The organism is Sinorhizobium sp. 22678 (assembly GCF_052044265.1).
Taxonomy (GTDB): domain Bacteria; phylum Pseudomonadota; class Alphaproteobacteria; order Rhizobiales; family Rhizobiaceae; genus Sinorhizobium; species Sinorhizobium meliloti_A.
On sequence record NZ_JBQEMS010000017.1, the window covers coordinates 1 to 56,274 of the forward strand.

Annotated in this window: 51 protein-coding genes and 2 pseudogenes; 27 read left to right on the forward strand and 26 right to left on the reverse strand. The window is 61.2% G+C overall.

Going from position 1 to position 56,274, the window contains the following annotated elements; genetic code table 11:
* Positions 1-166: 166 nt before the first annotated feature.
* Genes traC through traG form a run of 3 tightly spaced genes read left to right on the forward strand, consistent with a single transcriptional unit; the run spans position 167 to position 2,649 of the window.
* Entirely contained in the window at positions 167-463 is a 297-nt protein-coding gene (gene traC / locus ACTJKL_RS22375) for a conjugal transfer protein TraC (protein ID WP_440853830.1), read from the forward strand.
* Between the two features lie 4 nt (positions 464-467).
* The gene (traD, locus tag ACTJKL_RS22380; protein ID WP_440853831.1) at positions 468-680 is read left to right on the forward strand and encodes a type IV conjugative transfer system coupling protein TraD; all 213 of its coding nucleotides are present in this window, start codon (positions 468-470) and stop codon (positions 678-680) included.
* Positions 673-2,649, forward strand: coding sequence for a Ti-type conjugative transfer system protein TraG (gene traG, locus ACTJKL_RS22385; protein WP_440853832.1), 1,977 nt, complete (start codon positions 673-675; stop codon positions 2,647-2,649). Before traD ends, traG begins: the two co-directional genes overlap by 8 nt.
* 578 nt (positions 2,650-3,227) lie before the next feature.
* Here traG and ACTJKL_RS22390 read toward each other — a convergent pair.
* Positions 3,228-3,536, reverse strand: coding sequence for a DUF736 domain-containing protein (locus ACTJKL_RS22390; RefSeq protein ID WP_018098123.1), 309 nt, complete (start codon positions 3,534-3,536; stop codon positions 3,228-3,230).
* A 454-nt stretch (positions 3,537-3,990) separates the two neighbouring features.
* Between ACTJKL_RS22390 and ACTJKL_RS22395 the strand changes: the two genes are divergently transcribed.
* Positions 3,991-4,167 carry a hypothetical protein gene (locus tag ACTJKL_RS22395; RefSeq protein WP_338280587.1) on the forward strand — a complete coding sequence of 59 codons (177 nt, stop codon included), beginning with the start codon at positions 3,991-3,993 and terminating at the stop codon, positions 4,165-4,167.
* Between the two features lie 24 nt (positions 4,168-4,191).
* On the opposite strand, the gene pepT is transcribed toward ACTJKL_RS22395, so the two are convergent.
* From pepT to ACTJKL_RS22430, 7 genes are all read right to left on the reverse strand, one after another.
* Positions 4,192-5,418: a peptidase T gene (pepT, locus tag ACTJKL_RS22400; RefSeq protein WP_338280947.1), complete on the reverse strand. Its 1,227-nt coding sequence runs from the start codon at positions 5,416-5,418 to the stop codon at positions 4,192-4,194.
* 141 nt (positions 5,419-5,559) lie between these two features.
* Positions 5,560-6,795, reverse strand: a complete 1,236-nt coding sequence (locus tag ACTJKL_RS22405) for a CapA family protein (protein WP_440853833.1) — start codon at positions 6,793-6,795, stop codon at positions 5,560-5,562.
* 80 nt (positions 6,796-6,875) lie between these two features.
* Positions 6,876-8,549 (reverse strand): dipeptide ABC transporter ATP-binding protein, encoded by a 1,674-nt coding sequence (locus ACTJKL_RS22410; protein ID WP_440853834.1) that lies wholly within the window; start codon positions 8,547-8,549, stop codon positions 6,876-6,878.
* Complete coding sequence (locus tag ACTJKL_RS22415; RefSeq protein ID WP_440853835.1) at positions 8,546-9,421, reverse strand: ABC transporter permease; 876 nt, start codon at positions 9,419-9,421, stop codon at positions 8,546-8,548. Before ACTJKL_RS22415 ends, ACTJKL_RS22410 begins: the two co-directional genes overlap by 4 nt.
* Before the next feature lie 14 nt (positions 9,422-9,435).
* Positions 9,436-10,413 carry an ABC transporter permease gene (locus tag ACTJKL_RS22420; RefSeq protein WP_440853836.1) on the reverse strand — a complete coding sequence of 326 codons (978 nt, stop codon included), beginning with the start codon at positions 10,411-10,413 and terminating at the stop codon, positions 9,436-9,438.
* Between the two features lie 6 nt (positions 10,414-10,419).
* Positions 10,420-12,024 carry an ABC transporter substrate-binding protein gene (locus tag ACTJKL_RS22425; protein ID WP_018098115.1) on the reverse strand — a complete coding sequence of 535 codons (1,605 nt, stop codon included), beginning with the start codon at positions 12,022-12,024 and terminating at the stop codon, positions 10,420-10,422.
* Between the two features lie 134 nt (positions 12,025-12,158).
* Positions 12,159-12,731 carry a hypothetical protein gene (locus tag ACTJKL_RS22430; RefSeq protein ID WP_440853837.1) on the reverse strand — a complete coding sequence of 191 codons (573 nt, stop codon included), beginning with the start codon at positions 12,729-12,731 and terminating at the stop codon, positions 12,159-12,161.
* Between the two features lie 135 nt (positions 12,732-12,866).
* Between ACTJKL_RS22430 and ACTJKL_RS22435 the strand changes: the two genes are divergently transcribed.
* The gene (locus ACTJKL_RS22435) at positions 12,867-13,097 is read left to right on the forward strand and encodes a helix-turn-helix domain-containing protein (RefSeq protein ID WP_018098113.1); all 231 of its coding nucleotides are present in this window, start codon (positions 12,867-12,869) and stop codon (positions 13,095-13,097) included.
* Positions 13,098-13,649: 552 nt separating this feature from the next.
* Here ACTJKL_RS22435 and ACTJKL_RS22440 read toward each other — a convergent pair.
* Positions 13,650-14,729: an ABC transporter ATP-binding protein gene (locus ACTJKL_RS22440; RefSeq protein ID WP_440853838.1), complete on the reverse strand. Its 1,080-nt coding sequence runs from the start codon at positions 14,727-14,729 to the stop codon at positions 13,650-13,652.
* 100 nt (positions 14,730-14,829) lie between these two features.
* Between ACTJKL_RS22440 and ACTJKL_RS22445 the strand changes: the two genes are divergently transcribed.
* The 7 genes from ACTJKL_RS22445 to ACTJKL_RS22475 all read left to right on the forward strand — a co-directional run bounded on the left by ACTJKL_RS22445 (position 14,830) and on the right by ACTJKL_RS22475 (position 21,468).
* Entirely contained in the window at positions 14,830-15,513 is a 684-nt protein-coding gene (locus tag ACTJKL_RS22445) for a GntR family transcriptional regulator (protein ID WP_440853839.1), read from the forward strand.
* Entirely contained in the window at positions 15,510-16,490 is a 981-nt protein-coding gene (locus ACTJKL_RS22450; RefSeq protein WP_440853840.1) for an alpha/beta hydrolase, read from the forward strand. Before ACTJKL_RS22445 ends, ACTJKL_RS22450 begins: the two co-directional genes overlap by 4 nt.
* Positions 16,491-16,514: 24 nt before the next feature.
* On the forward strand, positions 16,515-17,717 hold the full coding sequence (locus ACTJKL_RS22455; RefSeq protein WP_440853841.1) for an extracellular solute-binding protein: 1,203 nt from the start codon (positions 16,515-16,517) through the stop codon (positions 17,715-17,717).
* A 101-nt stretch (positions 17,718-17,818) separates the two neighbouring features.
* Positions 17,819-18,742 carry a carbohydrate ABC transporter permease gene (locus ACTJKL_RS22460; protein WP_018098108.1) on the forward strand — a complete coding sequence of 308 codons (924 nt, stop codon included), beginning with the start codon at positions 17,819-17,821 and terminating at the stop codon, positions 18,740-18,742.
* Positions 18,739-19,572, forward strand: coding sequence for a carbohydrate ABC transporter permease (locus ACTJKL_RS22465; protein WP_440853842.1), 834 nt, complete (start codon positions 18,739-18,741; stop codon positions 19,570-19,572). The genes ACTJKL_RS22460 and ACTJKL_RS22465 overlap by 4 nt, the downstream gene beginning before the upstream one ends.
* A 22-nt stretch (positions 19,573-19,594) precedes the next feature.
* Positions 19,595-20,476, forward strand: coding sequence for a sugar phosphate isomerase/epimerase family protein (locus tag ACTJKL_RS22470; RefSeq protein ID WP_411923431.1), 882 nt, complete (start codon positions 19,595-19,597; stop codon positions 20,474-20,476).
* The gene (locus ACTJKL_RS22475; RefSeq protein WP_440853843.1) at positions 20,473-21,468 is read left to right on the forward strand and encodes a Gfo/Idh/MocA family protein; all 996 of its coding nucleotides are present in this window, start codon (positions 20,473-20,475) and stop codon (positions 21,466-21,468) included. The genes ACTJKL_RS22470 and ACTJKL_RS22475 overlap by 4 nt, the downstream gene beginning before the upstream one ends.
* A gap of 135 nt (positions 21,469-21,603) precedes the next feature.
* Here ACTJKL_RS22475 and ACTJKL_RS22480 read toward each other — a convergent pair whose 3' ends face one another.
* Positions 21,604-22,206: a hypothetical protein gene (locus ACTJKL_RS22480; protein WP_127712749.1), complete on the reverse strand. Its 603-nt coding sequence runs from the start codon at positions 22,204-22,206 to the stop codon at positions 21,604-21,606.
* A gap of 105 nt (positions 22,207-22,311) precedes the next feature.
* On the opposite strand from ACTJKL_RS22480, the gene ACTJKL_RS22485 reads away from it, so the two are divergent.
* Entirely contained in the window at positions 22,312-23,283 is a 972-nt protein-coding gene (locus ACTJKL_RS22485) for a GlxA family transcriptional regulator (protein WP_440853844.1), read from the forward strand.
* A 93-nt stretch (positions 23,284-23,376) separates the two neighbouring features.
* On the opposite strand, the pseudogene ACTJKL_RS22490 reads toward ACTJKL_RS22485, so the two are convergent.
* Positions 23,377-23,592: pseudogene (locus ACTJKL_RS22490) on the reverse strand (GNAT family N-acetyltransferase); the annotation flags it as partial.
* A gap of 100 nt (positions 23,593-23,692) precedes the next feature.
* Between ACTJKL_RS22490 and ACTJKL_RS22495 the strand changes: the two are divergent.
* Positions 23,693-24,892: an IS256 family transposase gene (locus tag ACTJKL_RS22495; protein ID WP_440853845.1), complete on the forward strand. Its 1,200-nt coding sequence runs from the start codon at positions 23,693-23,695 to the stop codon at positions 24,890-24,892.
* 66 nt (positions 24,893-24,958) lie between these two features.
* On the opposite strand, the pseudogene ACTJKL_RS22500 reads toward ACTJKL_RS22495, so the two are convergent.
* The 9 genes and pseudogenes from ACTJKL_RS22500 to ACTJKL_RS22540 form a co-directional block, all read right to left on the reverse strand.
* A pseudogene (locus ACTJKL_RS22500) lies at positions 24,959-25,273 on the reverse strand (GNAT family N-acetyltransferase); the annotation flags it as partial.
* Between the two features lie 59 nt (positions 25,274-25,332).
* The gene (locus tag ACTJKL_RS22505) at positions 25,333-26,742 is read right to left on the reverse strand and encodes a hypothetical protein (RefSeq protein ID WP_440853846.1); all 1,410 of its coding nucleotides are present in this window, start codon (positions 26,740-26,742) and stop codon (positions 25,333-25,335) included.
* Positions 26,739-27,809 (reverse strand): class I SAM-dependent methyltransferase, encoded by a 1,071-nt coding sequence (locus ACTJKL_RS22510; protein ID WP_411933471.1) that lies wholly within the window; start codon positions 27,807-27,809, stop codon positions 26,739-26,741. The genes ACTJKL_RS22505 and ACTJKL_RS22510 overlap by 4 nt, the downstream gene beginning before the upstream one ends.
* 208 nt (positions 27,810-28,017) lie before the next feature.
* A complete protein-coding gene (locus ACTJKL_RS22515; RefSeq protein WP_440853847.1) occupies positions 28,018-28,749 on the reverse strand; it encodes a helix-turn-helix transcriptional regulator in 732 nt (243 codons plus the stop codon).
* Between the two features lie 604 nt (positions 28,750-29,353).
* Entirely contained in the window at positions 29,354-31,525 is a 2,172-nt protein-coding gene (locus tag ACTJKL_RS22520) for a xanthine dehydrogenase family protein molybdopterin-binding subunit (protein WP_411933469.1), read from the reverse strand.
* 10 nt (positions 31,526-31,535) lie between these two features.
* Positions 31,536-32,006, reverse strand: a complete 471-nt coding sequence (locus ACTJKL_RS22525) for a (2Fe-2S)-binding protein (protein ID WP_411933468.1) — start codon at positions 32,004-32,006, stop codon at positions 31,536-31,538.
* Positions 32,007-32,082: 76 nt separating this feature from the next.
* Positions 32,083-32,478: a c-type cytochrome gene (locus ACTJKL_RS22530; protein WP_102762932.1), complete on the reverse strand. Its 396-nt coding sequence runs from the start codon at positions 32,476-32,478 to the stop codon at positions 32,083-32,085.
* An 885-nt stretch (positions 32,479-33,363) separates the two neighbouring features.
* Positions 33,364-34,557 (reverse strand): sensor histidine kinase, encoded by a 1,194-nt coding sequence (locus ACTJKL_RS22535; RefSeq protein ID WP_440853848.1) that lies wholly within the window; start codon positions 34,555-34,557, stop codon positions 33,364-33,366.
* A gap of 242 nt (positions 34,558-34,799) precedes the next feature.
* Positions 34,800-35,519, reverse strand: coding sequence for a response regulator (locus tag ACTJKL_RS22540; protein ID WP_275598373.1), 720 nt, complete (start codon positions 35,517-35,519; stop codon positions 34,800-34,802).
* Between the two features lie 384 nt (positions 35,520-35,903).
* Here ACTJKL_RS22540 and ACTJKL_RS22545 point away from each other — a divergent pair, with 384 nt between their 5' ends.
* On the forward strand, positions 35,904-36,179 hold the full coding sequence (locus ACTJKL_RS22545; protein WP_411933463.1) for a hypothetical protein: 276 nt from the start codon (positions 35,904-35,906) through the stop codon (positions 36,177-36,179).
* A gap of 6 nt (positions 36,180-36,185) precedes the next feature.
* On the opposite strand, the gene ACTJKL_RS22550 is transcribed toward ACTJKL_RS22545, so the two are convergent.
* The 4 genes from ACTJKL_RS22550 to ACTJKL_RS22565 form a co-directional block, all read right to left on the reverse strand.
* A complete protein-coding gene (locus ACTJKL_RS22550) occupies positions 36,186-36,512 on the reverse strand; it encodes an SOS response-associated peptidase family protein (RefSeq protein WP_411933496.1) in 327 nt (108 codons plus the stop codon).
* The gene (locus ACTJKL_RS22555) at positions 36,481-36,894 is read right to left on the reverse strand and encodes an SOS response-associated peptidase family protein (RefSeq protein WP_440853849.1); all 414 of its coding nucleotides are present in this window, start codon (positions 36,892-36,894) and stop codon (positions 36,481-36,483) included. Before ACTJKL_RS22555 ends, ACTJKL_RS22550 begins: the two co-directional genes overlap by 32 nt.
* Positions 36,895-37,345: 451 nt before the next feature.
* Complete coding sequence (locus ACTJKL_RS22560) at positions 37,346-38,056, reverse strand: alpha/beta fold hydrolase (RefSeq protein ID WP_411933461.1); 711 nt, start codon at positions 38,054-38,056, stop codon at positions 37,346-37,348.
* The gene (locus ACTJKL_RS22565) at positions 38,053-40,086 is read right to left on the reverse strand and encodes a 3-hydroxyacyl-CoA dehydrogenase NAD-binding domain-containing protein (protein ID WP_411933460.1); all 2,034 of its coding nucleotides are present in this window, start codon (positions 40,084-40,086) and stop codon (positions 38,053-38,055) included. The genes ACTJKL_RS22560 and ACTJKL_RS22565 overlap by 4 nt, the downstream gene beginning before the upstream one ends.
* A gap of 118 nt (positions 40,087-40,204) precedes the next feature.
* Between ACTJKL_RS22565 and ACTJKL_RS22570 the strand changes: the two genes are divergently transcribed.
* The 12 genes from ACTJKL_RS22570 to ACTJKL_RS22625 all read left to right on the forward strand — a co-directional run bounded on the left by ACTJKL_RS22570 (position 40,205) and on the right by ACTJKL_RS22625 (position 54,078).
* Positions 40,205-41,068: an alpha/beta fold hydrolase gene (locus tag ACTJKL_RS22570; RefSeq protein ID WP_440853850.1), complete on the forward strand. Its 864-nt coding sequence runs from the start codon at positions 40,205-40,207 to the stop codon at positions 41,066-41,068.
* Between the two features lie 87 nt (positions 41,069-41,155).
* A complete protein-coding gene (locus tag ACTJKL_RS22575) occupies positions 41,156-42,229 on the forward strand; it encodes an AbrB family protein (protein WP_411933458.1) in 1,074 nt (357 codons plus the stop codon).
* Positions 42,230-42,382: 153 nt separating this feature from the next.
* Entirely contained in the window at positions 42,383-42,883 is a 501-nt protein-coding gene (locus ACTJKL_RS22580) for a tripartite tricarboxylate transporter TctB family protein (RefSeq protein WP_411933457.1), read from the forward strand.
* Positions 42,884-42,892: 9 nt separating this feature from the next.
* Positions 42,893-44,404 carry a tripartite tricarboxylate transporter permease gene (locus ACTJKL_RS22585; protein WP_411933456.1) on the forward strand — a complete coding sequence of 504 codons (1,512 nt, stop codon included), beginning with the start codon at positions 42,893-42,895 and terminating at the stop codon, positions 44,402-44,404.
* A gap of 175 nt (positions 44,405-44,579) precedes the next feature.
* Entirely contained in the window at positions 44,580-45,578 is a 999-nt protein-coding gene (locus tag ACTJKL_RS22590; protein ID WP_411933455.1) for a tripartite tricarboxylate transporter substrate binding protein, read from the forward strand.
* An 84-nt stretch (positions 45,579-45,662) separates the two neighbouring features.
* Positions 45,663-46,889 (forward strand): CaiB/BaiF CoA transferase family protein, encoded by a 1,227-nt coding sequence (locus tag ACTJKL_RS22595; RefSeq protein WP_440853851.1) that lies wholly within the window; start codon positions 45,663-45,665, stop codon positions 46,887-46,889.
* Positions 46,886-48,244, forward strand: a complete 1,359-nt coding sequence (locus ACTJKL_RS22600) for an MmgE/PrpD family protein (protein ID WP_440853852.1) — start codon at positions 46,886-46,888, stop codon at positions 48,242-48,244. The genes ACTJKL_RS22595 and ACTJKL_RS22600 overlap by 4 nt, the downstream gene beginning before the upstream one ends.
* A 144-nt stretch (positions 48,245-48,388) precedes the next feature.
* Positions 48,389-49,189 (forward strand): enoyl-CoA hydratase/isomerase family protein, encoded by an 801-nt coding sequence (locus tag ACTJKL_RS22605; RefSeq protein ID WP_029964291.1) that lies wholly within the window; start codon positions 48,389-48,391, stop codon positions 49,187-49,189.
* A gap of 10 nt (positions 49,190-49,199) precedes the next feature.
* The gene (locus tag ACTJKL_RS22610; protein WP_440853853.1) at positions 49,200-51,266 is read left to right on the forward strand and encodes an acetate--CoA ligase family protein; all 2,067 of its coding nucleotides are present in this window, start codon (positions 49,200-49,202) and stop codon (positions 51,264-51,266) included.
* Between the two features lie 90 nt (positions 51,267-51,356).
* A complete protein-coding gene (pcaF, locus tag ACTJKL_RS22615; protein ID WP_440853854.1) occupies positions 51,357-52,559 on the forward strand; it encodes a 3-oxoadipyl-CoA thiolase in 1,203 nt (400 codons plus the stop codon).
* Positions 52,560-52,685: 126 nt separating this feature from the next.
* Complete coding sequence (gene gcvA / locus ACTJKL_RS22620; protein ID WP_324765201.1) at positions 52,686-53,579, forward strand: transcriptional regulator GcvA; 894 nt, start codon at positions 52,686-52,688, stop codon at positions 53,577-53,579.
* 64 nt (positions 53,580-53,643) lie between these two features.
* A complete protein-coding gene (locus tag ACTJKL_RS22625) occupies positions 53,644-54,078 on the forward strand; it encodes a VOC family protein (protein ID WP_411933495.1) in 435 nt (144 codons plus the stop codon).
* A gap of 146 nt (positions 54,079-54,224) precedes the next feature.
* Here the strand turns inward: ACTJKL_RS22625 and ACTJKL_RS22630 are convergent, their stop codons facing one another.
* Positions 54,225-55,067 (reverse strand): alpha/beta fold hydrolase, encoded by an 843-nt coding sequence (locus tag ACTJKL_RS22630; RefSeq protein WP_440853855.1) that lies wholly within the window; start codon positions 55,065-55,067, stop codon positions 54,225-54,227.
* Entirely contained in the window at positions 55,064-55,645 is a 582-nt protein-coding gene (locus ACTJKL_RS22635) for a glutathione S-transferase N-terminal domain-containing protein (protein WP_440853856.1), read from the reverse strand. The genes ACTJKL_RS22630 and ACTJKL_RS22635 overlap by 4 nt, the downstream gene beginning before the upstream one ends.
* Positions 55,646-56,274: the final 629 nt, after the last annotated feature.

The following is a 56,274-nucleotide window of genomic DNA, read 5'->3' on the forward strand; positions in this document are numbered from 1 at the left end:
AGCGACGTATAATTGCGCCCTTCGGATCCGCTCCTTCGGAACGGCCGGGATCATTCACCAAAGCTTGCGCTTTGGCGATTGTAGGATTCACAGTAGTGCGTTCCGCGCTCACCTCCCTGAAACTGGCCTCGTATGACAGCTTTCTCACCCAAGGGAGACAGACGGAATGAAGAAGCCATCCTCCAAGATCCGCGACGAAATCGCCAAACTCCAGGAACAGCTCAAGGTCGCCGAGACCCGCGAAGCCGAGCGGATCGGTCGGATCGCGCTTAAGGCCGGGCTTGGCGAGATTGAAGTGGACGAGGCCGAGCTGCAGGTAGCCTTCGAGGAACTGGCGAAGCGGTTTCGCGGAGGTGGGGTTCGCACGACCGGAGGGAAGAGGGGGGCTGGCGTCGGCGAAAGCAGTACACCCTCCACGCAGAACGCGGCTGGCACGGCTGCGGGCGGGACTGCTGAGGCTTGAGCGGATGGCGCGCACAACCACATCCGACGCCCGCAAGAAGGACACGCGGGAAAAGATCGAACTTGGCGGCCTGATCGTCAAAGCGGGTCTTCGCCACGAGAAACGCGCGCTTCTGCTGGGCGCCCTGATCGAGCTGAGCCAACGGCTTAAGGCCGACGAGACCGTACGCCCGCGGCTGCTTGCGATCGGAGCGGAGGCCTTCAAGACAGATGGATAGGATCATGCTCTTCATCGTACCTGTCGCGCTGATGTTCCTGCTCACGATCGGATTGACCGGGATCGAACACTGGCTGTCCGGCTTTGGAAAGACGGAGGCTGCTCGGCAGACGCTCGGCCGCGCCGGCATTGCCCTGCCTTATGTCGCCGCGGCGGTCATCGGCAGTGTCTTCCTGTTCGCGAGCGCCGGCGCGATCAGGATCAAGACGGCAGGATGGGGCGTCGTTGCCGGCGGTGTAGCGACAATTGTTGTCGCCATCGTTCGCGAGGCAATCAGGCTGTCGGCATTCGGGAACCAGCTTCCGGCCGGCAAGTCGATCCTTTCCTATGTCGACCCCGCGACGCTGATCGGCGCGGCGGCGGCAGCGATGTCCGCCTGCTTCGCCCTACGTGTCGCGCTCGTCGGCAACGCGGCCTTCGCCAGTGCTGAGCCCAAACGCATACGCGGCAAGCGGGCGCTTCATGGCGAGGCCGACTGGATGAAGATGCAGGAGGCGGCCAACCTGTTTTCGGACGCTGGCGGCATCGTCGTCGGCGAACGATATCGGGTCGACAAGGACAGCGGAGGAACGCGCCCGTTTCGCGCTGACGATCCCGACACATGGGGCATCGGCGGCAAGCCACCGCTCCTGTGCTTCGACGGCTCGTTCGGCTCATCACATGGCATCGTGTTCGCCGGTTCCGGCGGCTTCAAGACGACGTCGGTGACGATCCCGACGGCGCTCAAATGGGGCGGCTCGCTGATCGTCCTCGACCCGTCGAACGAGGTTGCCCCGATGGTGTCAGTGCAACGAGGCAGCGCGAATCGGGATCTATTCGTCCTCGACCCGAAGAAGCCGGAGACCGGCTTCAATGCGCTTGATTGGATCGGGCAATTCGGCGGCACCAAGGAAGAGGACATTTCATCCGTCGCTTCATGGATCATGAGTGATAGCGGTGGCACACGCGGAGTTCGCGACGACTTCTTCCGGGCCTCGGCCTTGCAATTGCTGACGGCGATGATCGCTGACGTTTGTCTCTCCGGCCATACGGAGAAGGAGAACCAAACGCTTCGCCAAGTTCGCGCCAATCTCTCCGAGCCGGAGCCGCAGTTGCGCCAACGCCTGCAGGAAATCTACGACAATTCGGATTCGGATTTCGTCAAGGAGAACGTCGCGGCTTTCGTGAACATGACGCCCGAAACCTTCTCCGGCGTCTACGCCAATGCGATCAAGGAAACCCATTGGCTGTCCTATCCGAACTACGCCGCGCTGGTTTCCGGAAAGATGTTTTCGACGGGGGATCTTGCCGAGGGAAACACCGACGTCTTCATCAACATCGATCTCAAGACCTTGGAGACGCATGCGGGCCTCGCGCGCGTCATCATTGGCTCGTTTCTCAACGCGATCTACAATCGTGATGGGGCGATGCCGGGCCGTGCGCTCTTCCTCCTCGATGAGGTGGCGCGGCTTGGCTATATGAGGATCCTGGAAACCGCGCGCGATGCCGGTCGCAAATATGGCATCACGCTCGTCATGATCTACCAGTCGATCGGGCAGATGCGCGAAACCTATGGCGGTCGCGACGCCGCCAGCAAATGGTTCGAGAGTGCGAGCTGGATCTCGTTTGCGGCGATCAACGACCCGGAAACGGCGGACTACATCTCGCGCCGTTGCGGCATGACAACAGTCGAGATCGACCAGGTCAGCCGAAGTTCGCAGATGAAAGGATCGTCCCGGACGCGGTCGAAGCAGTTGGCCGCACGACCGTTGATCCAACCGCACGAGGTTCTTCGAATGCGAGCGGACGAGCAGATCGTATTTACGGCCGGGAACGCGCCGCTGAGATGCGGCCGCGCGATCTGGTTCAGGCGCGACGACATGAAATCCTGCGTCGGAGCGAACAGATTTCACACGCTCGGAAACCCACCCGATGCACTTCGGGTCGAGCCGGCGCGCAGCGCAGCGAGCAAGGCTGAACCAGAACAATGAAGAGTATCGGAGAAATCAGCGTGAGCGCCGCCCAAAGGGCGGGATTTCGGGAATTCTCGTCGTGCGAGGGCGGGAACAGCGCAGCCGCAGGAGCTTCAACATAGTGGCCCGAAGGGGAGGCGGGACCGACTGCGCCCCGCATCTCGCACTCCGCCTAAAGCGCCTTGTTCGTAAACGCAGATGAAACCGAAGCCGAGGTAGGTTGAGGCGAACAGGAGAGGACCGAGCCGCCTGCGCAAATCACTGACCGCGCGATCCTCTGCGCCGTGATCATCATTGCTACGGGAGGCTGGCTTGCCCTCGGGGGCGCTGGCAACCTCTCCGGAACTGCTAACTGCGGCTAGGACACCGACACCAGACTCGTTATCGACCGTGTTTTTGATCTGCGGCGCCGATCGCCATGTGAACTGCGCCGTCGACGGCCATACGTCTGGTTTGGTGGGGAGAAAATCGCGGATATCGGTCAGACATTTCCGGTCCTGTACGGCACCAGAAGAGCCGGAAGCGGCTCGATGCCCGCTTGCGGTTTCTCAATTCGGCCGGTTGGCCCCGCCTCCCGGCGGGGCCTCGCCCGGATCTCAGTCCCGGTTGGGGCGCGACCAGATCAGTTGGTAGCCGTCCTCGCCTTCGACTTCGGTGAGGGTTGCGTAGATCGGCGCGGGGAAGCTCGGGTCGTCTAGCTTGACCGAGAGGTAGTCGCGGTCCTGCTCGGACCGCTTCTGCCAAGCTGCACCGAGCTCGACGTTGCCGGCGTAGATGCGGAAGTGCGGGCCCTTGTCGGAGGGGTTTTCGATGCGGGCAATGCGAGCCTTGACGTTGAGGGCGAGCGTGCGGATCGAGCCGTTGAAGCCGCTTTCGGTGGAGTTGAAGGTGCCGATGGTTGCCATTGTGGTGTTCCTTTCGTTGGTTTCGGACCGCGCCCTTCGCGGCCTCGATGGCTGTCACAAGGATCGGGGACGATTGGGCCGCACCTGACAAGGCCGGAATGGAATGGAGGACGGCCGGGAGAAACTTTGTTGTTTCGGGAGGAATGAGCGCCTGAGCGCTCAGGGGAAGAAAGTTTTGTATGGCCGTTGCGGGAAGACGATCGAGGCGAAGCCGCTCTCCGATCAGACATGCCTCATCGAGCCCGAGGAGGACGTGGCCAATGCCGACGGATCAGAGGAACGCGGTGATGGCAACGTGCCACGGACTCGCCCAAGCGGAACATAGCATGTGGTCAAACCGTTGCTCTATTCCTATGTCCGGGCGCTGGTTCGGTGGCGACGGACCTGCCGGCTGGAGTTGCCTTCAATAATCAACCCGGTCTCGAGTGCTCGCGATTCGTCGCCTGGAGGATTCATGCGTCAGCAGACAAAGCCGTTTACCGTAGAAATCAAGCAATCCCGAAAGCTCAAACCGACCGACCGCACAACCTCGATCTGGGGCAAGCTGGACCTAACTCCAGATCAGGGCACGCTCACGGATAGAGAGCAGAGAGAGGTGTCGGCCGTTGGCGGCGACAACGACCGACTCTGAGATTTAGGCCGCGACTTTCTCATCTCAGCTACTCGCCGACAGTTGGCAAATCTTGAACGCAACTTCCAACGACTTTTCGAAGGCTGGTATCGGCAAAAATTCGTAGCGCGAATGGAAGTTGTAGGCGCCGGTGAAGAAGTTGGGTGTCGGTATTCCTCTGGCCGAGAGGACCGCGCCATCGGTGCCGCCGCGCATCGGAATCACCTTCTTCTCAATCCCTAGTTCCTCCATAGCGCTAAATAGCAGAGCGACGGCACGATCGTCACGAGCGAGGCTCGTGGAGATGTTTCGATAGGTGTCGGTGACCTGATACCGGACATTCCCGGTCGGATAGCGCGATCTCATCGCTTCCGCCACCTCGGCGATTTGGCGTTTGCGCCGATTGAAATCATCTGTGCCAAAATCCCGGATCAAAGCGGTCAGTGTGGCCCCGCTGTCGTTGGCGATGACGTCCTTGAACCAGAAAAATCCCTGGCGTCCTTCGGTGGATTCAGGCGTCTCCTCGCGGTGGAAGTGGGAGATGAAGTCCATCGCCATCAGCAGCGGATTAACGAGCGTTCCCTTCGCGGACATCGGGTGCGCACTGACGCCGGTGAGGACGATCTCGCAGGATGCGGCGTTGAATGTCTCCAGGACCACCTCGCCAAGTTCGCAGCAGTCGATCGTGTAAGCAAAATCACAAGGGAAGCGGGAGAGGTCCATCGCCTTGGCGCCGCGCATTCCGATTTCCTCGTCCGGGACGAAGGCGACAAAGATATCGCCGTGGCCAACCTGCTGATCAAGCCGGGCAAGCAGCGTCATGATGACGGCGATGGCGGCCTTGTTGTCCGCGCCGAGGACACTGGTGCCGTCACCAGTGATGATGTCATTCCCCTCCCACCCAAGAACTTCCGGATGTTCGGCGACCCTGAGCCAGATGTTTTCCTGGCGATTGAGGCAAAGGTCTTTGCCTTCGAAGCGGAGGATTTGCGGGCGGACGAAGGGCGAGAGGCCGACATCGACGGTGTCGAGATGCGCGATGAAGCCGATCGGTGGGACCTCAGGCCTGTTGCCACGCTTGACTCCCGTCACGATGGCATGCTCGTCGACCAGCACGTCGTTCAGGCCAATTGCGCGCATCTCGTCGGCGAGCAGGGCAGCGAGTGCTGCTTGTCCGGGCGAGGACGGCAAGGATTGGGAGCGGCCGTTGCTTTGACTCTCGATCGCGGAATAGCGAAAAAAGCGGCTGATGAGTTCTTCCCTAACTTCCATGTTGTCCATCCTCGTCCTGAAGAGATTCCCGCTCTTGTCGTCGGCGTTTTTTGGCTGAGATGGGTCGGCCCGCTCCGCTGCCCGCTGTCGTGGTGGACTGCGGAGTTAACCAGCAAGCCCTTTGGTACGGCGCTCTACAGGCTAAAACCTGATGACACCGACCCCGCCGGAAATCTCGACGTCGACGCCGAATCTCGTCGATTGTTCGGAAAATCGGCGCAATATCCGTTCGGCGCTTTCGCCTGCTGCTAGATGCGGCGCCAGGCGATGCTCCAGCACCCCATCAGCCAGCGCTTCATCGCCTCCGATAATGACGGGGTGAAGCGTGATCTCGATTAAACCGTTATCATCACCGAACGAGCAAAGGCCGATGACGCTCTCCCAGACTTCGGGTGCCGTCCAGGTCGACTTCTCGGAACGCACGTGGAAAATGAAATTCCCGAGGCTGTAGAAGATCGGCCGGCCCCGGTGGATCTCCATCGGCTGGAGGACGGGCGCACCGTGGCTCACGAACATATGAGCACCCGCATCGATGCATCGTTTGGCAACGCCACTCACCCAGTCGGGGACCTGATACCAGTCGGACGCCCAATGGTGATGGTGGAGATAGGCGATCACCAGAGATCCGTCCGCGGCCGTAGCCGCGATCGCGGCGAGATTCCCGGCGAGATCGGCCTCATCGATCTTGACGCTGCGTCCGAACCTTTCCGATCGCGTGAAGACCGCACGCGAGATGCCGATTTCGGATTCCGGGGCGAGGCGCGGCGGATCGTCCGGCTGACTGTCGTTGGTGAGATCGATAGCGGTATACCCAACCTTGTCGCGAATAGCCCGGATTTGATCGAACGCGGTCTCGTCGACCTCGATGACCTGGGACAGCCGAAGCCGATTGACCCCCGGGCGTCCTGGGCGATTGTCCTCGGCGTCGGCCGCGTACATGAAATTCGGACCGGGGCCGCCGTCCATCGCCACGATCGCCACGCGCCGTCCACCAATCATTCCGGTGCCTGCCCGTGAGGCTTGCGCGCGGTCACGGCCGAGGCCGGCATGGAGGAAGGCTCGCTTCTCCACCTCCTCGAGCGTCGAGAGCACGCCGGATGGGCCGAGGTCGAACGCATGGTTGTTCGAAAGCGAAAGCGCGCGGAACCCGATCGCACGAAGGCTGTCGAGAACGGCTGGATCGCTGCAGCCGAAGAAGGATCCCTTAAGTGGCCACCCGCCGTGGCTCCCAAGGATGGTCCCTTCGAAGTTGGTGAACGCGAGATCCGCCTGATGCAGGAGAGACTGAACCTCACGGAAGGCCGGGGCAGGGATGTCGCGGATGTCGTGCTTGATAAGCGATTGGCCAGTCACGGCCAATGTGAACCTGTCATTCATGGAGTCACCCTCGGTGGCGATACGTGTTTCAAGAATTGGTGGTTCGGGGCTGGGCCCATTCGTTGAGACGCCGGCGCAGCTCAGCATCTGAAGCGGTGCGGTCGGGCGTTGATGAGCGCGCGCGTGTAGGGATTGTCGGATCGTGAGAAGATGAAATCGGATGGTCCGAAATCCTCGACCCGGCCATCCTTGAAGATGTAGACGGAACTGCACATCTCCTGGACGATGGCGAGGTCGTGGGAGATGAAGATCATCGTCATCTCGCGCTCGGCGATGGTGTCCTTCAGAAGTTGGATGATCTCGGCCTGCACCGACACGTCGAGTGCCGATGTCGGTTCGTCCGCGACGATGATCTCAGGCGCCGCGAGCAGGGCCCGCGCGATGCAGACGCGCTGCCTCTGACCGCCGGAGAGCTGGTGCGGATAGCGGGCGAGCAGGCTGCGAGCGAGCCCCAACCGATCCATCATCGCCGCTGCGTCCGTCGGTTCTTCCCCGGCGGCGAGCTTCGCGCCGAAGCGGATGCTTTCGTCGAGCGTTTCGGCGATGGTCATGCGGGGGTTCAAGGACGCGGAAGGATCCTGGAAGATCATCTGCACCCGGCCGAGGAGGCCGTTGCGGCGACCGCCTCTGGAAACGTCGAATTCGCTGGCACCGATCCGGATCCTGCCCGCAAGCGCCGTATCAAGGCCGGCGATGATACGGCCGAAGGTCGTCTTGCCGCTTCCGCTCTCGCCGACAACGCCGGTGATCGTGCCGCGTGGCAGTTGGAGGCCAACGTCATGCAAGCCGAACTTTGGCTTGCTTCGGCCAAAGCCCCACGCAAAACCCTGCTGCGCGAATTGTTTCGACACGCCGTCGGCGACGAGAAACATCGGCGCCTTGTCGTCTCCGATCGAGGAAACACTTCGGCGGCATCCGTCGTCCGCGCTGGTTGTCAAAGCGGTGACCCGGAGCCTCGGAACGGCGGCGAGCAGTTTGCGTGTGTACTCGTGGCTGGGCTGATCGAGAATGGTGGACGTGCGGTCCGCTTCCACCACCTGTCCTTTGCGCATCACCAGGACCCGATCGGTGATCTCGGAGATCACGCCCATGTCGTGAGTTACGAGGATGATGGAAACGCCCGTTTCGTCTACAAGGTTTCGAAGTAGTCCGAGGATCTGCTTCTGGACGGTCGCATCGAGCGCCGAGGTCGGCTCGTCGGCGATGATGATGTCGGGAGCGCCGGCAAGAGCAATCGCTATGACGATGCGCTGCCTTTGTCCTCCGGAGAACTGGTGCGGGTAGTTGCGGTATCGTCGCTCCGGCTCCGGAATTCCGACACGGGCAAGGAGATCGAGGGTGCGAGCCCGCGCCTCACGCCTGGAAAGTGAGCCGTCGACCGCAAGGCAGGTTTCCTCCACCTGGGCACCGATGCTCATCAGCGGATCGAGGGAGGCGGTGTGGTCTTGGAAGATCGCTGATATCCGACGCCCTCGAAGCGCCTCGCGCTCATCGGGCGTCATGGTGTGGATCGCCTGACCATTGAACTCGATCGTCCCGGACGTCTGCTGGAGCTCGGGCGAAAGAAGGCCGAGCACGGCATTGCCGAGCGTCGACTTTCCGGCTCCCGACTCGCCAATGATGCCGAGGATCTCGCCGCGTCCGAGTTCGAAACTCACGTCCGACAGTATTGTCGTCAAGCCGTCACCCGAAGCGTGGCGAAGGCCAAGGTTCTCAACCCGCAACAGGGGTGTCGTCACGTGTTCCACTGTCATAGCGAATGGTTCCTTGGATCGAGGCTGCGTCGAACGTCTTCACCGACGCGATTGATGCTTGCGATCAGACCGAAGAGGGCGAGCCCCGGGAACAGGCTGATCCAGTATTGACCGGTGAGAAGATACTGGAACCCGTTTGCGACCGCGGAGCCGAGCGAGGGCTTGTCGATCGGAACGCCCAAACCCAGGAAAGAGAGGGTCGCCTCGAGTGCGACGGCATGGCCGACCTCGATCGGGATCAAGGTTACGGCCGGCGCGATGCTGTTCGGAAGCAAGTGGCGGAAGATGATCCGCGACGTCGGCAGCCGCATCAATCGGGTCGCATCCATGTAGGGTTTGTTCGCCTCGCTCAAGGCAACGCCGCGCGCGATCCGCGCATAGGTCGCCCATTGCGCAATGATCAACGCCAGAATGATCCGGTCCACGCCCGGGCCGAGCGTGACGATGGCGATGAGCGCGATCAGGATCGTCGGCACGCTGAGCTGCAGGTCGACGAGCCGCATGATCGCGACATCGACCCACTTGCCGAAATATGCGGCGCTGACACCGGCCGTCAGCCCGACCAGCGCGGCGATCGCCGCGCTGGTGATCGACACCACCAGGCTGATGCGCAGGCCATAGAGGATAGTACTGACGATGTCGCGGCCGAGCCCGTCCGTCCCGAGCAGGTATAGATAGCCGCCGCTACCGAGCGTGCCCGGCGGCGAGGACGCCTCCCATCCGTAGATCTGCAACGGATCGTAGGGATTCTGTGGTGCGATTGCCGGTGCCGCGATAGCAAGCAAAATGTAGCTCGCAAGCAGCACCTTGGACGCGGTCAGGACCGGTCCATGCGGACGCTTTCGGAGCGCCCTCAAAATTTGAGCTTTCATGACGGGGTCACCTTTCACGAAGACAGGCGCACGCGCGGATCGAGCACGGCATAGAAGAGGTCGACCAGGGCATTCAGCGCGACGAACGCGACCGAGATGAAGGTCAGTGTTGCCATCACCACCGGGCGGTCGAGGAGCTGAATGGAGTCGATCAAGAGCTTGCCGACGCCAGGCCACGAGAAGATCGACTCCACCACCACGGCAAAGGCGAGCATGCCGCCGAACTGCAGGCCGATGATCGTCACAATCGGCACGCTGATGTTCGGGAGGGTGTGCCGAAACAGAATCCTATGCGGGGAGAGCCCTTTGGCGCGGCAAAACCGCGTGTAGTCCAGGCTTTCGACTTCAATCGTTCCCGATCGTGAAAGGCGGGCGATGAGAGCGATGTTCGGTATCGCCAGCGCCAATGCGGGAAGCACGAGGTGCCACAGTCCGTCGCCGGTGAAGATACTCCATTCCTGCCCCAGAAAACTTGCGGTCGAGCCTCTGCCACCGGATGGGAACCAGCCTGTCAGGATGGCGCCGACGAGGATCAGCATCATCGCCAGCCAGAAGGATGGAACGCTCAGCGCCGACACGCTCGCCTTCAGGACGGTCCGATCGAATAGGGTTCCGCTCCGTCGGCCGGCAACGAGGCCGAGCCCCGTTCCAAGCGGTGCCGCTATAAGCATGGCGACAGACGCGAGTTCCAGCGTTGCCGGCAGCTTGGCCATAACCAGCTCGAAGGCCGGCAGATGATAAATGTAGGAGGTGCCGAAGTTTCCGCTGACCACATTGTCGATAAAGACGAGATATTGCCTCCAGATCGGTTGATCCAGTCCGAGCGCGATTGTCGCCCGCCTGATATCTTCTGGCGTGGCGGTTTCGATGTTGACCACGTTGAAGACCGGATTGCCGACGCTGTGGATGCCGATAAATCCGATCAACGACATGACGATGAGGAGCAGGAAGGCTTGCGACAGCCTTCCCAATGCAACTGAAATCATGCCCATGGTCGCTTACTCCACTGCCGCAAGCGTCTGCATCGCGGTCGTCCAGCCGCGGGGATGCATCACATAGGAGCCGACCCGTGGGCCGTAACCGACGATGTGATGGAAATGGTAGAGCGGTATGATCGGCTGGTCGGCCATAACGAGTTCCGTGGCTTGCGCCAGCGCTTGGTACCGCTCCGGCCCCACCTCAATGCTCTCCGCCTCGGCGAGCATCGCGTCGAAGGCATCGTTTTGATAGTTCCCGAAGTTCAGGGCACCGGTTCCGCGCTCGCGGTTCGGGGATGCCAGCAGGGTATGGAGGATGATATCGACCGCCTCGCCGGACGTGCCGCCGTACCAGACGGCGTAGTCGCCGGCGGCACGTTTGGTATTGAAGACCGAGAACGGAGCGGCTGATGGCTGGGCGTTTACGCCGATACGGGCCCAGCTTTGGGCGATGGCTTGAAGGCTCTCGGCGTCACCGGGGTAGCGTCCGGCGGGCCCTGCAAGAACGAGGTTGAAGCCGTTCGGAAGGCCTGCCTTCGCAAGAAGGGATTTTGCCTCGTCATAGTTGGGCGTCCCTGGCACCAAATTTGCCGAGGTGCCCGGCAGGCCATTGGGAAAGACCTGAGCCGCAGCCGTGCCATAGCCGGCGAGGATCTTGTCGACCAAAATGCCCCGGTCCGTCGCCATCGCAAGCGCACGGCGAACCAGAGGGCTCTTGAATGGATTGGCGATTGGTTCGCCCGACTTGCCCGTCACGCCCGGAAGTGTCTCCCGCGACACGTCGAATTGCACGAAGTTGACGCGCGCGGCACCCACGCTTGCAATCCTGGCGCCGCGCTCCTTCAACGAGGCGACGTCGCGCGCCGGAATGGCATCCGCCAGATCAATCTCACCTGTGCTGAGTGCCGCAACGCGGGCGGCCGGGTTCTCGATGACCCGGAACATCACATCGCGCCAGGCGGGCTTGCCGCCCCAGTAGTCGTCGTTCCGAACAAGCCTCAGGCTCTCGCCGGAACGCCAGCTTTCGAACCGGTAGGGACCGGTACCGACGGGAGAGTGGCCGGCATTGAGATCCTCCGTTGTCTCGAACCCCTCGAAGGGTCGGTTCATCACAAAAATGGAGGAGAAGAAGAGTGGCAGATTGGGGACCGGGCCATTGGTCTCGATGAGGACGGTGAGGGAATCGGAGGCCGAGACCGACTTGATGCCGCTCACATAGGAGCGAAAGCCGCCGCTAGGCGGTTTGAGGAAGTCACGGATGCGCTCGATCGTGTATACGACGTCGTCCGCGCCGAACTTTGAGCCGTCATGAAAGCGGACGTTGTCGCGGAGCTTAAACTCCCATTGCTTCTCGGACAGTGGCCGCCAGGAGGTGGCAAGGCCAGGCTTCAGCTCGAGATTCTCGTCCTGATAGACCAGCCGCTCGTAGATGTGGGAGAGCAGCGAGGTGTTCTCGTTGAGATTGGCATAGTGCGGATCGAGCGTCATCAGCTTGTAGGACGTGGCGATCCGAAGCTCCGCGGTTTCCTGTGCCTGCGCCGACGTCATCGACGGAGCACTCCCGAGGAAGATTGAGATCAGAATCGCTGAAAGCAGGCGTGGACGAAATTGGCTTCCCAGTTTCATTTGAAGTTCCTTGTTTTTCGTCTTTGGTAGTGTCGGAATGCCGCGTTGGGGCAGGCTCTAACGCGTGATTTCCAAGGCGAAATGCTCTGAAAGAGCGCGGTGCGCATGTCTTTAGCTCGCCCGCAATCCCGGGATCACGCGTGTGGTTGGACCATCCCCGGAGACTCGGGTTGGAATTCGGGCGCCGACAGGCGATTAGGTGCGCTCGCAACAGAGGCGATATCGATCTTCAGGAGGTCGGCAATGACGGAGCGGATTTGCGGCCAGGGATCTTCTTGGCTTGTGGGGGAGGGTTGCCACTTGGTGATGGCAGCGTGGAGCTTTGCCGTTGCCCCGGCAATCGATTGCGCCGGTGTCCTCCACAGGGCTTCCGCCGCCTCGTCCTCCGCGACGGATGCACGATCTTCAGCTTCGAGAGCCTCGTCGTAGGCTCGCGAACCTGCGGTTTGCTCAAGCGGTGGCGGCAAAACAGCCGGAAAGAGCGCTCTTTCGAGCTGCTGCTGGCGCAAACTAGATTCGCTCAAATGCTGCCAAGCTTTGCACCATTGCTGCCAGACCGCGAGCGCGGGATCGTCGTTCCACGCATGCGAAGGCAGGGGCTTCGTCGTGGCAAAGTCGGGAATTGTGGGTAACGACGCGGCTATGAAGGAAAGAATATCTCCCCGGGTGACCGTAGACAAAGTTCTGCTATTGTCGGAATCAGCCATGATCCGAGCTCCCGTAAGCTTGGTTGTGGTCAGGCTGTGCCCGGTGCTCGCAACACCAGGTACAGCCGTTTGACTGTTCATCCCTATATAGGACAACCACAACATGCGCAACCAAAATCACCATGGCATGGTGATATGAAAGGGATCCAGTGCAAATTGGCTCGGGTTGCTTTGGGCTGGGGAGTGCTTGAACTCGCAAAGGCAGCCAATGTCTCGACACAGACAATTACACGTCTCGAGCGGGGCGATCAGCTCCGACCTTCGACGCTGGAACGCGTCCAGCGTGTACTGGAACAGGCGGGGATTGAATTCATCCCCGAAAACGGCGGTGGCGCCGGTATTCGTTTCAAACAACCGACTCAATAAGCCCGCATCTTACTTACAACCTGCGCTGCGACCGTAACGATTGAACGCGGCGCAAGTTGTGCCCAGCGGAGATGATATCCCGGGAGATGGTGTAGCTGACGGGGTGGCCATCAGTGTTTTTCGGGTAGGGCCGGGTTGTTGACGCCCAACCTGATGAAAAGACCGCCGATGAGGACTAGATGATCAACCTGCGCTCGCTTGTTGAGAAGAGTGCGGACGCGGATTTGCGGCGCGAGACATGACGAACGCAGGCCGAAACAGACTCCCGCTGTGGGTGGTGAGCGGAAGTCTGTCGAGAGGGGGTTAAGAGGCCGCTATGCGCCGTCATCTCAGGCGTTCCATGAGCGAGGGTTCAAGCCTGGAAGGCCTTGATACGGCGAGGCGTCCTCCGGCCTTTAAGCTTGACAGAGCCTACGCACGACGCTTCGGGCAAGGTGCAGTGCCTTCTAAAGTGTTGCCAGAGCCAAGGCGGCGCAGTCGGACACTTCTCGCGCAGACCCCGCGAGCTCTCCTAGCTCCCGATACAATTCTGGCTCGCCCTTACAGCGCTCGTCAATTCAATCGCCGACCGGAAGAGCCATCGAACACATGAAGAGCGTCTGGGTTTGGCCGCACGTGGATCAGATCGCCGACGCTGATGGTACTCTCGCGGGGAAACTCTACCGTCAGCATACGCGCGTCGCTGGTTTCCAGGTAGCCATAAGTCTGGCTGCCCAATCGCTCAGCCACAGCAAGTTTTCCGCCGAACCATGCTTCTTCTGGAGCGCAGACGACAAGATCCTCGGGGCGGATTCCAACGGTTGCGGTCGCGGCTCGCGGTTCATGTGCGGCCTCGTTCCCAAGCTTGATTGTGCGGCCCTTCAGCCGAACTGCGACCTCATCGCCATGGGTGACGACTTCCGCGGAGATAGTGTTCATCGTCGGGCTGCCAATGAAGCGGGCCACAAAAAGGCTGGCTGGACGGCGGTACAGCTCCAGCGGCGGACCCACCTGCTCGACGCGCCCGGCATTCAGCACCACAATGCGGTCCGCAAGCGTCATCGCCTCGACCTGGTCGTGCGTGACGTAGACTGTGGTCGCCTTCATGCGGTTATGGAGCTTTGCGATCTCCAGCCGCATTTCTACCCGCAGCGATGCATCAAGGTTCGACAGAGGTTCATCAAAAAGGAAAGCGGAAGGCTCCCTCACGATGGCGCGGCCCATGGCGACGCGCTGGCGCTGACCTCCCGATAGCTGGGCAGGCCGACGGTCGAGAAATGGTTGGATCTGAAGGATCTCGGCCGCCTGCGCCACGCGCTGCCTGATCATCGCTTCGTCAGCCCTGCGCATCTTGAGTCCGAATGCCATGTTCTCGCGCACGCTCATATGCGGGTAAAGGGCATAATCCTGGAACACCATCGCGATGTCTCGCTGGGATGGCGGAAGCGCGTTCACCAGCTTTCCTCCAACATCGAGTCTGCCTCCGGAAATCTCCTCAAGCCCGGCAATCATGCGCAGTAGAGTAGATTTGCCGCAGCCGGAAGGACCTACGAGAACGAGGAACTCACCACTTGCTATGTCGATATCAATGTCATGAATGACCTGTAGCGAGCCATAGGATTTCCGGATCTGCGCCAAGCTGATTGCCGTCACGGTTTGGTCCTCCAAAAGGTCAGCTTTCACCCTTGACCTTCATTATCGATATCAATATCAATAATCGCAGGCAAGATGGTTGGCAACTCCGCGGACGCACATGAAGTACTTTTCGGCCAAGTCACATTCGCGAGACGCAAAACCGGCGAAGTCGGCGGCCGCATTCAACGCGCTCAAGCGGGACATCATGCTCGGAGTGCTTCCTGCTGGCGCGTCACTGACGGAACTTGATCTTGCCGCCCATTTCTCCTGCAGCCAGGGAACCGTGCGCGAGGCGCTGCTGCAATTGCAGGAGGAGGGGCTTGTGCGTCGGCAGGGCCATCGGGGCACGCAGGTTTCTGAATGTACTGAAGCCGAAGCGGTGGAGATGTTCCGCGTGCGCCAGCAGATCGAGTGCAGCGGCATTCTGCGTGCGCTGCAGATGCCGAGCCGTACGCTTGTTGCCGATCTAAAGGCTTTGTTCGCTGAGATGCTGCAGGCGGCGACCGTTGGCGACGAGCTTGAGCTCGCCTCTCTCGACCGCGATTTCCATCGTCGCATCTTTCAAGATGCTCAACTCCCCGCGCTGGACCCGATCTTGCACCGCTGCCTGGTGCACAATCACCGCTTCAAGATTTCACGCAGCACCAGTCCCCGCGATCTTGTCGCAACAGCGCAGCGTCACGGCTCGATCATTGAAGCGGTGGAGAGTGGGTGCGTGGAAAGGGCGAGTGAAGCACTTCGGCACCACATCGCGACCATCGTGGACCTCGGTCCCGACGTTTTCCCGGATGCGAGCCAATGAACGCGGCTCCCCACATGTCCCGGCTTTCCCCCGAAATGGCGGCGCTCCTTGACCGCGTCGCGCGAGAAACGGGCCCGCAACCGGATCCGACGACGCTGCCTCCTGCGCAGGGGAGGGCGCTGACTGCGCAGGGCAATCGCCGCTGGAACCGCGATCTCCCCGAGATGGCTGCTGTGGGCGACGCCTGGGTCGACGCGGATGAAAGCCTTGGCTCTGCGCGCGTGCGGCTGAAGGTTCTCGTGCCGCCAGATCATCGGCCGGGTGCGGTCATCTTCGTGCATGGCGGCGGTTTCGCGTTTTGCAGCCCCGAGACCCATGAGCGCTGTGCGCGGGTCCTTGCGCTGGAGTGCAGCCTGCCAGTGCTGCTGCCGGACTATCGGCTGTCGCCCGAATATCCTTATCCCGCGGGCCTGATGGACGTTGTCGCAGCGTTCCGCTCCGCCTTTGCCGTCACCGGCGCCTTCCGCGTCGGTCACGGCCCTCTCATCCTTGCGGGCGACTCGGCGGGTGCCAACCTGGCGCTGGCCGCCACGCTTCACGAGCAAGCCGCAGCGAAAACCGCTGCGGCCGGCGCACTGCTTTTCTATGGAACCTATGCTGGCAGTTTTCGTACGCAATCCTACCGCGATTTCGAGAATGGACCGGGTCTGACGACCGCAAAGATGCAACGCTATTGGCACTGGTATGTCGGCCACCGAGATATGTCAGCCGACCCCTTGGCCTGTCCGCTCGTCGCTTCGGACGAAACACTGAAGGCCCTGCCGCCACTTCACCTGATGGCCGCAGGTGTAGATCCGCTGCTTTCCGACAGCATCCTGCTGCACGCTCGCCTCAAGAGCCTCGGGCGCAGCGATACTCTGACGGTCGTGCCGGGTGTTACGCACGGCTTTCTGCAGAATACCTGCGATCTGGCTGCCGCGCGGGAGGCGCTGGTGGCCGCGGGGGTGGCGGCAAAACGAATGGCTGCCCGCAACTGACTTGGGTTTTCAGAGGAGGAGACAATGAAAAACTGGAAGAAACTGGCAATCGGCGCTGCGTTCGCAACGTCGCTTCTCGCAGGCACTGCATCGGCGGAAACTGTCCGCTTCTGGTATCACTTCGACAATCCCGAAAATCCGATGGATGATCTCGTCGCCAAGTTCGAGGCCGCCAATCCGGGCATCGAGGTCGAGGCGGAAAACGTTCCTTGGAACAGCTATTACGATAATCTCTACACCGCGCTTGTCGGGGGCAATGCCCCGGATGCTGCCATGGTGAAGCTGTTTGCGCAGCCGCGTCTCATCGAAATGGGAGCGCTGGAGCCGATCGGCGAGCGCATCGATGCCTGGCCCGGCAAGGCGGACCTGCTCGACAACCTGCTGGAACTCAACAAGGGTCCGGACGGCCAGCAGTATTATCTACCGATCCAGTACGTCGTGCTTTATCTCTATTATCGCGCCGACCTCTTCGAGCAAGCGGGCCTAAAGCCGCCTGCGACCTGCGAGGAGTTGCGCGACGCGGCAATAAAGCTCACCAAGGCGCCTGAGACCTACGGCTTCGGCCTGCGCGGCGGAAAGGGTGGATGGGACCAGTGGGGCGCCTTCGTGCTCTCGCAGGGCGCCAAGCTCGAGTCCGGCGGCCTGACGACGCCGGAGGCGATTGCCGCCAATCAGTGGCTGATCGATCTCTTCCAGAAGGACAAGGTCATTCCGCCATCGGCACCGAACGATGGCTTCCAGGAAATCACCGGTGCCTTCAAGAATGGGACGACGGCGATGACGATCCATCACATCGGCTCTTCCAACGACATGGTTAAGGCGCTCGGCGACAAGGTCTCCGCCGTGCCGGTGCCGGAATGCGGCGGTGGACGCTGGACGTCCTACGGCGATGAGTCCTTGGCGATCTTCACTTCGTCGGAGGTGAAGGATGCGGCGTGGAAGTGGATATCCTTCCTGGCCGAGGGCGACAACAACGTGGCCTTCAACAAGGCGACCGGCCAGATGACTGTGACGAAGAGTGGCGCAGAAAATTGGACGCTGCATGAGCGTCGTTTCGTGGACGCGACAGTTCAGTCACTGCCGTTCGCCCATGTGCTGCCGCAGAACACGGCGACGTCGGAGTTCGTCAATACGGCCTGGCAGACGGCGATGCAGCAAGCGCTGACCGGCCAGATCACCTCCGAGCAGATGATGCAGCAGCTCGAGGCGCTATTCGCGCAGCAGTAGCCCCCCGGAGCGAGCAGTCTGCGCACGCTCCACCCTTGCCATCCGCCCGCCCGAACCTCAGGGCGGATGGCTTCCGAATGCCAACTGCCGGGAACGACCGCATGACCGCGACAACCGCTCCATCTCCGACGACGCCTGCCATTCCGACGCCCTGGAGCGTGCGGCTGATGCCATACATGCTGCTGGCGCCGGCCGTGGTCGTCACGCTGTTCATCGTCTTCTTTCCCATGGCCCAGGCGGTCTTCACCAGTCTCTACGATCTTGTCCTGTGGAAGCCGAACGCCAGCCGTTTCGTCGGGTTCGGGAATTATGTGAAGCTCTTCGCCGATCCCGTCTTCTGGACTGCGCTCGGCAATACCGCCATCTGGATCGGTCTGACAGTGCCGCTTCAGATGGGGCTCGGCCTGTTGACTGCGCTGTTGCTCAACCGGGAATTCCCCTGGCGGGGACTTGCGCGCGCCCTCATCATCATTCCGTGGGCCCTGCCGAGCGTGGTGATCGCGTTGATGTGGCGCTGGATCTACGATCCCAATACGGGCGTCTTAAACGATATCCTCATCTATCTCTCCGTCGTGCAGTCCGCCGTGCCGTGGCTTGCCGATCCGAATCTAGCGCTTTATGCGATCATAGCGACGCTCACCTGGCAGGGCTTTCCCTTCTTCGCCGTCATGATCCTTGCCGGCCTCCAGGGAATTCCACGGAGCCACTATGAGGCCGCGTCCATCGACGGCGCCTCCCCATGGCGCCAGTTCGTGCACATCACGCTGCCTGGCATCGCCCCGGTGCTGGCGACGGCGGGACTGCTTCGCGTCATTTGGGTCGCCAATTCCATGGACGTCATCTTCGTCATGACCGGCGGCGGCCCGGGCTATGCAACCCATACCCTGCCGCTCTACGCCTTCGTCCGCGCCCGCCAGAACCTAGATTTCGGCTACGGCACGACGATCGCCGTGACTTTCACGATCCTGCTCGGCGCGATCGTCGCCGTCTATCTTGCCCGTACCATGCGGGAGGTTGAGCGATGAACAGACCCTCCACGTTCCGCCGTATCCTCACCACCGACCTGCCGGTACTCTTGATGGTGCTCTTCGCCATGGGGCCCTTCGTCTGGATGGTGCTGACTTCGCTGACGCCGACGGAGGCGCTGAACGCCACCGGCGTTTCCGTCTCCCCCGCCGGCTGGAGCCTAGACAACTATGTGCGCCTGCTCCAGCAGACCTCCTTCCTCGACAACATGCTCGACAGCCTGATCATAGCCTGCGGCACAGTGGTGCTCGGCCTTGCCGTCGCGGTGACGGCGGCCTACGCCTTTTCGCGCTTCCGCTTTGCGGGCCGTAAGCTTCTGATGTTGCAGTTCCTGCTCATCAACATGTTCCCGATCGTGCTCCTGATCCTGCCGCTCTTCGTGCTGATGCGGAAGGCTGGCATTCTCGACACCCATTTCGGCCTGATTCTCGCCAATGCAACGGTCGCCATTCCCTTCGCGGTCTGGATGCTAACGAGCTATGTCGGCGCGATCCCGAAAAGCCTTGACGAGGCGGCGATGATCGACGGCTGCTCGCGGCTGACGGCATTGCTCCGGGTCGTGCTGCCACTCACGATACCAGGCATTATTTCCACTGGCATCTACATCTTCATCACGGCCTGGAATGAATATCTCTACGCGCTAACGCTCGGCGGCAGGAACGTCCGGCCGGTCACGGTGGCGATCCAGACGCTGATCGGAGAATACCAGATCGAATGGGGCCTGCTTGCGGCGGGCGCCGTCGTCGGCGCGATGCCGGCCACCATCCTTTTCCTTCTCGTGCAGCGCCGCCTGATCGGCGGGCTGACCCAAGGCGCGGTGAAGGGCTGAACCGAGTGAAAGAGGACAGACAATGAATCCCGTCGGGTTGATCTCCATGCAATATGCGCGGCCGTTTACGTCGGAGCATTTCCCGCTGTTTTCCGAGATGAAAAGGCTCGGCTACGATTTCGTCGAGCTTCTTGTGCCTGAACCGGGCGAGCTCGACCTGGAGGAGGCGCGCCATGCCCTCGAGGCTGCCGAGCTCCAGGTCGTTCTCGCCGCCCGCGTCAACCTGCAGCGCAATCTTTCGTCGGATGATCCGGGCGCGCATCGCGCCGGCGTCGACTACCTCAAATATGCGGCCGATTGCGCCGCAGCTCTCGGCGCCACGATCGTTGGCGGCCCGCTCACGGGCAACCCGCTCGTCTTTGCCGGTCGGCCGCCGCAGCCGGTGAGCGAGGAGGAGCGCTTTTCCCGCAAGACTCGCTGCGTCGCGGGCCTGAAGGAAGCGGGCGATCATGCTGCCAGATTGAACGTCGTACTGGCGGTCGAGCCGCTCAACCGGTTCGAAAGCGACGTGCTCTGCACCACGCAGCAGGCGATTGAACTGCTCGACGCTGTCGATCATCCAGCCATCCAGCTCATGCTCGACACGTTCCACATGCACATGGAGGAAGCCTCCATTGCCGAGGCGATCCGACTCGGCGGAAAGCGCGTCGTGCATTTTCAGGCCAACGAGAACCACCGCGGCTTTCCCGGTACCGGGGCGACGGATTGGGTCGAGGTATTCCGCGCGCTCCATGATATCGGTTATGGCGGCCCGATCTCGCTCGAGCCCTTCCGTCGCAACGACGATCGCTTCGGTGTTCCCTTTGCGCAGTGGCGTGCTCCGCACGAGGACGAGAGCGAACGTCTCGCCGCGAGTGCCGCATTCATCAAGTCCCACATCCTGCTTACGGAATATCGTCGATGACACTCAAGATCGGTTGGATTGGCTGCGGCGTCCACGCCACTCAGATGCTGCTTCCGCAACTCGTTCGCCATGATGTGCAGATCGGCGCGCTCTGCGATATCGACGGCAATCGTCTGACCTCCGCCGGGCGGCAGTTCGGCGTCTCAAAACTGACGAGTGATGCGGAGGAGCTCATACGCCGCTCCGACATCGACGCCGTCGGCATGGCGGTCGGGCCGGACCAGCATCTCCTGTTCGGCAAGATGGCGCTGGAGCGGGGCCTTCCCGTCTTCATGGAAAAGCCGCCGTCCGGTAGCGCCGCCGGGGCACGCGAACTGCTCGCGGCCTCGAAAAAGTCGGGCAAGCCGCTGCTTCTCGGCTTCATGAAGCGTTATTCAGCCGGCAACAAGATCGCGGCAAACATCCTGCGCTCTGGTCATTTCGGCGAAATCTACGGCCTTACCGGCTACTACATGACCGCGCCCGGCTATTTCGCAGGCAATGTCGACTATACCGGCTTCTTCCTGCATCACTGTGTGCATTACATGGACCTCGTCTCCTTCCTCGTCTCGCCGGTCACCAAGCTGACGGCGCGCAAGGTCGAGAAGGGCAGGGGCAAGGTGCTCTTCCATGTGAACTTCGATTTCGAATGCGGCGCCATCGGCACGATCGCCATGGGCACCGCGCAATCGCGCGGCGCGCCCGTCGAACGCATCGAAATTATGGGCGATCACCAGCGCATCGAGGTCGACAACGTCATCGAGGTACGCTGGAACCGCAACCCGCCCTTTAAGGTCGACGATCCCGCTGCCACGCTTGACGATGCCGTCGACACGTTAATCTGGAAACCCAACTTCACTGCGGCCTCCAACGAGGACCCAAAGGGTTACCATTCGCTGCTCGCCGACGTTATCCCGGCGTTAGCGGGACATAAAACTTCGGCCCCGACGATCGCAGACGGCGTGGTTGCCATGGAGCGTCTCGAAGCATTGCGCCGCGAGTTGGCGTTGTAGTTTTTTGGGTCAAGGCCAGGACAAGGTTGCGTCACAGCGGACACTGCGCCGGTTTGTCGAAGGGCGTCGCAACGCGAGCGCATCGAGATCAACCTCACCGCCGTAACCTACGGCGGGGTGCCCGTCTCAGTCTTCTCAGCCTCTCAGTGTTGCTAAGACTATGACGATCGCGAGAGCAGTGTCCAGCACGAAGCAGAACTCGGCCATCGACCGTACGACGACTTTGTTTTTGACGTGGTGATAGACGTCCCAGCCGGCATGCGCGACCAGTCCCGCCGCTACCAGGAGCGCTCCCACAAAGGGGCTGATGAAGAGGGCCACGGTGGCTAAACCGCCGAAGGCGCTCATTGCGATGGCTTGCAGCGGCAGTTCGCGGTTAGGACGTCTCAGAGCCCGGATCACGCCATAGACCGCAAAGAGGGCGGCGAGGATAAGCATCGCCCATGTCGCATCGAACGGTATGAGGCCGAACCTTGCGACGGTGATCACTGCCACCGATAGCAGGAATACCGGCCAGGAAACCCACGGAATCTCCAAGGCAGCGGCTGCCAGGTACACGAGGCCCGAGGCGACGACGATCGCAGCCAATTCCGTGCCGTGCTCCGAACCATTGAGCAGATCGATCGAAACGAAAGCCGCGAATGCCAGGCCGATAGCCGTGGGCCACCATTGTATCGACTCCCAGCCCGACGTGGGGGATTCGGGCGCTGACTTTGATGGTTCCGATGCTTCAGTCATGATTACTCCTCCCTGCGGTGGCGCGGTCCTTGGCCGACCACTAGTGTGAACACTAGCAGGCACATAGAGTTGGCAGGAATGACAAAAGGATGGTAAATCCTGCCAGTGCTGCATCATATCGTCATTGCCGTCTATCAAGACTTCGAATTGCTGGATGCGACCGGCCCGGCTTCCGTTTTCGCATCCGCCAACCACGCACTCGCAGAGGATGGAGAGCCTGGACGCTATGCCGTGCATTTGGCTTCGCCGACCGGCGGTGCGGTGCCGAGTAGCAGCGGGGTCGTCGTCGAAACCAAAGCACTGGCGAAGGTGCCACGAGAGGTTGACACAATCCTGGTGGCCGGGGCCGAAGCCGGCGCGGTCACGGCAGCAACCCGGACGCCGGAATTAGGGCGGTGGTTGTCGCGGAGTGCCTCGTCCGTCAGACGACTCGGGTCGGTTTGCGCCGGCTCCTTTGTGCTCGCAGCGGCGGGACTGGTGGATGGTAAGCGTGTTGCCACACACTGGAGCGCCTGCGAAGCGCTCGCGCGACTCTACCCCTCCCTTACGGTCGACGCCGATGCACTCTATGTCGTCGACGGCAACGTCTGGACATCGGCGGGAGTGACCACCGGTATTGACATGGCCCTCGCCATGGTCAGCGAGGATCTCGGCAGCGCGCTTGCCAGTCGGGTCGCCAAGCGCCTAGTCCTCTACGCACGCCGTCCCGGCTATCAGTCTCAGTTCAGCCCGCTGCTGCTTGCCCAGGCGAAAGCCGATGCTCCTCTCGCAGATCTCCTGGTGTGGGCACGAGCCAATCTCGATACCGCGCTGGATGTGCCAAGCCTTGCGGCCAGGGTTGGCCTCTCGGAGCGGACGTTTTACAGACGGTTTGTCGCCGCGATCGGCGAGACGCCGGCACAGTATATCGAGACCGTGCGGCTGGACGCGGCGCGTATCTTGCTCTCCCAAGAACTTCCGTTGAAGGAAATCGCAAGGAGGGTGGGGCTTGCGCCGACCGCACGCTTCACGCAGGTCTTCCAAAGACGCTTCGGGGTGACGCCGCGACTCTTCCGTGAGACCCATACGAACAGGTAGCCATGTTAGACGCAAGCTCAGCTGAACTCATACTAAAACAAATGTCCGTCAATTGGCCTAATGAGGCGAGTGAAGTGAAACGAACGGAAATGGTTATCTCTTCAAGCGCAGGACCATGATCAACTCGTCATTCTCCGCATCGTGACCCAGGAAGCCGTTCGGAATGCGGCCAACCTCTAGGAATCCGTGACGCTGATAGAAGCGTATCGCTGCCGAATTCTCGGCATTTACGGCAAGCTCCAGCTGCAGTGCTCCGCGGTCTCGTGCATGCTCCGTAACCTCATGCAAAAGGGTTGCCGCAAGCCCGGTGATGATGTCCCAGGGCGTGGTGTAGGAGGGGATCGGCGGTCACCAGTGTTTTTCCGGTAGGGTCGGGTTGTTGAAGACCAACCTGATGGAAAGATCACCGATGACCGACGATATGATGAACCTGCGCTCGCTTGTTGAGAAGAGCGCCGACGCCGATTTGCTGCGCGAGATGATCGGCTTTGCCGCCGAGAAGCTGATGGAGCTGGAGGTCGGCGCGAAGACCGGCGCGGGCTATGGGGAGAAGAACGCCTTTCGGCTCGCCCAGCGCAACGGCTATCGAGATCGTGATTGGGAGACGCGTGCCGGAACTGTCGAGCTGCGCATCCCCAAGCTTCGGTCAGGCAGTTACTTCCCGAGCTTCCTCGAACCGCGGCGCATGGCCGAGAAGGCTTTGACCGCCGTCATACAGGAAGCCTACATCCAGGGCGTCTCGACCCGCTCGGTCGACGACCTGGTCAAGGCGATGGGGATGAGCGGCATTTCCAAGAGCCAGGTCTCCCGGCTCTGCGAAGAGATCGACGGCAAGGTAAAGGCTTTCCTCGACAGGCCCATTGAGGGCGAGTGGCCCTACCTCTGGATCGACGCCACCTACCTGAAGGTCCGACGTGGCGGGCGCATCGTCTCTGTCGCCGTGATCATCGCCGTCGGCGTCAACACCAACGGCCGGCGCGAGGTTCTGGGCATGGAGATCGGGACATCTGAAGCCGAGCCGATCTGGACGGCGTTCCTCCGAAAGCTGACAAGACGCGGCCTCGGCGGCGTCAAGCTCGTGGTCTCCGATGCACATGAAGGGATCAAGGCAGCCGTTTCCAAGGTTCTATCGGCGACCTGGCAGAGATGCCGGGTCCACTTCATGCGCAATGCCCTGGCGCATGCCGGCAAGAGCGGCCGGCGCGTCGTCTCGGCCTTCATCGCCACCGCCTTCGCCCAGGACACACCGCAGGCCGCCAGCCAGCAATGGCGCAACGTCGCCGACCAGATCAGGCCAAAGGTGCCGAAGCTTGCAACCCTCATGGACAGCGCCGAGCAGGACGTGCTCGCCTACATGACTTTTCCCAAGGCCCACTGGACCAAGTTGCACTCGACCAACCCCATCGAGCGATTGAACGGCGAGATCAAGCGGCGCACCGAGGTCGTCGGCATCTTCCCCAACGACGATGCCATAGTGCGCCTCGTCGGTGCGTTGCTGCTCGAGCAGAATGACGAGTGGGCCGTTCAGCGATCCAGATACCTGTCCCTTGAGACAATCGCTACAATGAGCGATGATCCGCTCATCAGCCTGCCTGCTGCGGCAAACTGATCCGTTCCCGGCCCAAGCCGGAAAGTACGGTGACAACCGAAGCTACACCACTCCTTGGGACACGATCAGCCCGGTCCCTCGTTCGCCTTTCCGCACATACACGCTGACAAGCCTCGCGCGATGCGCCATTTTCCTTGCAGGCTCAAATCTTAGCCCCATCATGCCGACGGGCTCACCATTCAAGAATGCGGCGAAAACTGGCTGGTCGAGATGTCGGCGCCATTCGCGGTCGGAGAGATGGACCCAATCGCCATATACACTCGCAAACGAAAGCGGTTCATGTGAAAGCGCCTCCAGGCGTATGCGGCGAAACACGTCTACGTCCCGGACTGACAGGCGTCTGATTACCGCCTCTTCTTCAATCGACACATCGACCTCCAACAAAAGTTCCAGGTCAGGCCGGACGAAATCCCAGCATCGAAGCCGCTCAGAATCCTCGATCACGAGCCCGACCACTGCCACTCCTCGGACCCCAAGGTGATAGCTCCGCTGGCGATGTGCCCTGAAAGGTCCGTCCAAATCGGATCCCTGATGAAACTTGCGAGGTCACCGCTCGATTGCACCAAAGGCATCGCCGCGTATGTTTCAAGAGGCGTCTCGACTCCTCTGAAGAGCTTGATCTCCCGGAAGGGATTGCCGTTGAGAGGCTTCAAGACACGATGGCCCCAAAGCCCAGGTTGGTCGTCTTCACGCATTTCGGTCAGGAAATCGAAATCACCCGATCGCTCAAGCCCGATGGCGGCGAGATAGCGCATAAGCGGGTAGTAGATCGTCTGGCGACATCCCCCAAGCGCTCTCACGCCGGGCAAAATGGAAGTCACCAGGAACACAGTATAGAGGCTCGGCACGATCGCTCGCTGCCGAAGCGCCGCTGCGATGCTGTCCGGCCGGAACTTCACTTCGAAGTCCGACGGACACGTGGCCCTGAGGGCGTTGTCCTGGAGGCGAAGCGGAACAATCCTCCCTTTTTCCATGCGCCAGAAGAGATCGGTCGTCCTGCGGACCCAACCCTGCCACGGTCCAATGTTCAGGCGATCCATGGCATCCAGGATGCTCTCGGCGACCTTTCCGTCTCCGATGAAATGAGCCGACATCCAGGATCCAGCGTCTTCGAGATAGTCGGCGATCAGGTCTGCGATGTCGAAATCATCGAGCTGAAGCAGCTTGATGGGGGAGGGGAGATTGCCGCGCCAGAGGGTTTGATTGGCCGCCCTGATTGCGTCGGCCGCAGAACCAAATTCCTCCGACGGCAGTTCGCCGAGGAGGCCGGCGGCAGTGGCGTTTGGTGCCGGATCGCCTTTGGCATTCGAGAGCGCGAATCGATAGGGACCATTCGACCCGCAGATGCTGTATGAATCCATTCGGCTCCGGGGTAAGCCGAAGACGTTGAGGGGCTCGTCTTGAAGCCAGAGCCAGCCCGGACCCTTCTTTGCCTTTTCCGAGAAACTGACCGTCGAGGCATGATAGGTAATGTACCATTCGCGGCCATGGGCCTGCAGGCCTAGCAGGCTGAACAGATGCGTGTAGAACGCATCCGGCTCGATCAGCAGCAGGCAATGCGGACCGGTCTGCAGTATCGGTGACCCCATCAACTGAAGGCTGGCGCTTCGAGCTTCCTCAGGGTCGTAACCGGATCTGAGAGCTGCCCGCTCGACGCAACGGCATAGCAGCTCCATTGCATGGCGACGCGCGCAACACTCGGAATGGAATTTCTCGACGTCATGGGCAACCGACGCGTAGTGTCGAAGGGGACTTCCCCAATAGGCGGTAAGATGCGGCATCAAGGCAGACAAAGTGCGGCGCACGTCGGCTGCGCTGCAATGCTCGCCGGCCTTTCCGATTGTCGTCATTTCATGACGCCGAGCTTCGGGGCGAGCAGCACCATGGTATTCGCGCTACGCCACGTCAGATCAGGAGCCAAGGCCTCTGCCTCGGTATCGACGATCGCCGCTGGCAAACGTTCGTAGCAATAGTTCGGTGGAATTGCCGGCTTCACCATCAGCGAAACCAGTTCCAACATGGAAGCGCGGGAGTTGGATGACACGATGGTGTAGAAATTCCCGCTGTTCCAGGTCAGCACTGAGTATCGGAAAAACGCCCGCAGAGCGGCTACCGTGGTCGCCAGATCGACTTGAAGATCCGTCATCGTGTTGAGGACTTCATCTTTTTTCTTGGAGATGTGACCTGTGGAGAAGAATCGGGACTTGAAAAGCTCGTCCTTCTGCCGCTCGCGTTCCTCATAGATATCGCGGTCTTCATGCGCGAGCTTCTGCACCTGCAGGAGGAGACCGCCAGGCCGTATGCGAGGCACGACGAACTCCAGCTGCTTTAGCCGATCGCGGTCGTACATCTGAAACGTCGTGTCTTCCAACAGCACGTCGAAGCCGCCCCGAAATGGGAGAAGATCCTTGTCGGTCGCGTATCGATCGTCGTCCAACTCAAAGAATGGGCCGTGGAAGAAGTGCGCGTGCTCGCTTCCCCGGTTCGAGAAGAACGACGCTCGATTGGCTGCGGTTGGACTGCAGCAGAGCGCCTCGATGCGACCATCGCCAAGCGTGGCGAGCGTGCGCGCGAGGCAACCGGTGCCCGTGCCCAGCGTGTATATTGTCGTTGGGGAGGCGTTGCGCGCCCAGGTCCTTAAGGCGAAGGAAAGTAGTGCAGCACCCAGACGGCACTCCTCTTCAAGCCTATAGGGAATACTGGCAAAGTAATGGCTGTCAAAATGGCCCCAAAGACGCCGATGCGTATCCGCGAAAATTGCGCTCTCGAGATCAAAGTCGAGCAGGCTCATGTCGATTTTCGGTTCGGCAAGATCCGGTGCTCCACCCTTTCCCCTGGCGGTTCTTTCGAAGAACTCTGCCAACGCGGTAAGTCGGGGAGCATTCCGCCAGTGTTCAATAGTTGTTCGATCCACCATCGCTACCTCCCGATATAGCCGTCGGGTGGCGTGCTTCGTCTCAGCCATCGTCGAGATGTTTTATTTGCCGCCCGCATCTGCCATGCATGAACTTCTGATCTCATCTGTGGACCCAGAGGAGCGGGTAGCCAATCTACCTAATTGGGGAGGTTGACCGTTCCGGGAATGTCGAAAGAGAGGGACGGGCCGCGAATGCGATCGGGCGCGGTCAGATTTTGATCAACTCGAGGAAGCTTGCCTTGGCAACGGCGTGATAACTTGTAAAAGCACCGAGTTTTTGCCTTGCCGATCGCAGGTACAACTTCACCGCGTTTTCAGAGATGCCTAGATCCGCCGCTATTTGTTTGGAAATCCGACCTGTTGCAAGAAGCTGAAGGCACTGGCTTTCGCGCCTGGAGAGATTCCGGTAGCGGCCAATCTCTCGAAGACCGCTTGCAGACAGCATCGTCTCATGAAGATAGTGGGAAAGGATCTGCAGCTCGTGAATGCTCGAAGCGCGTAGCCGCGACCAATCGCGCTTGGGCAGGTTCGAGGTCACGGAAAAGAGAGACCGTTCGCCTTTCGAGCCTCGGATGGGGATCGTCAAGCCATAGGGGCCGATATCGTGGGAACGCGCTTCCTTAAACAATCGGTAAACCTGTGCTGACCGCCGATCGAGAGAGGACCAGTCCACCGGGAGGAACCCCCAACGGACGACGTCAATCACCGGGTCTATGTCGAAATAGCCCTTGTCGATGTATATCTCAGTCCACGTATCTGGATATGTCGTGCAGTAGTCGGGGTACCAACCCGACCTGCCTCCGTTGCAAACCACAAGCAATGTCATGTGCGACAGGCCGTGTCGCACGCAAAGTTTGCGCAATGCGGGGTGAAGGTCCTCGCGATGCTTCGCGGCGTGGAGCGTCCTCAGGGACAGTGAGAGTCTGCGGTCGTCGACCATCGGTGGAAATTTCAGTTTGTTGCCATTCGCTCTGTGTTTCGACCCTGACTGTTCAGATCGGAGAACCGGATCTTAATGGCAGCGCTCGGGCAACGAAATTGTAGGAAGATGCAAGTGCCCAAAATCGTCGCTAGTCCGCAATCTGATTGGGTTCACGTTGGATGAGGTGGAAGGACTTTGGGTAAAAAAGGGGGAGTTGGTGTTCTTACCTTCGGCCTCGGTCTCAGAGCTACCAAGAACTCAGGAGGGGCCCGGCGGGTAGCTATTGAGCTCATCCAGTCCTTTCGCATCGTCATGGTCGGGGTGTTCAACCGCTCTCGAACCTCCAAGTAACGCTCGGCCACTTGGGCGAGCTGACAATCCTCTATCTCGAGCGGCAGATCATTGGCGAGGTGCGCCCATGGCGCCGCCGCCCAAGTCAGCTTGCGGGGTTGACCCGCCATGGGCTGCGGCACCGTCACCCGCGGTCGCGTCGGAGCCTCGTTTTCGCCCCTGAGGCTTGCGCCGAGAGGACAGATCATCCGGACGCCCCCAACCGGCGGTCTCATACAGCGTCGTTGAAGGGCGCCTCGGCAGCGCGCGATGCGGCCCTCGCCAACACCCATCAAACGCCGAGGCTGTTGTTCTTCAAAGGCAATTGTCGGATGCGCTTGCCAGTGGCCGCAAAGACCGCATTCAGAACCGCGGGTCCCGCCACCGCGATCGTCGGCTCGCCGACGCCGCCCCAGAAATTCCCCGATGGCATGAGAATGGTTTCCACAGCCGGCATCTGGTCCATACGCATGACTTCGTAGGTATCGAAATTCTCCTGTTCGACGCGACCGCCATTGATCGTGCACTCGCCGAACAGACATGCGGAAAGACCGTAGACGAACGAGCCCTCGACCTGGCGCTCGGCCTGGGCGGGATTGACGACGTGGCCAGGGTCCGTCGCGGCAACGATCCTGTGGATCTTGAGTTGGCCATCTCTGACCGAGACTTCCGCCGCGGCTGCCACGTAGCTGCCGAAGCCCATGATCTGGGCAAGGCCGCGATGGATACCGTTTCCGGCCGGCTTTTCCCAACCGATCCGTTCGGCGACTGCGTCGAGAACGGCAAGGTGGTTAGGATGGTTGACCAGCAGTTTTCGCCGAAATTCGAGCGGGTCGATGCCGGCCTCGTGGGCGAGCTCGTCCATGAAGCACTCGACGTAGAGAGCGTTCTGATTGAGATTGACCCCGCGCCAGAACCCCGGTGGAACTGGGGGATTGCGCATCGCATGATCGATCAGCAGATTGGGGATGGTATAGCCGAAGGCGCCTTCGGCACCGCCGTCGTTCAGACCCTGGAACACGGCCGGATCGCGCCCGGTCTCGCGCACCTCGGCGCGCAGCGACCAGAGAATCGACTGCCCGCTGATCCGCATGTGAAAGGCGGACACGTTGCCCTGCTTGTCGATTGCTGCTCGCAAGCGGCATTGCGTCACCGGATGGTACGCGCCGTGCAGCATGTCCTCTTCGCGCGACCAGATAAGCTTCACCGGTGTACCCGGGAGTTCCTTGGCGAGCTTTACGGCCTGGCGGACGTATTCCTGATAGTTGCCGCGCCTGCCGAAGCCGCCACCGAGGTGGAGCTTATAGACCTCGCATTGCTCCATCGGCAGGCCGGATGCTTCGGCCGCGGCGGCAAGGCTCATCTCTCCATTCTGGGTCGGCACCCAAACTTCGCATTTATCCGTCGTATATCGCGCCGTCGCGTTCATGGGCTCCATGGTGGCATGGGCTTGGTATGGAAAAGAATAGGTAGCCGTGACGACCTTGGCGCTCTCGGCAAGTGCTGCCCGAACGTCCCCAATCGCCGTGCCAACGACTGCGTCTTCTGCGTCCAGACCTTCTCGCAGCATCGCGGCAATCGTTTCGCTGGTGACGTTGGTGTTCGGGCCTTCATCCCAAACAATCGGCAGCGCATTAAGGGCGGAATGCGCCTGCCACCACGTGTCGGCAACAACGGCAACGGCCGTTTCATCGACCTGAACGACCTTCCGAACGCCCGGCATGCCCGAGACGGCTGCGGCATCGAAGCTTGCCACCTTCCCTCCGAAGACCGGGCAGGCTTTGATCGAGGCGTTCAGCATGCCCGGCAGTTGCAGGTCGACACCATAAACCTGCTTGCCCGTCAGCTTGTCGCGCGTATCGAGCCGCGGCAACGGCTTGCCGGCAATCTTCCAGTCCTTCGGATCCTTCAGCCGCACATTGGCCGGCGGTTGCATGTGCGCTGCGAGCGAAGCAACGGCGCCGTAGGTGACGGTCCGGCCGGAGGGATTGTGGGTAATGACGCTGTTCGCCGCCGAGCATTCCTGCACCGGGACCTTCCAGAGCGTCGCGGCCGCAGCGACGAGCATTTCGCGCGCGGTGGCTCCGCCCTGGCGCACATATTCGTGCGATTCCCGAATTCCTCGGCTGCCGCCGGTCGAGAAATTGCCCCAGATGCGATTTCGCCTCAGGCTTTCACCGGGTGTCGGATATTCTGTGGTGACTTTCGACCAGTCGCATTCGAGCTCTTCGGCGACGAGCTGCGCCAGACCGGTGAGGGTCCCCTGACCCATTTCGGAGCGGGCAATCCGGACGACGACGGTGTCGTCCGGATGAATGAGGACCCAGGCATTCACCTCAGGCAGGATGGCGTTTCTCTCCTGGGCCTGTGCAGGAAAAGGCAGGTGAAAGCCCAGCGAGAAGCCGCCGGCCGCAGCGGCGGTGCCGATCAGAAAGCGGCGGCGCGACAAGATTGCAACTGTCATGGTCTGGCCCTCATCCTTTCTGAGACGTGCTCATGGTTTCCGCTGCGAGCTTGATCGCCGCACGGACGCGGTTATAGGTGCCGCATCGGCAGATATTGGTGATTTCCGCGCTGATGTCGTCGTCCGTGGGCTTCGGAGTGTTGTTGAGCAGGGCGGCAGCCGCCATGATCATGCCGGCCTGACAGTAGCCGCATTGCGGAACGTCGAGCGCAAGCCAGGCTTGCTGGACCGGATGAGAGCCGTCCTCGGACAGGCCCTCGATCGTGACGATCTGTTGATCCTGCGCGATCGCATTTGCCGGCAGGGTGCAGGAACGCGTCGCCACGCCGTCGATAAGCACGGTGCAGGCGCCACATTGCGCAACCCCGCAGCCGAATTTCGTGCCGGTGAGGCCCGCCTGCTCACGGAGCACCCAGAGAAGTGGCGTCTCCGGATCCACTTCGATATCCCTTGTTCGGCCGTTTATCGTCAATCGAGCCATGACATGATCCTATCGTTAGCGAGGAAAACGACGGCGGCGCACCGCCGGCATTCGCGTTGAACCGACCGGGGAATGCCTAGTGGATCGGCCCTGTCGAAAGATTTTGCAGGTAAGTGATGATGGCCGAGCGTTGCGCCTGATCGCGAACGCTCACGCTCATGGTCGTACCCGGCACGGCCTGGCGAGGATTGTTCAAGTAGGCGTGGAGGCGTTCCTCATCCCAGACGAAGCCGGAGGCGCTGAGCGCCTTCGAGTAGCGAGCGCCTGCGACACTGCCGGCAGCACGCCCGATAAGCTCGGAGAGATGCGGACCGGCGCGATTTTCGCCTGGGTCCACACTGTGGCAGGAGCCGCAACGGCTGCGGAAAAGCCTCTCGCCCTCGGCAGCGGCCGCCGGTTCCTGTGCCAGACTCGCATCGGGACAGAGCAGGACGCCGAAAATGCAGGCGGAGATCAGATGCTTGTTCTTCATAATGGTCCTCCGAACGGGCGGCTGCAGGGAGGGCGGAATGCCTCCGATGGAGATCGCTTCGAGAACCAAGGTAGTCGTCATTTGTCGCAGAGATTTGCCGGTGGAACCGCCGAGTTGTAACGAATTATCTCAAAGCATGCTGGACGAGGCCGCGCGCGAGACAGGCTGGCCTGGTGCCACAGGCGCAGGGCAATCGAGTTCCCACGCCACGACGGTTGGTTTGGCGCTACGCTTTGCTCCGCCCGCGCGAGTTTCCCTGGTGAAAGTGTCAAGCTGAATTTCGGCTCTGCTGAGCTTTGTTTTTGACGCATATTCGGCCGCTACTCGGATTTGAATTATATTTCCGGCACCTCATAATAAGCTGTCCGACACATGCTGATACAAATTACCATAGAATCTGGGAAAATATTGCGACAAGTTGCGGCTAAGCTTCGACCATCAAATCGTCCCTCAAGAAAGTTCTGAAGCATGAAACGTAAACTCGTCGAGAGTGAGCCTGGGTATCTTCGTGATCGCCGTGAAGCTGGTGCGCGGCCAGCGGCGAATGTATTAGCGGGTTTACTGCTGAGTGCAGCTTCGATCCTTTGCGCCGCGATGATTGTTCCGGCGGCTGACCTTACCGAAGAGACTTGCGCGGCTCAGACAGCAAGTGCCGAAAAACAAGCGCGGTGCCTGAAGCTGGCGCCGGCTCAGGCCTACGGCGTGCAATCGTCAAAGCGGCACACAAGCTGAAAAGCCGCCAATCAGGGAAGGGCGCGGCCGCACACATCGCCATTGCACCGCCGGGATGCGGTATGCGCTCGTCGCCGATCTGGACGGTAGGGTTGCCGCTATCCGCGCAAGGGGCCGCCGGAACGCCCTATCCACAGCCAAGGTAGCAGCGCTTCAAGCGCCCCGATCCGACTTGGGAAGCGTTATCGTCGCGCTCAGGCCATTCTTCAGTCGCGACAGGGTGATGTCGCCGCCGTGGTGGCGAACGGTTGCCCGGGCGATCGACAGGCCTAGGCCAACGCCGCCTGTTTCGCGATTTCGCGAGGACTCCAGTCGGAAGAATGGCTCAAAAACACGCTCGAAATCTGCCTCGGGAATCCCGGGCCCCTTATCCTCAATTGCGATTCGAACGGAGGAGGGCGTCTCATTGAGCTGGACGCGAGCCTCGTTGCCGTAGCGCACGGCGTTTTCGATCAGGTTGCGGACGGCGCGCCTGAGCCCGTCCGGACGGCAGCGATAGGTGATCTTGGGACTATCGAGAAATGTTACATTCTGCCCGAGGTCAGCAAGGTCGTCACAGAGGCTTTCGATCAAAGCCGTCAAATTGACGGTACGCGTTGCCTCCGTCACGGCCTCCTCGCGCGCGAAGGCAAGCGCTGCCTCGGTCATCGTCTGGATCTCGCCGATCGTCGCCATCATTTTCTGCTGAGCGTCGCTATCCGTCACGAATTCGGCCCGCAGACGCAGCGAAGTAAGCGGCGTGCGAATATCGTGACTGATCGCAGCGAGCATGCGCGTCCTGTCCTCGACGAAGCGCGTAAGTCGCGCCTGCATCCGGTTGAAGGCCTCCGTCGTCCTGCGGATATCATCGGGACCCGTTTCCGGCAGTGGCTCGACGGATTGGCCTCTGCCGAGAGCCTCCGCGGCGCCGGCCAGCCGGCGCATGGGTCTTGCCATGCGGTTAGCTACGAAGACACCGATCAACGCAAGCGTTGTCGCGGTGACGGCGAGCGAGACGAGGGACTGCGTGTTCCAGAAAGGATTCGGCATCGTCTTGCGATAGACGGAGTTCAGCCAGCGCCCATCGCTGAGTTGGACCGCAAGCCCCATGCCGTGGGAATCGCCCAGCGGAAGAAACTTGGCAAACCGGGGCAGGCTCCAAACGTCAGTCGAAAGTCGCGTCCAGCCCTCAGAGGCAATTGCCCTTTCGAAAAGCTGGAGACCCTTGGCTGGCGCCGTCTTGGCTGGCGCAGCCGAGGTTAGCTCAGGCGGGCGATAGGCTGGGAGCAGGTTGGGTAGCGGTTCCTCCAGTTGCGCGACTGCCTGTTTTCGCCAGGCGAGCGTATCGACGGGATCGTGTCCCGACATCCAAAAGCGTGTATACGTTGTTCCGCTTGCCCGCAGGACATCGGTATGGAAACCTGGAGGAATGGACTCGAGCAGAGTTGCAAGCGACGCCGTACGGCTCAAGAATTCACCCTTCGATGCCGCACGCAAAGCCTTGTCGCGTTCGTCCCAAGAGATCAGAAACCCGATCGCTTGCGACAACACAAGCGCCATCAACAGAAAACAGATGAACTGAGCCGCGAGGCTCTTCCTCCACCACCGCATCAGTAGGTTTCTACCTCCGCCACGAAGCTGTATCCTCCACCCCAGTGCGTCTTGATCAAAGATGGATTTTTCGGGTCGCTCTCGATCTTCTTGCGCAATCGACTGACCTGGTTGTCGATGCTGCGATCAAAGCTCTCGGCCGCACGCCCAGCCGTCAGGTCAAGCAGCTGGTCACGGCTCAACACCAGGCCGGGGTGCTCCAGGAAGGCATTCAGCAGCCGGAACTCCGCCGTGCTCAACGCCACGCTCACGCCATCGCGCCCGAGGAGCTCCCGGCGGCCAGTGTCGAGTTCCCAGACGTCGAAGCGAATCGATTTGGCCTTGATCCTTCCGCGCTGGGGCGGGAGGCTGTTGACGCGCCGCAGCACCGCCCGGATCCTTGCCAGGAGTTCGCGCGGGTTAAACGGCTTCGTGATGTAATCGTCGGCGCCGAGTTCCAGGCCGACGATCCGGTCCGTCCCGTCTGCCATCGCCGTCAGAAAGATGACCGGCAGCTCCGTCGTCGTGCGCAACTGACGGCAGACGGTCAGGCCGTCTTCGCCAGGCATCATGATGTCCAGCACGACGAGATCGGGGGCGCCCTTCTCCAAGAGGCGTCGAAGCGCTTCGCCGCTTTCCGCGACGGAAACACGGTAGCCCTGTTGTGTGAGATATTTCCCGACCAGGTCGCGAATATCGCGATGATCATCCACAACGGCGATGTGAGGCGTCGGTTGCATATCGCTCCAGTCCGGGGCGGAGTTGTCTTTACAAACACATATCGCCAGCACCCAGGCTCCGCATTCAAAAAAGTGTATCAAACAGTGTCAACTGCGAAACCTCGGCCTCGGCGATGGCATTCTGTTGTACGCCCCATATTGCCCGGCAACATGACTAGATTGGGGAATTTGCGGCGGCACGAGCATCCAAGGCCCCCAACCGTCGTTGATACACTTTGCCCCGAACAGCACATTCACTCGCATAACCACGCGACAACTTACCTCTAGGGTCTCTCCTGTCCGACGCCTCGCGGTTCCCTCGCATCTGTTCGGACTTCGTCGCCATCGCGCCCTGACACCTCCCGAGCCAGAGCGCGATGGCGAACACGCACAAAGGAGAATTCAATGACTACCAAGCACTATATCGCAGCCGCCATCGTCTCGTTTGGGACGCTTACGAGCTTCGGACCCGCGCTCGCCGCCTTCGACTACTACGAAGGCGTTGATATCAATGCGAAGAGCCGAGCCGCTTCGCCCGCCAAGAAAACCGACGATAGCGCGACCGGCGGCATCAGGACGAATTCCGCCACATATGGCTTCCCAAGCAGGGTGAAACCGGTTCAACGGGTCGTGAAGGGCGGTGAAGGTGGATACTACCAGGGACTCAGCCGCCAGCGTTGAGAGCAGTCAGAAGAGCGTCGCTTGCTGACCAGCTTCTGTTTGCTGGCCAACCCGCAGCAACGTCACCGCCTCTGCAGGGAACGGCCGCTGCAGCGCCTTGGCGTCCTTCCAATCGGCCGTCAGCCGCAGCTCGATTTCCTCCGGCTCGGTCAGGATGATAGACATTGCTTTCGGATGGATCGGCTTGACGACTGAGTTGGCCTCGCAGGTGAGAAGGCGAACAGTTCGTGCTCGCCGACCCGCGGGGGTCTTCATCGAGCCACGAGCGCCCTTCCATGGCGTCCAGAAGCCGCCAAGAAGGCTAGTGGCTGCGTGTCGTTGATGGCGAACCAGCGATCGGTCTTCTTCGGCTTCGTGTCCTCATATTCGCGCAGAAGGCGGTCCACGGTACGAGGCAGCGGTTCTTGACCCCGGTCCAGCCGCGCCAATGGGGAGAGTCGAGGTTGCGAATGTTGGTGACGCCGTAATCGGGCCTGCCATTTGTGACCGTCGGCGGCGACGGCATGCCCGAGGCCAGATTGACCAGCTCGCGCTCGCCATCGGCGTTGTAACGGATCACCGGCCCTGGCTTGTCGGGGAATACTTCCGTTGTCGGGTTGGCCCGGTTGGTCATGTCGCTATGCGGGCGCGCCGATTGCACATCCACCCACTCCGAATCGCGGTCGATCCTGCCGAGCCGCCAAACCTGCCCGATGAAAGCGGCATCACCGAGCACGAACTGCTCCAGATGCTAATCACCCATCTCGACGGTAGCCAGGCCCACGGCGTGCTGTTTTTCACCGTCGCAACCCGCCTTTTCACCGCGCACGCGATGACTTGATGTTTCTCGCAACCAAGCTGCAGCAGACTTTGGGCCATGGTCTCGCCATGATCAGTGCTCCGCTCTTAGTAGCCCATTGATGGGTTTAACTCCCTTTGCACGTTCCCCCTCCGATGGGGTTGGCTGAAGGTGTCAAGCGAATCGAGTAATTGACCCCGTCTCTCTGTTTGTCGCGCTGCAGTTGATCCCACGCAAGCGCGTCGTGCCCGTCATGCTAAGCCGCAGGAGGTACAGTCAGTGCACTCCGCTAAGAGCGGTTCGTCGACCGTGGGGGTCCGGGTTCAAATCTTTTCAATGCGGTCAAGGCATCCAATCAAGCGGAGAGGCGGCTACTACATGGAACTCCTTATATCAGCTTAATCTCCCTCCTACGAACCCAACGGAGAATAGTTGCAACAAGTTCTTCGGGCTGTTCGAAGGGCAAGAGATGGGCTGCGTCTTCGATGACTTGCACCTCGGCATCCTTCAGAAGCCTGGCGAGCGCTTCGTTCGAAGCGCTTGAGGCCAAGTGATCTTCGGAACCGGTGAGTAGCAGTACCGGAAAGCAGAGATCTGGCAAGTACGCTGTCGCATCGGGCCGCGCCATCAAAGCGCGGTGTTGGCGCTCATGAACCGCAGGCGGGCAGTCCTCAACCATCTTCAAAATAGCAGCAATCAGATCCGGCTTGTGCTTGCTTGCGTTGGAAATGACTTTCGGCACCCAGCCCAGCGCATAGGCGACCATATCGGCATTGGCCTCTGCGATGCGGGCTTCACGGTGAGCGGGCTCGTATTCACCGACGCCATCAGCATTCGTATTGGCTAGAATCATTGCGCGAATGCGGTCTGGTGCCTGGCGACCCATTTCCAGAGCCACGCGCCCACCCATCGAATGCGCCAGAACGATCAACTCGCCATCCGTTTCGGCCAGCGATCGGGCTGCCATGTCTTCGATCGTGGCGTCACGGCTGATGTCGGCGACATGCACTGTGGCCTCCTCGAGGCTCACGGCTTCGGCCACGGTGCTCCAAGTACGAGCATCGGACATGATCCCTGGAATGGTTACGAGTGTCGTCATGGCTTGATTAACCAGTCCTTGAAGGGGCTGGCTGCCCCTATCGCTGCCGCAGGTACAGATCCTGGGGTTCGCTGGCTCTCGTGCGCGGCCAAGTACATGGGGCCGCCGCGGTGCCGCGGGAACCCGTAGCCCGTCAGCATCACCAGGTCGATGTCTGAGGCGCTTTCGGCAATTCCCTCAGCCAGCAGAGCATGTCCTTCCCCTTGCATGACACCCAGAATGCGCTGCATGACCTGCACGGATGAAATGGAAAGCGCGTTTAGGCCGGCCCTTGCTCTCTCCTCCTCAATGATGCGGGTCACCTCGGGATCGACCTTCTGCCCGCCGTCGCCGTAGTCGTACCAGCCCTTCTTCGTCTTGCGTCCGAGACGGCCGGCTTCGCAGAGCCTGTCGGCAATGTGGCAATAGGGCAGCGAAGGGTCTCGAGTCGATGCTGTGCTTTTGCGCTGTGCCCAGGCGATATCCAGCCCGCTCAAGTCCTGCACCTCGAACACTCCCATGGCGAAACCGAAATCGCGCATTGCTGCATCAATCTGCGCCGGCAACGCCCCTTCGAGCAGCATGAACTCGCAGTCGCGCCGATAGGCCGCCATGATGCGATTGCCGATGAAGCCATGGCAGACGCCGGAAACGACAGCGGTCTTTTTCAGCCGCTTGGCGAGCGCTGCACCTGTTGCGAGCGCCCGGTCTCCCGTGTGACGGCCGCGCACGATTTCCAGGAGCTTCATAACATGGGCAGGTGCGAAAAAATGAAGTCCAAGCACGCGTGTAGGGTCGACCGTCATCTCGGCGAGCTGATTCACGTCGAGATAGGACGTGTTGGTCGCAAGTACGGCGTCGGGTGGCATGATGGCGTCAAGACGTGAGAAGACGTCGCGCTTGACGTCGATATCTTCGAAGACCGCCTCGATAACAAGGCCACAGGAAACGAGCGGCATGTCGTCAGAGCTTGCCGCCAATCGGTTGCGTACCTGGTCAGCGGCCTCGCGAGAAACGGAGCCGCGTCCAACGCTCGCATCCAGCATCTCGCCAACCCGGCGGTGGGCCGCCTCTGCAGCAGCTGCGTCGCGCTCCAGAAGCTGAACCTCGCAGCCACACAGAAGCAGCGCCGTCGCAATCCCGGCGCCCATGGTGCCCCCGCCGACGACACCGACACGCGCCAGATCGGCCGGCTCACTGGCCATCGACGCCAGGCTGCGCCCCGCGCTGCGTTCAGAGAAAAAGGCGTAGCGAAGCGCCGCGGCCTCATCGGAAGCGGCCAGGCGCAGGAAGCGCTCCCTTTCCCGTTTCAGAGCCTCGTGCGCTGGTAGATGCGCGCTGTCTCTGAGAGCCTCCAGCGCCTCCATCGGCGCTTTCGCACCGCGCGCCTTCGCCTTGATAACCGTTGCCTTGCCCTGCCAGTCCATGTCTGCCGCGTTGCGGCAAGGGCGGTCGATGAGGGGAGGTGGTCCTGGCCGGGCCGCGAGGTCGTCGGCGAAGCCTATTGCCGCCGCAAGGAGATCCCCATCACACAGGCGGTCGACAAGGCCGACGGCGAGGGCTGCCGTCGCCGCGACGGGCTTGCCCCCTGTCACCATCTCGACGGCGTCCGATACCGGGATCAGGCGTGGCAGGCGCACGGTTCCGCCCGCGCCGGGTATGATGCCCAATGTCACCTCAGGGAAGCCAAGCCTTGCCTGGCCATCGGCGATCCGCGCCGTGCAGGCCAGCGACAGTTCCAGTCCGCCGCCCAACGCCGCGCCGTGAATGGCCGCGACCCAGGGCACGCGGGCGCCTTCGATCGCGTCCGCCACCTCCGGCAGGGCGGGGGCAAGCGGCGGTTTGCCGAGTTCGTTGATATCCGCGCCGGCCACGAATGTGCGTCCGGCACACCGGAGCACGGCTGCTCTGATATCCGTATTACGGTTGAGGTCGTGCACGAACGCGAGAAGCTCCGCGCGGACAGCCTGGCTGATGGCGTTCACAGGGGGGTTGTCGATCGTGACGATCGCGATCCCATCGCGGTATTCACAGCTAACCAGAGACGCCATGTCGTCCTCCCGTGCAGTGGCCGGTGTGGTCAGTTCGACCCAGCGAGTGGTTCAATAATACTCAAACGCCGCACCTGTGCTTTCTATAGCGGCGAACGGCCTTGCGGTAACATAACCAATGGTTTGGGCACCCCTTGCCGATAAGTACATTCAAAATCGGCACCGCGTTCTGATAGATACCGCGTGGAGTGAGGAACGCAGGAAGCCCATGAAGCTACACATTGAAGCGGATCCCGATCAGGGACCACCGCCGTTGCTATTGGTTCACGGCATCCTGTCGAGCCGAAATCACTGGCTGCCGAACCGGAGCCTGTCTGAGCGTTTCCGCGTCATCCGTGTGGACCTGCCGGCGCACGGCCTTTCCTCAGCGCCAAGGGACGGGACCGCCGCCACGCCCGAGGGCCTGGTGGACACCATCGAAGCTGTCCGCAGGCAGTTGCAACTCAGCAAATGGTATATTTGCGGGCAGAGCTTCGGAGCGGCTGTGACGCTGCGGTACGCGCTGACGTTTCCCGATCGGGTTCTTGCTCAGGTCTTTACCAATGCCAATGGCGCCCTGCGGGAGGCCTGGAAGCCATCGCACCAGCGCCGCAACCAAATGCAGATAAGCGACATTCGGCGCGAAGGTCACGCCGCAATACGTCGCCTGCCCTATCACCCTCGCCACGCCAGGCGATTTCCACCGGAGATTCGGGAACTCCTGAGCCGGGATGCCGACGAGACGGATATCGATGGCATCGCCTTGCTTCTGGCGGAGGCGACCCCGCGATTGTCGGTTCGAGAGAGGCTGGGCGAACTGCGTGTGCCGACCCTGCTGGTCAACGGCCTCTGGGAGAAGCAATTCCAACCGACGCGGAGATGGATTTCCGCAGCGCATCCGCATATCGAGATTCGGGACCTGGAAGGTGGGCACTCCATCAACATCGAATGTTCGGAGGAATTTGATGCTGCGGTGATGCAGTTCATTTCGGCGCAGCGATGAAAGCAGGTATCGCCCTTCCACGACATGATTGTTCCCCTAGGCCGATTGGCTGCCGGCGGGGGCAGTTGCGTACGGATCCTGTTTGAGATGAGCAACAGCAGCCACATTGGCCGTCTCGCGCTCATCTATTCGATCGGATCTCTCGGCGGGGCGCTCGCGCTCTGCGTTGGATCGCCGCTTCCCTGGATGATTGGCCCGCTTCTGGTTACTGCCGCGCTTTATCTCTCGGGCCTCGCGGAGATCGTCATTCCGGTGGAAACCCGGCCTGCCGGCCAGATCGTCATTGCATCCCAGGTGGGTGTCTATTTCTCCCCAGCCGCATTCGCGATGATGCTATCGCTGGCGCCCCTTCTGGTCGGGGTGGCCCTAGCAACGGCGGTCTGCGCGTTCACTGTTGCACTGCTGCTGGCGCGCGCGGCGCGGCTCAGCCTCACCGCCGCCTTCATCGCGTCGCTTCCGACCAGCCCCGTCGAGGCGGCGATCATGGCAGAGCGGTGCCGGTGCAATCCGGGTCCGATCATTCTTTCGCAGACCGTCCGCATAGCCGCAGTGGTCGTGCTGGTCCCGATCGTCATCTATGCTGTAGACGGCTGGCCCGCCTCTGCGGCCGTGCACATGCCCGCCCCGTTCGATCCGCTGGGAGCCGCGGTCTTACTGGTCATCGGGGTAGCGGGCGCGTTTGCGTGCCGGCTGCTGCGCATTCCGAACCCTTATTTTCTCGGACCGCTCGCCGCCTCGTCGGCCCTTTCGGCTACCGGCTTTGGCCCGTACTTCTATCCCGGCGTCATTCTGTCCGGTGCGCAGGTCGTGCTTGGGGTCTGGCTGGGATCTACATTCCGCAGATCGCTGTTCCAGTCAGCCGCACGGTTGGTCACGACGTCCATCCTGGCGACATTTGCCCTTCTGGCGATGACCTCCGCCGTCGCCGTGGCGATCGCCGTCACATTGGGCCTGGACTGGGAGCTGATGGTTCTCGGTGCCGCACCCGGCGGCGTCACCGAAATGGCGCTGACGGCCAAATTCCTGGGGCAGGACGTGGCGCTCATCACGGCGTTCCACCTGATCCGCATCTTCATCTTCATGCCGAACATACCGTGGGTCATCGACCTGATCCACCGTTACGAGAAGCGGCGTCCGCCTGCGAATGACCAGTGTGATTAGCGCCGGATTGGTCGTGCACCACGGTCTTGACCCAAGAAATCGAGCATTCTGGCCAAATCAATGATCAGTTTCACTCTCTGTCGTGATTGCCCATAAGTGAAGGAGGGGCGCGGCGTGGAGAGATTGCTCTCGCACCGTAGCAAGGAGGAGATCATGGAAAAACAACCTTTCGACGAGGGTAAACAGCGCGTTGCCGATTGCATCCGCCTGCCGTTGCCTCTGCTCGAGGTCGCAGCCGGGCTGATGCTTCTCGCAACGTTGATCTGGTACGTCATCGACGCGCGTTCGCTGCCCGAGCCGTTCAACGCGACGGATATCGGAGCGGGAGGATTTCCGCTGCTGATCGCCACCGGCACCATTCTTGCCACGGTGCTCATGATCGGCTTCGGTCTTGCGGGCATGATGGGCGGGATGGAAAGGCCCGTGACCCGCTGGCGTCGCCCCTTCTACGTACTGGCCACCAGTCTCATCTTCATCGCGCAGGCCGCCTGGTTCGAGACGCTCGGCGTCTACTTCTGCGTGGCGCTTTTCTCCACCGCAGTCATGCTCGCCGCCGGAGAGCGCCGCCCTTTGCATGTCCTCGGTGTCCCTTTGGTTTTGGTCGCCTTCATCTACGTGGTGTTCGCGATAGCACTGAACGTCGTCTTTCCGTGAGGACCCGAAATGATTGAACATCTGCTACTAGGCTTCTCGGCATTCGGTGATCCCATGGTGTGGATCAGTCTCGTCTTTGGCGCCCTTGCCGGCTATCTCATCGGGGCGATTCCCGGTCTCGGCCCGAGCCTTGGTGTGGCGCTGCTCATCCCCTTCACCTACGGGTTGGACCCGGTCGTTTCGATCGTGGGACTGGTCGCGCTTTACGCCGCCGCCGAATATGGCGGCGCGATCACCGCCATCCTGATCAACTCCCCCGGAACGTCGGCGGCTGTGGCCACCGCCTGGGACGGCTATCCGCTGACGCAGCAGGGACGGGCAGGTGAAGCCCTGATGGTGTCAATCATCGCTTCGGGCATTGGCATCTTCGTCAGCGCGCTGTTCCTGTTGTTCACGGCCGTTCCCCTGTCGGAGCTCGCACTCAGCTTCGGGCCCGGTGAGTATTTCGCGCTGGCGTTCGTCGGTCTCAGTCTGGTCGTCGGCCTCGCAGAGGGCCTGGTCGTGAAGGGCGCCGTCGCCATGGGCATCGGCCTCGCTCTGGCGACTGTTGGCCTTGACACGCAGACAGGCGTGCCGCGCTTCGCGGTCTCGACGGAGCTGTTCGAAGGTCTTCCGCTTGTGCCCGTGCTGCTCGGCCTCTATGCGATGTCCGAAGTGCTGTTCATGGTGGAGGAAGGCGCCGCCGCCAAGGTCAAGAGCCCGCCTGTCGGCGGGTTCATGTCATGGAACTGGAAGGGGTTTTGGCCGCTCAACGGCGTCATCATGAGAAGCTCGGTGCTCGGCTACGTCATCGGCATCATCCCGGGTGCGGGCGCCTCGATTGCATCCTTCATCGCCTATGCGATGGCCAAGAGGACATCCAAGAATCCGGAGCTCTTCGGCAAGGGTTCGGTAGAGGGTGTCGCGGCTTCGGAGGCGGCAAACAACGCTGCCGTATCCGGCGCGATGGCGCCACTTCTTGCACTCGGCATTCCGGGATCGCCAACGACAGCGGTCATGATCGGAGCGTTGATGATCCAGGGCATTCAACCCGGCCCATTGCTGTTCAGCCGCAACCCGGAAATTCCCTATACCATTTTCGCGTCCCTCTGGATCGGCGTCCCCATCATGGTGTTCATCGGCCTCGCCGGTGCACGCGGCTGGGCACAGGTGGCCAACATTCCACGACCGGCGATTGCCGCCATTGTCTCGGCGATCTGCCTTGTGGGCGCCTATTCATCCGAGGGCACGATATTCCCCGTATACGTGATGACCGCCTTCGGCATCCTCGGCTACCTCCTGCGCAAGGTGCAGATTCCGCTCGCGCCGGTCATCCTCGCGCTGGTGCTGGGTGAAATGATGGAGACTAACTTCCGGAGGGCGCTGATCACATCCCAAGGAAGCCTGGACATCTTCTACACCTCACCGGTCACCGTTGTTCTGTCGCTGACGGCGATACTCGCCTTCGTGCTGCCCGCAATCGGCTTTGTCCGGCGCCGGCGGCGGCCCGAGGCAGCCGCCGGCGAGGTGGCTTCCAGGTGAAAACCGATGTGGAGAGCCGAGCATCGGCCGGCTCTCCACCGGCAGGTACCAGACCAATGTTTACGTCTATCTGACCTGATCAAATCTCAGTTCAATCCGCTCGCGCAATGAGCACAATACAGACCGACCGGAGAGGAGCCGGGGGCCTTCATCTTCAAACTTTGGGAGGAATTTCATGTCACTCAATCTGCTCAAAACGGTCCGGGCAAAAAGTGCCGCCGTGTGTATGACGATCACAGCCGCGCTTGTCGCCGCCCCCGCAGCCGCAGAGACAGCCTGGAAACCGTCCGGTCCGGTCAACGTCCTGATGCACACCAAGCCCGGCGGAACCGCGGATATCTTCATCCGCACGCTCGCGCAGTCGCTTGAGCCTCTGATTGGCCAAACCATCGTGGTGGTGAATGCACCTGGTGCCGGGGGAGCGACGCAAATGGCGCGTGTTGCCTATGCTAAACCCGATGGCTTGACGCTCGGGATCAACACGATGAGCCACTTTACGAGCATGCTGACAAATCTGAAGGGGACGTTTTCCGTGGACGATTTCTCCTGGGTCGCATCGACCCAGGAAGATCCGATCATTTACTTCGCTCGCGCGGACTCGGACATCAAGACGATTGGCGATCTGGTCGCCAAAGCCAAGGCGAACTCCGGTAAGATTAACATCGGCGGTTTCGGCCCCGTCGGATCGATGCAGCACCTGGGCACGTCGATGCTCGAAAAGGCAGCAGGTATCAAGCTCAACTGGGTCGGCTTCGACTCCACGCCCGACATTATGACGGCGTTGCTTGGGGGCCATGTCGATGTCGGCGTTTCCAACCTCGGCCCGACTGCGCCGTTCTTCGAATCCAAACGCATCATAGGTCTGGGCGTGCTGGGGGAGACGCGGCTTGAGGGTCTTCCGGACCTGCCGACCTTCGGCGAACAGGGCTTCGAGGTCGATACCAGCTGGGTACAGGTTCGCGGCCTCTTTGGGCCGAAGGACATGCCGCTGGAACTGCAGCAACAGATCGCCGATGCCTTCCATGAAGCAATGAAGGCAAAGAGCTATCAGGACTATGCCCGCAACACCGGCGTGGTCGACTCATGGATGGGCCCGAAAGAATACAATGCATTCGTTCGCAAGGTCAGCGACATGGCCGTGAAGCAACTCCAGGCGGCCGGCCTCCTGCAGTAACAGACAGGCCGTATGCTCGCAAAATGCCCGGTGGCCTTGTTAGGCGGCCGGGAGGGACGATAGGAAATGCCAATAGGAGGGCCCATGACGAAAGCGCTTGCCGGATTGCGTGTCATAGACACCACCCATGTTCTCGCAGGACCGTTCGCCAGTTACCAGATGGCGGTCCTCGGCGCAGAAGTCATCAAGATCGAAGACCCGTCCGATCCGGATCAGGCCCGTCTTCAGGGATCCGACCGGGCGTTGAGCAACGCAGGCATGGGAACCGCCTTCATGTCCCAGGCCTCCAACAAAAAGGCTGTGGCGCTAAACCTGAAGGTCGAAGGCGGGCGCGAGGCACTGAAGCGTTTGATCGAGACGGCAGATGTTTTCGTGGAGAATTACCGGCCCGGCGCATTCGAAAAGCTCGGACTTGGCTATGAGGACATGCGGGCGCTCAATCCGCGCCTCATCTATTGTTCCATCTCCGCATTTGGATCCATGGGGCCCCGGCGCGAGCAGACGGGTTATGATTCCGTACTGCAGGCCTTTTCCGGCATGATGGCGATGACAGGCGATCAGGACAGCGATCCGCTGAAGTGCGGAGCACCAGTGGTCGACTATGCAACGGGAACAACCGCAGCCTACGCGATTACGGCGGCGCTTTTGCAGCGCGAGCGCAACGGCGGCAAGGGACAGTTCGTTGATGTCTCGATGCTGGACGTGGCGCTGATGCTGTGCAGTCCCTCCGTCACCGGCTATCTCTGGAATGGCAGCCATCCCAAGGCCAAAGGCAATCGTTTTCCGTTTGCCACCATCGGTCTCTATCAAGCATCCGACGCAGACCTGATGATCGCCGCCTCCAACCTGGAGCAGCAACGCCGCCTGTGGATCGCGCTTGGCCGGGAGGACCTGATCAAGATCAGCAACGACCAACGTCTTGACGGCCATGCGGAGGAAGAACGCGCGCTCCGGCAGATCATCGTGACCATGCCGGCCGAATATTGGGAGAGCTTTTTCCGCGAGCGCCGCATTCCGGCAGCGCGAGTGCGCCACCTGAAGGAAGCACTTGCCGATCCGCAGATCGCGGCCAGGCCGGTATTGCACAAGCACGTTGCGCCCGGCAGCCCCCTGGATGGTCTTGTGGTGCCGGTCGCCGGCTTCACCATGTCGGATAGCGCCCCCGGCCTGACCTTTCCGCCACAGGAAGTGGGGGCACAGACCGAGGACCTTTTGCGGGAGCTCGGTTTCGATAATGCTGCTCTCGAGAAGCTTCTCGCCGAAAACGGCGCCTCCTTGGCCCACAGCCAGATGAAAGCGGCAGTCGAATGATCAACCCGCTTTCGATATTGGCCGGGGCCGCCGAGGACTGGCGTGAGCGCCCATTCGAGGGTGAGGTCCGCTGGGCGGCGCGGCGCGCCGTGCTGGACTGGTTCGCCACGATGCTGCCCGGTTGCATCCGACAGCCGGCGACGCTGCTTGCGCCCGCGATGAAGGAGGTGGCGGGGAGCGGCGGTGCCTGGTGCTATGTGGATGCACGGACCTGCAGTCCGCGCCGGGCCGCGCTTCTCAACGCGGTCGCCAGCCACACGGTCGAGTTCGACGACATCTTCAAGGATGGCGGCTATCATCCCGGCAGTCCGACGATCGCGGCCGCCCTTGCCCTTGCCCAGCATCTCGGCTCGACCCTCGATGACCTGCACCGGGCGATCATTGCCGGTTACGAAGTCGGTTGCCGTATTTCTCTCGCCATACAACCCAGCCACTATGCCTTCTGGCACACGACCTCGACGGTCGGGACGATCGGCGCGTCGGTCGCCGGAGCGATGCTGCTCGGCGGTGACCGACGCGGCATCGGCAACGCTATCGCGCTTGCCACCAGTTTCGCGGGCGGGCACCAGCAGAACCTCCAGGGCAAGGGCATGGCGAAGGCGCTCCATCCGGGGCACGCGGCCGATGCTGGGCTCATGGCGGCAATGGCAGCCGTGGCCGGGGTGACCGCGTCCGCGGATAGCCTGCATGCAGATAACGGCTTTGCCGCTGCCACCAGCGATACGGCCGGCGACTGGGGGAATGCCCTTGACGGTCTCGGCACGTGGACGCCGATCACCCGCATGACTGTGAAGGCGCATGGCTGCTGCGGTCACATCTTCCCCGCGCTCGACGCCATCGGCCTGATGCGCGACGCACACGGATTTGGCCCTGCCGACATCGAGCGGATCGCGGTGTTCGGCTATCGCGCCACACAAACGATGTGCAACAGGCCAGATCCCGTCTCCGCCCAGGACGGGCGTTTCAGCCTTCAATACTGCCTCGCCGCGCACCTGGTTCTGGGAGGCGTCCGGCTTTCGGCCTTTGAGCCCGAAGCAATGGCACGGCCGGACATCCGCGACTTGATGGGGAGGATCGAGCTCTGCGAGGATCCCTCTCTTTCAATTGATTATCCCGGCCGCCGTCAGGCGCGCCTGCGTGTTTACCTGCGCGATGGCCGCATGTTCGAACATCTTCAGAAGACGCGACGAGGGGATCCGGAAGACCCGCTCGAAGATGCTGATCTCGTTGCGAAATTCCACGAGCTCTCTGCCGGAGTCATCGCAAAGCGGGAAGCGGAGAGCATCATCGCGGCAATTCTCTACGGCGATGGCTTGCCGGGAAAACTGACATTAGCCGGAGCAGCGCCGCGTTAGGTGCTGCGCCTGAAACGAGGTGGGCGGACCGGCCGAATGGTCGGTGCCCGCCAGCAACTGCGAAGACATTCACGCATCCAGCCACAGTGAAACATGGCGCTTGCCGTCTGCAAGGCTTGCGAAGGGACAGAAGGAACGAGATCCATGACAATCAGTGTTCGTGAACACGAATTCATCGCGCTATCGCACAAGAACGGCATAGCGACTGTAACATTGAATCGCCCGGATGTTCGCAACGCCGTAAACGACCAGATGCGCTCGCAGTTGATCGACGTGTTCGAGCACCTGGCTGCCGACAGCTCCGTGCGCGCGGTCATCCTGACCGGGGCGGGTAAAGGCTTCTGCTCCGGCGGAGACGTTTCGGGGATGCGCGCGCGGCTGGATGCCGCACCCGGCGATGTTGCGTTCAATGGCTGGACCCGTCAGCGAAGCACGCACAGGGGAGTTGCGGTTATTCATGGCATAACGAAGCCCGTGATCGCCGCCGTCAATGGAGCGGCATTTGGTCTTGGCCTCGACATGGCGCTCGCCTGCGATTTCATCATTGCGGCGGAAGGCGCGAAGATGTCTATGAGCTTCATCAAGCGCGGTCTCGTTTCCGACGGCGGCGGCATGTATTTCCTTCCGCGCCGAGTCGGTCTTTCCCGTGCCAAGGAGCTGATTCTGACCGCAAGGGTCGTCGAAACCGGAGAAGCACTCCAGATCGGCATGATTGATCGCGTCGCTGCGCCGGAAAAGCTGCTCGATGAAGCACAGACCTGGGCGGAACAACTGAGCTTTGGCTCCCCGGCCGCCGTCGCGCTGACCAAGTCCATCCTGGACAGGTCATTCGAAAGCTCGGACGAGGCCATTTTTGCGCTTGGGCGCGAGGCGCAGGCAATCTGCTATACGACTGCCGAGCATCGTGCATCGGTTGAAGCATTCCTCAACAAGACGAACGGGTAAGGTGGACGCTATGACATTCATAAGGGCGCTCCTGAACCCTGCCAGCGTCGTCGTCGTTGGCGCATCGTCCGATCCCACTAAACTGACCGGCCGGCCGATCGCCTATCTCCAGCAACACAAATATCAGGGACGGATCTATCCGATCAATCCGCGCTCCGACGCGATCGGTGACCTGAAGTGCTACGCCGATGCGCGCACTCTTCCGGAGGCACCGGATCTCGGCCTCGTGCTCGTCGGCGCAAACCGGGTGATCGAGTCCGTTCGCGAGCTGGCGGCGGCAGGCACGAAGGCAGCCATCGTTCTCGCCAGCGGCTTCGGCGAAGCCGGCGCAGAAGGGCAGCGCCTGCAGGCGCAGTTGCGCGAGGCTGCCGGGCCGATGCGCATTCTCGGCCCCAACACCATCGGTCTGGTAAACCTGAGCGACGGCATCATGCTGACGGCCAGCGGTGCCATGGAGATGAAGGATTTTCGGGCCGGCGGCATTGCGCTGCTGTCGCAGAGCGGCGGTATCCTGGGCTCGCTCCTGTCCCGCGGCGTTGGCCGAGGCATCGGCTTTTCCAAGCTCATCGCAACAGGCAACGAGGCCGACATCGAAGTCGCTGACCTGCTCGAGGCCATGGCGGATGATCCGGCCACCACGGCCGTCGCCCTTTATCTCGAGACCGTGCGCAACGTTGAAAAATTCCGCCAGGCGACCACAAGGGTGATCGCAGCTGGAAAGCCCATCGTCGCCTATAAGGTCGGTCGATCGGAGACGGGGGCGCAGTCCGCGGTTTCACATACGGGTGCGCTGGCGGGTGCGGACACGGTCTATAACGCGCTGTTCAAGCAACTCGGCATCATTCGTGCCCAGACCTTTGCCGATCTTCTGGATATTCCGGCGGCGCTTGCACAGGGACGTGTTCTTGCCGGCCGTCGGATAGCCATCGTTACTTCGACCGGTGGTGCTGCAACCATCGTCGCCGACAATGTCGGCCTTGCCGGTCTTGAAATGCCGAGCCCGGATCCGGAGACGGCGCAGAAGCTGCTGGCGCTGGACCTGAAGGAGGCGATCCTCGACCGCAATCCAATCGACGTGACTCTGGCTGGCCTGCGGCCCGACCTATTCCGGGCCATCCTGAAGATTCTTGCCGAAAGTCCGAGCTACGATGCCATCGTGGTCGTCGTCGGTTCATCCTCCATAGGCCAGCCGGACGTTGTTGCGCGTCCGCTGCTCGATTCGATGGGCATCAGCAACAAGCCGGTCATGGCATATGTCAGCCCCGAGGCACCAGGGATCATTCAACATCTCAACGCCAGCGGCATACCCGCCTATGCGGCGCCGGAGAGCTGCGCAGCGGCTCTGAAGGCGCTCCAGCAGCGTCCAGATCCGCACGCCTTCGAAGATCGGGCAAAACCGGTGGTCGATATTTCGGATCTGCCCACGGGCGCACTGAACGAGGCGCATGCAAAACGTCTCTGCGCGCAATTCGGCCTGCCGATCACAAGGGAAGTAATAGCAACGACGCCGTCAGAGGCCGCAAGCAAGGCGGCCGATTTCGGCGGACCTGTTGTCATCAAGATTCTCTCGAAGGAAATCCTGCACAAGTCGGAAGTCGGTGGTGTCATTGTCGGTGTTGCTCCGGGCGACGTCGAGGCGACGTGTGAGCGGATGTTGATCAGGGTGAAGGCCGCGACCCCGGCAAGGATCGACGGCTTTCTGATTCAGGAACTTGTCAAAGGCGGCATCGAATTCATTCTCGGCTACAAACGCGATCCACAGCTCGGCCCCGGAATATTGCTGGGCGCCGGCGGAGTGCAGACCGAGCTTTATCAGGACGTGGCGATGCGCCTCCTGCCCGTGACGCGTGACGAGGTAAGGGATATGATCGGCGAACTGAAGTGCTCGGTACTGCTGGACGGGTTCCGCAGCAGTCCGGTCGCCGACACGGAGGCTCTGATCGAAGCGGTGCTTTCTTTCGCCGATATGGTCTCAGCCCTGGATAGCCGGTTGGAAGAAGCCGAAATCAATCCGATCTTCGTCCTTCCGAAAGGTAATGGCGTCCGCGCCGGAGACGCCCTCGCGGTGCTTCGGTAGCTCCGGTACTGACTCTGGCGCCCGGCGCGATCGGGATAGAGCCAGTGGCGTCCACTTCCCACGCTCACCGTTATTTGGAGGCGCTCAGCGATGTCCAATGTCTATCTCTGCGACTATATCCGCACCCCAATTGGCCGTTTTGGAGGAACGCTCGCTTCCATCCGGGCTGACGATCTCGGCGCGGTGGTGCTGAAAGCGCTTATGGCCCGCCATTCCTCTCTAGATTGGCAGGCGGTGGACGAGGTTGTTTTCGGTTGTGCCAATCAGGCAGGCGAGGACAACCGGAATGTCGCGCGCATGTCCTTGCTTCTGGCCGGATTGCCGGTCGACGTACCGGGAACGACGATCAACAGGCTCTGTGGCTCCGGGATGGACGCGATCATCGCCAGCGCACGCGCTATCAAGGCCGGAGAGGCTGATCTGATCATCGCGGGCGGCGTCGAAAGCATGAGCCGTGCCCCGTTTGTCGTACCGAAGGCCGAATCCCCTTTCAGCCGCGCTGCGTCGATCGAGGACACGACCATCGGCTGGCGATTGATCAATCCGCTGATGAAGGCACAATATGGCGTGGACTCGATGCCGGAGACGGCCGAGAATGTGGCGGAGGCTTTCGGAATTTCGAGGACGGATCAGGACGCATTCGCGTATCGCTCGCAGAAAAAGGCAGCGGCTGCGCAGGCCAATGGACGCTTTTCAGAGGAGATCGTGCCCGTCGAGATTCCTCAGCGGAAAGGCCCCCCCGTCCTGTTCAGCCAGGATGAACATCCGCGCCCGACTACACTCGTTGCCTTGGCCGGTTTGAAGGCTCCATTCCGGCAGGGTGGCAGCGTAACGGCGGGCAATGCCAGCGGCGTGAATGACGGCGCGGCTGTGGTGGTCCTTGCCGGTGAGCAGGCGGTGAAACAGCACGGCCTGACGCCGATCGCGCGTATTCTGGGCGGGGCTACCGCGGGTGTCGCGCCCCGTATCATGGGCATCGGACCGGTGCCAGCTTGCAGGAAGCTGATGGCGCGTCTGAAGCTCGAGCATGACGTCTTCGACGTCATCGAACTGAACGAAGCCTTTGCAAGCCAGGGCCTTGCCTGTTTGCGCGAACTTGGCGTCGCTGACGACGACCCGCGTGTCAATCCGAACGGAGGCGCTATCGCCCTTGGCCATCCGCTCGGTATGTCCGGCGTGCGAATAGCCGGAACGGCGGCTCTCGAACTCGTAAAGAGCAAGGGGCAATATGCTGCGGCGACCATGTGCATTGGCGTTGGGCAGGGAATTGCGATCGCGATGGCACGGGCATGAGAGCGCCGGGCCGGGTTCGTCGGCCCGGCCTTGAAATACTATGCTTCATCATCGTCGCGACAAAAAGCGCTTGCTGAGCGGTTCGGATCGATTTGCGCGCCGGAGACAATGCCGTATGAGTAAATCATGAACAATCCCATTCCACCTCTCAATCCGCTACGGACGTTCGAGGCGGCTGCCCGTCTATCGAGCCTCACACATGCAGCGCAAGAGTTGAACGTGTCGCAGGTTGCCGTCAGCCGCCAAGTCAAGGTGCTGGAAGATTATCTGGGTGTGGTGCTGTTCAAGCGGCTACACCGCGGTATCGAGTTGACTGAAGAGGGAAGGCAGCTCTACGAGGGTGTAACCCGCGCATTTGTCGAGATCGGCAATGCCGCGAAACGGGTTTCCCGGCGCGGCAGGCGGGATATTCTGGCCATTCAGTCCTATACAACGTTCTCGCAACGCTGGCTCATTCCGCGTTTGACGCAATTCCATGAAACCTTTCCCCGAATCGAGGTGCGCCTAAGCTCCTCCATCGCGCCGGTCGATTTTGAAACGCAGAATCTGGATGCCGCCATTCGTGCAGGAAAGGGAAACTGGCCGGATCTCCACAGTGAGAAGCTGGTCGATGTCGAGCTCATTCCTATCTGCTCGCCAGCGTTTCAGGCAATGCACAAGTTGAAGAGCCCTGATGATCTAGGCCGTGTCAGGCTGTTGCATTCCATGGCGCGCCCCACCGACTGGGCCGCCTGGCTGAAGCGTGTTGGATCAACGGTTGATCCCGGCCCAGGGGTTCGTTTTGAAAGCTCCGCGCTTGCCTACGAGGCTGCGTCTTTGGACATCGGGGTCGCTATTGCGACGAAGGTTTTCGTCAACCGGCATCTCCAGACCGGCAGCTTCGTAGCGCCTTTCAGCATGACCTGTTACAGTGGCGAGGGCTATTATCTGACCTGGCCCAAGAGCATAGCACCGTCACTGCCCCTCCAGAAATTTCTTGTTTGGATGCGTGAGCAGATCAACGAAGAGCATCAGGTCTAGAAGGTATTCGCCTGCAGTCAGTTAATGGTGCCACACGCATAGCTCGATCGGATGGGGAATGACCATGAAGGCGCGGATATCTGTCCTGACGCTTGGCGTTGCTGACTTGGAACGGTCGCTCGCGTTCTATCGCGACGGTCTGAAGCTGCCGACGCAAGGGATCGTCGGCCGCGAATTCGAGCATGGCGCCGTGGCGTTCTTCGATCTCGCCAACGGCATGAAACTGGCAATCTGGGCGCAGGACGACCTTGCGCATGACAGCGGCTTGCCGAAGGCCCCAGCCAGCGCCACGTCGTTCTCGATCGGCCATAATGTGTCCCGGCGAAGCGAAGTGGACGAGATCATGGAAGAGGCAGCCGGTGCCGGCGCGCGGATCGTAAAGCCTGCTGAAAAGACGTTCTACGGAGGATATGCCGGATATTTCACCGATCCGGACGAGCATCTGTGGGAGGTCGTGTGGAACCCGGCCAATCTGCCGCCCGAGGACCAGGGTGATTGATCGGCCGGACGACAAACCAGACCTCGCGCGCGTCCTGCGGCGGGGGCTTCAACCCATCACCCCGGTCCTGCCAGCAGCACAGCTTCGTTACCGCGTCATAAAGAACGGCACCTCGATACCCTCCTTCACTATCACCTGGCGGGAGTTCATTCCCCGACATGTTCGTCGATAGCAGAAATGATCTCTTCCCAATCTCCGGGATGAATTTCATGGCCGCCACCTTCGATCTTCACGAAGTTCGCATTCGCTACCGCTCGCGCGAGTGCCTCGCCGTGCTCGACGGGAAAGACCGGGTCGGCTGTGCCGTGAAGAACGAGAAGGGGCACTTTCATTTGGTTCAGGCGGCCCCGCCACCTCTCGCCGACCCCAAATAGGATGCTGTGGTTGGTGGCGCTGAGATAGCCTCCGGACCGGTCGAAATCCCGCTCGAGGAAGGCGCGGGTCCCGGCTTCGTCGAACGGATGTGCCGTCCCCGCAGTCAGGCGCGCGTCCTCGACGAGGTACGTGACCGCGTCTGCCCGGTCCGACCAATCCGCTTCCACGGACATATGTTCCATCCAAGCCTCGCCGCTGGTCGGAAGATCGGACGTGTCCATTCCGACCGGCGAGGTGCTGATCGCCGTCAGGGAAAGCGTGCGCTTCGGAGCCTTCAGCGCGGCGACCTGTCCCACCATGCCGCCGAGCGAAAAGCCGACGATATGAACTTTCGAAATCCCGTAGCCGTCGAGCACGCGGAAAAGGTCATCGACTGCGTCGTCGAAGGTGTAGCCCGGCCGACCGGGGGGATACTTCGTCGAAAGACCGGAATCGCGCTGGTCATAACGAATGACGAAACGGCCCCGCTCGGCAAGTCGATGGCAGAACTCGTCCGACCACCACAGCATGGACGCCATCCCGCCCATGACGAGGAGCAGCGGTGGACGGGCTGGGTTGCCGAAGCTCTGCGTCGCGAGTTCGACCCCATCAGTGCGGATCATGAGCTCGCTCATGCGAGGCCCTCCCGGCGCAGCGCCGTCTGAACCGCGGGCCGCTGTTCCATCCGTGCGATGTAATCGCCAAACGGCTCGGGCAGAGGGAACCCGAGTTGCGCCGCACCCCATGCCAATTGGAAGAGATAGGCGTCCGCGACCGTAAAGGTCTCTCCGAAAAGGTGGCCCCGGTCCAAGCGACCCGCGAGGAATCCGAACCAATGCAATATTTCGCGGCCGGTCGCCTCCCTGACATCTGCCGGAAGCGCCAAGTAGGCGGGAAAGCGCTTGTGAATCTCGGTCGCGATGAAGCTCAACATTTCGAGCAGGCGGTATCGGCCCAGATGACCAACAGGGGCGAGCACCGGTGCGCGATCGGCAATCCATGCCAGGATCGCGACATTCTCCGTCAGCAGCTCACCGTCGTCGAACATAAGGGCAGGCACATAGCCCGTAGGATTGATGTCCGTGTAACGGCCGCCGCCTTCGATCTGTTTGCTCTCGAGGTCGACCTTGACCAGGTCGAAATGAATTCGAGCCTCCAGCATCGCGATATGATCGGCCAAGCTGGTGAAACCAGGTGCTGAGTAGAGCTTCATCGTTCCAACTCCTCCGCCATTGCTTGTAATTTACAACTGGTTGCAGATTAGGTGTACTTCTTCGAAAATGCAAGCGGTTTTAGGGCGAGGAGGAATGGGTTCCCTCCTATGCCCGCAGCATCAATATCGGCCGCTCGATGAGAAGGTGGGTTTTGCTGTGAGGCCGTGCAGCAACAGGGCGAGCCGTTGCGGCTTGAGGCGCCCGCCCATGTAACATGGCGCGAGAGCGGCGATCATGCCTACTTGGTGGCGCTGGAGCGCGCGGCAAACGACCATGACCGTTCGGCATTGATGGTGATTCTGCGCGAGCAGGGCAGATTCGTCCGTATCGATAGGGATGTCTCCACGGATCGTGCAGGATGGCTCCCCGCGCGTGGGCTCAACGACGCCGGCTGTGGGATCAAGACGCGACGTCGCGGGCCGCGTGCGTGCAAAGCAGACCCACGTATCACCGCAACTACGCGCTGGTCAGTCAGGCACTCGGTTGATCTCGATTAAAAACTGCGTGGACTCGCTTGTCAGACTCGACGGTGCGATCTGCCTCATCCACTCACCGTCCTATCGCGGCCATCGGCGGGCGGGTGCTGAAACGGCCAAGGACGCAAAAGTCACCGCGACCGCACGGGCAG

Bases quoted from the DNA above. Each gene is read 5' to 3' on its own strand.
- traC (WP_440853830.1), top strand. From the start codon at position 167: ATGAAGAAGCCATCCTCCAAGATCCGCGACGAAATCGCCAAACTCCAG.
- traD (WP_440853831.1), top strand. From the start codon at position 468: ATGGCGCGCACAACCACATCCGACGCCCGCAAGAAGGACACGCGGGAA.
- traG (WP_440853832.1), top strand. From the start codon at position 673: ATGGATAGGATCATGCTCTTCATCGTACCTGTCGCGCTGATGTTCCTG.
- ACTJKL_RS22390 (WP_018098123.1), bottom strand. From the start codon at position 3,536: ATGGCAACCATCGGCACCTTCAACTCCACCGAAAGCGGCTTCAACGGC.
- ACTJKL_RS22395 (WP_338280587.1), top strand. From the start codon at position 3,991: ATGCGTCAGCAGACAAAGCCGTTTACCGTAGAAATCAAGCAATCCCGA.
- pepT (WP_338280947.1), bottom strand. From the start codon at position 5,418: ATGGAAGTTAGGGAAGAACTCATCAGCCGCTTTTTTCGCTATTCCGCG.
- ACTJKL_RS22405 (WP_440853833.1), bottom strand. From the start codon at position 6,795: ATGAATGACAGGTTCACATTGGCCGTGACTGGCCAATCGCTTATCAAG.
- ACTJKL_RS22410 (WP_440853834.1), bottom strand. From the start codon at position 8,549: ATGACAGTGGAACACGTGACGACACCCCTGTTGCGGGTTGAGAACCTT.
- ACTJKL_RS22415 (WP_440853835.1), bottom strand. From the start codon at position 9,421: ATGAAAGCTCAAATTTTGAGGGCGCTCCGAAAGCGTCCGCATGGACCG.
- ACTJKL_RS22420 (WP_440853836.1), bottom strand. From the start codon at position 10,413: ATGGGCATGATTTCAGTTGCATTGGGAAGGCTGTCGCAAGCCTTCCTG.
- ACTJKL_RS22425 (WP_018098115.1), bottom strand. From the start codon at position 12,024: ATGAAACTGGGAAGCCAATTTCGTCCACGCCTGCTTTCAGCGATTCTG.
- ACTJKL_RS22430 (WP_440853837.1), bottom strand. From the start codon at position 12,731: ATGGCTGATTCCGACAATAGCAGAACTTTGTCTACGGTCACCCGGGGA.
- ACTJKL_RS22435 (WP_018098113.1), top strand. From the start codon at position 12,867: ATGAAAGGGATCCAGTGCAAATTGGCTCGGGTTGCTTTGGGCTGGGGA.
- ACTJKL_RS22445 (WP_440853839.1), top strand. From the start codon at position 14,830: ATGAAGTACTTTTCGGCCAAGTCACATTCGCGAGACGCAAAACCGGCG.
- ACTJKL_RS22450 (WP_440853840.1), top strand. From the start codon at position 15,510: ATGAACGCGGCTCCCCACATGTCCCGGCTTTCCCCCGAAATGGCGGCG.
- ACTJKL_RS22455 (WP_440853841.1), top strand. From the start codon at position 16,515: ATGAAAAACTGGAAGAAACTGGCAATCGGCGCTGCGTTCGCAACGTCG.
- ACTJKL_RS22460 (WP_018098108.1), top strand. From the start codon at position 17,819: ATGACCGCGACAACCGCTCCATCTCCGACGACGCCTGCCATTCCGACG.
- ACTJKL_RS22465 (WP_440853842.1), top strand. From the start codon at position 18,739: ATGAACAGACCCTCCACGTTCCGCCGTATCCTCACCACCGACCTGCCG.
- ACTJKL_RS22470 (WP_411923431.1), top strand. From the start codon at position 19,595: ATGAATCCCGTCGGGTTGATCTCCATGCAATATGCGCGGCCGTTTACG.
- ACTJKL_RS22475 (WP_440853843.1), top strand. From the start codon at position 20,473: ATGACACTCAAGATCGGTTGGATTGGCTGCGGCGTCCACGCCACTCAG.
- ACTJKL_RS22480 (WP_127712749.1), bottom strand. From the start codon at position 22,206: ATGACTGAAGCATCGGAACCATCAAAGTCAGCGCCCGAATCCCCCACG.
- ACTJKL_RS22495 (WP_440853845.1), top strand. From the start codon at position 23,693: ATGACCGACGATATGATGAACCTGCGCTCGCTTGTTGAGAAGAGCGCC.
- ACTJKL_RS22505 (WP_440853846.1), bottom strand. From the start codon at position 26,742: ATGACGACAATCGGAAAGGCCGGCGAGCATTGCAGCGCAGCCGACGTG.
- ACTJKL_RS22510 (WP_411933471.1), bottom strand. From the start codon at position 27,809: ATGGTGGATCGAACAACTATTGAACACTGGCGGAATGCTCCCCGACTT.
- ACTJKL_RS22515 (WP_440853847.1), bottom strand. From the start codon at position 28,749: ATGGTCGACGACCGCAGACTCTCACTGTCCCTGAGGACGCTCCACGCC.
- ACTJKL_RS22520 (WP_411933469.1), bottom strand. From the start codon at position 31,525: ATGACAGTTGCAATCTTGTCGCGCCGCCGCTTTCTGATCGGCACCGCC.
- ACTJKL_RS22525 (WP_411933468.1), bottom strand. From the start codon at position 32,006: ATGGCTCGATTGACGATAAACGGCCGAACAAGGGATATCGAAGTGGAT.
- ACTJKL_RS22530 (WP_102762932.1), bottom strand. From the start codon at position 32,478: ATGAAGAACAAGCATCTGATCTCCGCCTGCATTTTCGGCGTCCTGCTC.
- ACTJKL_RS22535 (WP_440853848.1), bottom strand. From the start codon at position 34,557: ATGTCGGGACACGATCCCGTCGATACGCTCGCCTGGCGAAAACAGGCA.
- ACTJKL_RS22540 (WP_275598373.1), bottom strand. From the start codon at position 35,519: ATGCAACCGACGCCTCACATCGCCGTTGTGGATGATCATCGCGATATT.
- ACTJKL_RS22545 (WP_411933463.1), top strand. From the start codon at position 35,904: ATGACTACCAAGCACTATATCGCAGCCGCCATCGTCTCGTTTGGGACG.
- ACTJKL_RS22560 (WP_411933461.1), bottom strand. From the start codon at position 38,056: ATGACGACACTCGTAACCATTCCAGGGATCATGTCCGATGCTCGTACT.
- ACTJKL_RS22565 (WP_411933460.1), bottom strand. From the start codon at position 40,086: ATGGCGTCTCTGGTTAGCTGTGAATACCGCGATGGGATCGCGATCGTC.
- ACTJKL_RS22570 (WP_440853850.1), top strand. From the start codon at position 40,205: ATGGTTTGGGCACCCCTTGCCGATAAGTACATTCAAAATCGGCACCGC.
- ACTJKL_RS22575 (WP_411933458.1), top strand. From the start codon at position 41,156: ATGAGCAACAGCAGCCACATTGGCCGTCTCGCGCTCATCTATTCGATC.
- ACTJKL_RS22580 (WP_411933457.1), top strand. From the start codon at position 42,383: ATGGAAAAACAACCTTTCGACGAGGGTAAACAGCGCGTTGCCGATTGC.
- ACTJKL_RS22585 (WP_411933456.1), top strand. From the start codon at position 42,893: ATGATTGAACATCTGCTACTAGGCTTCTCGGCATTCGGTGATCCCATG.
- ACTJKL_RS22590 (WP_411933455.1), top strand. From the start codon at position 44,580: ATGTCACTCAATCTGCTCAAAACGGTCCGGGCAAAAAGTGCCGCCGTG.
- ACTJKL_RS22595 (WP_440853851.1), top strand. From the start codon at position 45,663: ATGACGAAAGCGCTTGCCGGATTGCGTGTCATAGACACCACCCATGTT.
- ACTJKL_RS22600 (WP_440853852.1), top strand. From the start codon at position 46,886: ATGATCAACCCGCTTTCGATATTGGCCGGGGCCGCCGAGGACTGGCGT.
- ACTJKL_RS22605 (WP_029964291.1), top strand. From the start codon at position 48,389: ATGACAATCAGTGTTCGTGAACACGAATTCATCGCGCTATCGCACAAG.
- ACTJKL_RS22610 (WP_440853853.1), top strand. From the start codon at position 49,200: ATGACATTCATAAGGGCGCTCCTGAACCCTGCCAGCGTCGTCGTCGTT.
- pcaF (WP_440853854.1), top strand. From the start codon at position 51,357: ATGTCCAATGTCTATCTCTGCGACTATATCCGCACCCCAATTGGCCGT.
- gcvA (WP_324765201.1), top strand. From the start codon at position 52,686: ATGAACAATCCCATTCCACCTCTCAATCCGCTACGGACGTTCGAGGCG.
- ACTJKL_RS22625 (WP_411933495.1), top strand. From the start codon at position 53,644: ATGAAGGCGCGGATATCTGTCCTGACGCTTGGCGTTGCTGACTTGGAA.
- ACTJKL_RS22630 (WP_440853855.1), bottom strand. From the start codon at position 55,067: ATGAGCGAGCTCATGATCCGCACTGATGGGGTCGAACTCGCGACGCAG.
- ACTJKL_RS22635 (WP_440853856.1), bottom strand. From the start codon at position 55,645: ATGAAGCTCTACTCAGCACCTGGTTTCACCAGCTTGGCCGATCATATC.